The 46,199-nt window shown below is 72.5% G+C and carries 47 protein-coding genes; 21 read left to right on the top strand and 26 right to left on the bottom strand.

Annotation, left to right across the window (positions count from 1 at the left end; translation table 11 throughout):
• The coding region (locus tag Q9S36_RS44250) for an aconitate hydratase (protein WP_311291120.1) at positions 1–2,316 on the bottom strand (2,316 nt) is incomplete at its 3' end.
• Between the two features lie 164 nt (positions 2,317–2,480).
• Here Q9S36_RS44250 and Q9S36_RS44245 point away from each other — a divergent pair.
• Positions 2,481–3,014 (top strand): AAA family ATPase, encoded by a 534-nt coding sequence (locus Q9S36_RS44245; RefSeq protein ID WP_311291119.1) that lies wholly within the window; start codon positions 2,481–2,483, stop codon positions 3,012–3,014.
• Between the two features lie 3 nt (positions 3,015–3,017).
• Here the strand turns inward: Q9S36_RS44245 and Q9S36_RS44240 are convergent, their stop codons facing one another.
• The 3 genes from Q9S36_RS44240 to Q9S36_RS44230 are packed head-to-tail and all read right to left on the bottom strand — an operon-like array spanning position 3,018 to position 6,637.
• Positions 3,018–3,374, bottom strand: a complete 357-nt coding sequence (locus tag Q9S36_RS44240; RefSeq protein ID WP_311291118.1) for a hypothetical protein — start codon at positions 3,372–3,374, stop codon at positions 3,018–3,020.
• Positions 3,375–3,392: 18 nt separating this feature from the next.
• Positions 3,393–4,592 (bottom strand): TRAM domain-containing protein, encoded by a 1,200-nt coding sequence (locus tag Q9S36_RS44235; protein ID WP_311291117.1) that lies wholly within the window; start codon positions 4,590–4,592, stop codon positions 3,393–3,395.
• The gene (locus tag Q9S36_RS44230) at positions 4,592–6,637 is read right to left on the bottom strand and encodes an APC family permease (protein WP_311291116.1); all 2,046 of its coding nucleotides are present in this window, start codon (positions 6,635–6,637) and stop codon (positions 4,592–4,594) included. Before Q9S36_RS44230 ends, Q9S36_RS44235 begins: the two co-directional genes overlap by 1 nt.
• Positions 6,638–6,693: 56 nt before the next feature.
• Here Q9S36_RS44230 and Q9S36_RS44225 point away from each other — a divergent pair, with 56 nt between their 5' ends.
• Complete coding sequence (locus tag Q9S36_RS44225) at positions 6,694–7,356, top strand: TrkA family potassium uptake protein (RefSeq protein ID WP_311291115.1); 663 nt, start codon at positions 6,694–6,696, stop codon at positions 7,354–7,356.
• A 21-nt stretch (positions 7,357–7,377) separates the two neighbouring features.
• Positions 7,378–8,049, top strand: a complete 672-nt coding sequence (locus tag Q9S36_RS44220; protein ID WP_311291114.1) for a TrkA family potassium uptake protein — start codon at positions 7,378–7,380, stop codon at positions 8,047–8,049.
• Positions 8,050–8,068: 19 nt separating this feature from the next.
• Here the strand turns inward: Q9S36_RS44220 and Q9S36_RS44215 are convergent, their stop codons facing one another.
• The 4 genes from Q9S36_RS44215 to dut are packed head-to-tail and all read right to left on the bottom strand — an operon-like array spanning position 8,069 to position 10,337.
• On the bottom strand, positions 8,069–8,779 hold the full coding sequence (locus tag Q9S36_RS44215) for a DUF3159 domain-containing protein (protein WP_311291113.1): 711 nt from the start codon (positions 8,777–8,779) through the stop codon (positions 8,069–8,071).
• Positions 8,776–9,138, bottom strand: a complete 363-nt coding sequence (locus Q9S36_RS44210) for an OB-fold nucleic acid binding domain-containing protein (protein WP_311291112.1) — start codon at positions 9,136–9,138, stop codon at positions 8,776–8,778. The genes Q9S36_RS44215 and Q9S36_RS44210 overlap by 4 nt, the downstream gene beginning before the upstream one ends.
• A 3-nt stretch (positions 9,139–9,141) precedes the next feature.
• The gene (locus Q9S36_RS44205) at positions 9,142–9,780 is read right to left on the bottom strand and encodes a DUF3710 domain-containing protein (protein WP_311291111.1); all 639 of its coding nucleotides are present in this window, start codon (positions 9,778–9,780) and stop codon (positions 9,142–9,144) included.
• A gap of 26 nt (positions 9,781–9,806) precedes the next feature.
• Entirely contained in the window at positions 9,807–10,337 is a 531-nt protein-coding gene (gene dut, locus Q9S36_RS44200; RefSeq protein WP_311291110.1) for a dUTP diphosphatase, read from the bottom strand.
• A gap of 27 nt (positions 10,338–10,364) precedes the next feature.
• Here dut and Q9S36_RS44195 point away from each other — a divergent pair, with 27 nt between their 5' ends.
• The 3 genes from Q9S36_RS44195 (at position 10,365) to Q9S36_RS44185 (ending at position 12,140) form a co-directional block, all read left to right on the top strand.
• The gene (locus Q9S36_RS44195) at positions 10,365–10,811 is read left to right on the top strand and encodes a DUF3093 domain-containing protein (protein ID WP_311291109.1); all 447 of its coding nucleotides are present in this window, start codon (positions 10,365–10,367) and stop codon (positions 10,809–10,811) included.
• 22 nt (positions 10,812–10,833) lie between these two features.
• A complete protein-coding gene (locus tag Q9S36_RS44190) occupies positions 10,834–11,160 on the top strand; it encodes a DUF4235 domain-containing protein (protein ID WP_311291108.1) in 327 nt (108 codons plus the stop codon).
• Positions 11,161–11,534: 374 nt separating this feature from the next.
• Positions 11,535–12,140, top strand: coding sequence for a helix-turn-helix transcriptional regulator (locus Q9S36_RS44185; RefSeq protein ID WP_311291107.1), 606 nt, complete (start codon positions 11,535–11,537; stop codon positions 12,138–12,140).
• A gap of 78 nt (positions 12,141–12,218) precedes the next feature.
• On the opposite strand, the gene Q9S36_RS44180 is transcribed toward Q9S36_RS44185, so the two are convergent.
• The 3 genes from Q9S36_RS44180 to Q9S36_RS44170 form a co-directional block, all read right to left on the bottom strand.
• Positions 12,219–12,509, bottom strand: coding sequence for a DUF4193 domain-containing protein (locus Q9S36_RS44180; RefSeq protein ID WP_056600397.1), 291 nt, complete (start codon positions 12,507–12,509; stop codon positions 12,219–12,221).
• 175 nt (positions 12,510–12,684) lie between these two features.
• Positions 12,685–13,497, bottom strand: coding sequence for an inositol monophosphatase family protein (locus Q9S36_RS44175; protein WP_311291106.1), 813 nt, complete (start codon positions 13,495–13,497; stop codon positions 12,685–12,687).
• The gene (locus Q9S36_RS44170; protein WP_311291105.1) at positions 13,494–14,597 is read right to left on the bottom strand and encodes a ferrochelatase; all 1,104 of its coding nucleotides are present in this window, start codon (positions 14,595–14,597) and stop codon (positions 13,494–13,496) included. The genes Q9S36_RS44175 and Q9S36_RS44170 overlap by 4 nt, the downstream gene beginning before the upstream one ends.
• A gap of 33 nt (positions 14,598–14,630) precedes the next feature.
• Between Q9S36_RS44170 and Q9S36_RS44165 the strand changes: the two genes are divergently transcribed.
• Both Q9S36_RS44165 and Q9S36_RS44160 read left to right on the top strand, forming a co-directional pair.
• Positions 14,631–15,827 carry an MFS transporter gene (locus tag Q9S36_RS44165; protein ID WP_311291103.1) on the top strand — a complete coding sequence of 399 codons (1,197 nt, stop codon included), beginning with the start codon at positions 14,631–14,633 and terminating at the stop codon, positions 15,825–15,827.
• Positions 15,824–17,146 (top strand): D-arabinono-1,4-lactone oxidase, encoded by a 1,323-nt coding sequence (locus tag Q9S36_RS44160; RefSeq protein ID WP_311291102.1) that lies wholly within the window; start codon positions 15,824–15,826, stop codon positions 17,144–17,146. The genes Q9S36_RS44165 and Q9S36_RS44160 overlap by 4 nt, the downstream gene beginning before the upstream one ends.
• On the opposite strand, the gene Q9S36_RS44155 is transcribed toward Q9S36_RS44160, so the two are convergent.
• On the bottom strand, positions 17,147–17,782 hold the full coding sequence (locus Q9S36_RS44155; RefSeq protein ID WP_311291101.1) for a trimeric intracellular cation channel family protein: 636 nt from the start codon (positions 17,780–17,782) through the stop codon (positions 17,147–17,149).
• 143 nt (positions 17,783–17,925) lie between these two features.
• Between Q9S36_RS44155 and sepH the strand changes: the two genes are divergently transcribed.
• Positions 17,926–18,888 (top strand): septation protein SepH, encoded by a 963-nt coding sequence (sepH, locus tag Q9S36_RS44150; RefSeq protein WP_311291100.1) that lies wholly within the window; start codon positions 17,926–17,928, stop codon positions 18,886–18,888.
• Positions 18,889–18,891: 3 nt separating this feature from the next.
• The gene (locus tag Q9S36_RS44145) at positions 18,892–19,728 is read left to right on the top strand and encodes an MOSC domain-containing protein (protein ID WP_311291099.1); all 837 of its coding nucleotides are present in this window, start codon (positions 18,892–18,894) and stop codon (positions 19,726–19,728) included.
• Between the two features lie 2 nt (positions 19,729–19,730).
• Here the strand turns inward: Q9S36_RS44145 and Q9S36_RS44140 are convergent, their stop codons facing one another.
• Positions 19,731–20,546, bottom strand: a complete 816-nt coding sequence (locus Q9S36_RS44140) for a sulfurtransferase (RefSeq protein WP_311291098.1) — start codon at positions 20,544–20,546, stop codon at positions 19,731–19,733.
• 35 nt (positions 20,547–20,581) lie between these two features.
• Here Q9S36_RS44140 and Q9S36_RS44135 point away from each other — a divergent pair, with 35 nt between their 5' ends.
• A complete protein-coding gene (locus Q9S36_RS44135) occupies positions 20,582–21,043 on the top strand; it encodes a hypothetical protein (RefSeq protein WP_311291097.1) in 462 nt (153 codons plus the stop codon).
• Positions 21,044–21,069: 26 nt separating this feature from the next.
• Positions 21,070–21,723, top strand: coding sequence for a thymidine kinase (locus tag Q9S36_RS44130; RefSeq protein WP_311291096.1), 654 nt, complete (start codon positions 21,070–21,072; stop codon positions 21,721–21,723).
• A gap of 11 nt (positions 21,724–21,734) precedes the next feature.
• On the opposite strand, the gene Q9S36_RS44125 is transcribed toward Q9S36_RS44130, so the two are convergent.
• Genes Q9S36_RS44125 through Q9S36_RS44115 form a run of 3 tightly spaced genes read right to left on the bottom strand, consistent with a single transcriptional unit; the run spans position 21,735 to position 26,170 of the window.
• Entirely contained in the window at positions 21,735–22,856 is a 1,122-nt protein-coding gene (locus Q9S36_RS44125) for an alkaline phosphatase family protein (protein ID WP_311291095.1), read from the bottom strand.
• The gene (locus Q9S36_RS44120) at positions 22,853–23,434 is read right to left on the bottom strand and encodes a DUF5998 family protein (protein ID WP_311291094.1); all 582 of its coding nucleotides are present in this window, start codon (positions 23,432–23,434) and stop codon (positions 22,853–22,855) included. Before Q9S36_RS44120 ends, Q9S36_RS44125 begins: the two co-directional genes overlap by 4 nt.
• Before the next feature lie 21 nt (positions 23,435–23,455).
• Positions 23,456–26,170 (bottom strand): GNAT family N-acetyltransferase, encoded by a 2,715-nt coding sequence (locus tag Q9S36_RS44115; protein ID WP_311291093.1) that lies wholly within the window; start codon positions 26,168–26,170, stop codon positions 23,456–23,458.
• A 114-nt stretch (positions 26,171–26,284) separates the two neighbouring features.
• On the opposite strand from Q9S36_RS44115, the gene Q9S36_RS44110 reads away from it, so the two are divergent.
• The 4 genes from Q9S36_RS44110 to Q9S36_RS44095 are packed head-to-tail and all read left to right on the top strand — an operon-like array spanning position 26,285 to position 31,870.
• A complete protein-coding gene (locus Q9S36_RS44110; RefSeq protein ID WP_311291092.1) occupies positions 26,285–28,783 on the top strand; it encodes a DNA topoisomerase (ATP-hydrolyzing) in 2,499 nt (832 codons plus the stop codon).
• 4 nt (positions 28,784–28,787) lie between these two features.
• Positions 28,788–29,522: an LppX_LprAFG lipoprotein gene (locus Q9S36_RS44105; RefSeq protein WP_311291091.1), complete on the top strand. Its 735-nt coding sequence runs from the start codon at positions 28,788–28,790 to the stop codon at positions 29,520–29,522.
• Complete coding sequence (locus tag Q9S36_RS44100; protein ID WP_311291090.1) at positions 29,519–31,354, top strand: MFS transporter; 1,836 nt, start codon at positions 29,519–29,521, stop codon at positions 31,352–31,354. The genes Q9S36_RS44105 and Q9S36_RS44100 overlap by 4 nt, the downstream gene beginning before the upstream one ends.
• A 42-nt stretch (positions 31,355–31,396) precedes the next feature.
• Positions 31,397–31,870 carry a carbonic anhydrase gene (locus tag Q9S36_RS44095; RefSeq protein WP_311291121.1) on the top strand — a complete coding sequence of 158 codons (474 nt, stop codon included), beginning with the start codon at positions 31,397–31,399 and terminating at the stop codon, positions 31,868–31,870.
• A gap of 122 nt (positions 31,871–31,992) precedes the next feature.
• On the opposite strand, the gene Q9S36_RS44090 is transcribed toward Q9S36_RS44095, so the two are convergent.
• Positions 31,993–34,065, bottom strand: coding sequence for a DNA topoisomerase IV subunit B (locus Q9S36_RS44090; protein ID WP_311291089.1), 2,073 nt, complete (start codon positions 34,063–34,065; stop codon positions 31,993–31,995).
• A gap of 321 nt (positions 34,066–34,386) precedes the next feature.
• Here Q9S36_RS44090 and Q9S36_RS44085 point away from each other — a divergent pair, with 321 nt between their 5' ends.
• From Q9S36_RS44085 to Q9S36_RS44075, 3 genes are all read left to right on the top strand, one after another.
• Positions 34,387–34,632, top strand: a complete 246-nt coding sequence (locus Q9S36_RS44085) for a hypothetical protein (RefSeq protein WP_311291088.1) — start codon at positions 34,387–34,389, stop codon at positions 34,630–34,632.
• A 92-nt stretch (positions 34,633–34,724) separates the two neighbouring features.
• Entirely contained in the window at positions 34,725–35,201 is a 477-nt protein-coding gene (locus tag Q9S36_RS44080) for a DUF456 domain-containing protein (RefSeq protein WP_311291087.1), read from the top strand.
• Positions 35,201–36,028: an EamA family transporter gene (locus Q9S36_RS44075; RefSeq protein WP_311291086.1), complete on the top strand. Its 828-nt coding sequence runs from the start codon at positions 35,201–35,203 to the stop codon at positions 36,026–36,028. Before Q9S36_RS44080 ends, Q9S36_RS44075 begins: the two co-directional genes overlap by 1 nt.
• Before the next feature lie 4 nt (positions 36,029–36,032).
• On the opposite strand, the gene Q9S36_RS44070 is transcribed toward Q9S36_RS44075, so the two are convergent.
• Positions 36,033–36,575, bottom strand: coding sequence for a hypothetical protein (locus Q9S36_RS44070; RefSeq protein WP_311291085.1), 543 nt, complete (start codon positions 36,573–36,575; stop codon positions 36,033–36,035).
• A gap of 73 nt (positions 36,576–36,648) precedes the next feature.
• Here Q9S36_RS44070 and Q9S36_RS44065 point away from each other — a divergent pair, with 73 nt between their 5' ends.
• Positions 36,649–37,800, top strand: a complete 1,152-nt coding sequence (locus Q9S36_RS44065; protein WP_311291084.1) for a CapA family protein — start codon at positions 36,649–36,651, stop codon at positions 37,798–37,800.
• 4 nt (positions 37,801–37,804) lie between these two features.
• On the opposite strand, the gene Q9S36_RS44060 is transcribed toward Q9S36_RS44065, so the two are convergent.
• The 6 genes from Q9S36_RS44060 to Q9S36_RS44035 form a co-directional block, all read right to left on the bottom strand.
• Positions 37,805–38,842: a M28 family peptidase gene (locus Q9S36_RS44060; protein ID WP_311291083.1), complete on the bottom strand. Its 1,038-nt coding sequence runs from the start codon at positions 38,840–38,842 to the stop codon at positions 37,805–37,807.
• Entirely contained in the window at positions 38,839–39,441 is a 603-nt protein-coding gene (locus Q9S36_RS44055) for a TetR/AcrR family transcriptional regulator (RefSeq protein ID WP_311291082.1), read from the bottom strand. Before Q9S36_RS44055 ends, Q9S36_RS44060 begins: the two co-directional genes overlap by 4 nt.
• Entirely contained in the window at positions 39,438–40,712 is a 1,275-nt protein-coding gene (locus Q9S36_RS44050; RefSeq protein WP_311291081.1) for a hypothetical protein, read from the bottom strand. The genes Q9S36_RS44055 and Q9S36_RS44050 overlap by 4 nt, the downstream gene beginning before the upstream one ends.
• A gap of 145 nt (positions 40,713–40,857) precedes the next feature.
• A complete protein-coding gene (locus Q9S36_RS44045; RefSeq protein ID WP_311291080.1) occupies positions 40,858–42,351 on the bottom strand; it encodes an RNA polymerase sigma factor in 1,494 nt (497 codons plus the stop codon).
• A gap of 103 nt (positions 42,352–42,454) precedes the next feature.
• Positions 42,455–43,021: an HhH-GPD-type base excision DNA repair protein gene (locus tag Q9S36_RS44040; protein ID WP_311291079.1), complete on the bottom strand. Its 567-nt coding sequence runs from the start codon at positions 43,019–43,021 to the stop codon at positions 42,455–42,457.
• A gap of 49 nt (positions 43,022–43,070) precedes the next feature.
• The gene (locus Q9S36_RS44035) at positions 43,071–43,472 is read right to left on the bottom strand and encodes a universal stress protein (RefSeq protein WP_311291078.1); all 402 of its coding nucleotides are present in this window, start codon (positions 43,470–43,472) and stop codon (positions 43,071–43,073) included.
• A 125-nt stretch (positions 43,473–43,597) separates the two neighbouring features.
• Here Q9S36_RS44035 and Q9S36_RS44030 point away from each other — a divergent pair, with 125 nt between their 5' ends.
• Positions 43,598–44,020: a hypothetical protein gene (locus Q9S36_RS44030; RefSeq protein ID WP_311291077.1), complete on the top strand. Its 423-nt coding sequence runs from the start codon at positions 43,598–43,600 to the stop codon at positions 44,018–44,020.
• 17 nt (positions 44,021–44,037) lie between these two features.
• Here the strand turns inward: Q9S36_RS44030 and Q9S36_RS44025 are convergent, their stop codons facing one another.
• Together Q9S36_RS44025 and Q9S36_RS44020 are read right to left on the bottom strand one after the other, a co-directional pair.
• Positions 44,038–45,501, bottom strand: a complete 1,464-nt coding sequence (locus Q9S36_RS44025) for a glutamate--cysteine ligase (protein WP_311291076.1) — start codon at positions 45,499–45,501, stop codon at positions 44,038–44,040.
• Between the two features lie 54 nt (positions 45,502–45,555).
• The coding region (locus Q9S36_RS44020) for a DUF4192 domain-containing protein (protein ID WP_311291075.1) at positions 45,556–46,199 on the bottom strand (644 nt) is incomplete at its 5' end.

Raw genomic sequence — 46,199 nt, 5'->3', positions numbered from 1 at the left:
GATCTGGTTGCGCAGGCGGATGTTGGCGAAGGTGCCGCGGATCATCACCTCGTGGTTGCCACGGCGCGAGCCGTAGGAGTTGAAGTCGCGCTGGTCCACACCGTGCTCGGCGAGGTACGTGCCCGCCGGGCTGTCCTTCTTGATGGCGCCGGCGGGGCTGATGTGGTCGGTCGTGACCGAGTCACCGAGCTTGAGCAGGACGCGCGCGCCGACGATGTCGGTGACCGGCTCCGGCTCGTCGGGCATGCCGTCGAAGTAGGGAGGCTTGCGGACGTAGGTCGACTCCGGGTCCCACTCGAAGGTGTTGCCGGTCGGCGTCGGCAGCGACTGCCAGCGCTCGTCGCCCTTGAAGACGTCGGCGTAGGAGGAGCCGAACATGTCGGACGTGATCGCCTGGGCGATCGTCTCCTCGACCTCCTGCGGGCTCGGCCAGATGTCCTTGAGGAACACGTCGTTGCCGTCGGTGTCCTGGCCCAGCGGGTCGTTGAACAGGTCGACGTCCATCGAGCCGGCCAGGGCGTAGGCCACGACCAGCGGCGGGGACGCGAGGTAGTTCATCTTCACGTCGGGGTTGATCCGGCCCTCGAAGTTGCGGTTGCCCGAGAGCACGGACACGACCGCGAGGTCGGCCTCGTTGACGGCGGCGGAGACCTCGGGGATCAGCGGGCCCGAGTTGCCGATGCAGGTCGTGCAGCCGTAGCCGACGAGGTTGAAGCCGAGCTTGTCGAGGTACGGCGTCAGGCCGGCGCGCTCGTAGTAGTCGGAGACCACCTTGGAGCCGGGCGCGAGCGACGTCTTGACCCACGGCTTGCGCGACAGGCCCTTGTCGACGGCGTTCTTGGCCAGCAGGGCGGCGCCGATCATGACCGACGGGTTGGAGGTGTTGGTGCACGAGGTGATCGCGGCGATCACGACGGCACCGTGGTCGATCTCGAACTCCTGGCCGTCGAGGGAGACCGGCGTCGGCTTGCTGGCGCGACCCGCACCCTTCGGGGCCTCGGGGTGGACGGGCTTGCCGTTGCCGCCCTCGTGGCTGGGCGAGTCGGAGGCCGGGAAGGACTCCTCCACCGCCTCGTCGTAGCCGGTGGCCTCGGCCGCGTCGTCGGGGTCGTTGTCGCCCTCGTCGACGTAGTCGGACAGCGCGGCGCGGAAGGAGTCGCGGGCCGCGGAGACCTCGACGCGGTCCTGCGGCCGCTTCGGCCCGGCCAGGGACGGGACGACGGTCGACACGTCGAGCTCGAGGCGCTCGCTGAAGCGCGGCTCCGCGCTCGGGTCGTGCCAGAGGCCCTGCTCCTTGGCGTACGCCTCGACCAGCGCGAGCTGCTCCTCGGAGCGACCGGTCATGCGGAGGTAGTCGACGGTCTGGTCGTCGATGGGGAACACCGCGATCGTGGAGCCGAACTCCGGGCTCATGTTGCCGATGGTGGCGCGGTTGGCCAGCGGCAGCGCGGAGACGCCCTCGCCGTAGAACTCGACGAACTTGCCGACCACCCCGTGCTCGCGAAGCATCTCGGTGATGGTCAGCACCAGGTCGGTCGCGGTGGAGCCCTCGGGCAGCTCGCCCGACAGCTTGAAGCCGACGACGCGCGGGATGAGCATCGACACCGGCTGGCCGAGCATCGCGGCCTCCGCCTCGATGCCGCCGACGCCCCAGCCGACGACGCCGATGCCGTTGACCATGGTCGTGTGGGAGTCGGTGCCGACGCAGGTGTCCGGGTAGGCCACGCCGTCGCGGACCATGACCACGCGGGCCAGGTGCTCGATGTTGACCTGGTGGACGATGCCGGTGCCCGGGGGGACGACCTTGAAGTCGTCGAAGGCGCCCTGGCCCCAGCGCAGGAACTGGTAGCGCTCGCGGTTGCGCTCGTACTCGATCTCGACGTTGCGCTCGAAGGCGTCGGCGGAGCCGAAGACGTCGGCGATCACGGAGTGGTCGATGACCATCTCAGCCGGCGCGAGCGGGTTGATCTTGGTGGCGTCGCCGCCGAGCTCGGCCATCGCCTCGCGCATGGTGGCGAGGTCGACGACGCAGGGGACGCCGGTGAAGTCCTGCATGATCACGCGGGCGGGCGTGAACTGGATCTCCTGGTCGGGAGCCGCGCTCGCGTCCCAGCCGGCGATTGCCTTGATGTGGTCGGCCGTGATGTCGGCGCCGTCCTCGGTGCGGAGCAGGTTCTCCAGCAGCACCTTCAGCGAGAACGGCAGGCTCTCGACGTCGAGACCCTCACCCTTCACCGCGTCGAGGCGGTAGATCTCGTAGGACTGTCCGTCCACGTCCAGGGTGCCCTTGGCACCGAAGCTGTCCTGACTGGCCATCAGCCACATCTCCTCGGGAGTTCGCGGGTTCGCGTCCATCTTGCCGTCGCAGGTGAAGGGACGGGAAGGAAGGCGACCCTAAGTTGTCGGCGTCGGTCTATCTCGATGTCAAGATACATGAGATCAAGCAATCGCTTCAACCGCGTCGCCCCTAGGGTGGGCGCGTGCCCACGCTCCTGCACCTCAACGGTCCCTCCGGCGTCGGCAAGTCGACCTTGGCCCGTGCGTACGCCGCGGCCCGACCGGGCACGCTTGTCTGCGACATCGACGAGCTCCGGTCGTGGGTGGCGGGCTGGGACGTCGACTTCGTCGGCACCGGCAACGCCGTGCGCACCTCGGCGCTCGCGCTGATCTCGGCCTACCTCGCCACCGGCCGGGACGTGGTGCTCCCCCAGCTCATCGTCACGCCGAGCGAGACCGACCGGTTCGTCGCGGCCGCGACGCAGGCGGGGGCGACGTACGCCGGCGTGGTGCTCGACGTCGCACCTGAGGTCCTGCTCGACCGGCTGCACTCGCGCGAGGTCACTCCGGTGTCGGCCGTGGTCTCGCGGATCATCGAGGAGCGTGGCGGCGACGCGCTCGTGCTCCAGGGACGACAGCAGCTGCTCGACCTCGCCCCCGAACGGGGCTGGACGGTCGTGGACACCGCCGACCGGGAGGCCGCGCTGACCGCCCTGGCCTCGGTCGTCGACCGCTGACCGCTACGTGATGCCGGCCTTCTCGTCGAGCGCCTGCAACAGGTCGTGGGCGGCCAGCTCCACCGCTTTGTGGCGCCACTCGGCGGCCCGGTAGACGCAGGCGATCAGCCCCGACCGGTGGACGCGCCGCAGGTCGCCGTAGACGAACGCGTAGCGCGCCTTGGTCTCGTCGTTGGCGCCCTCGGTGAGGCCGAGGTGCCACGCGGCGTACTCCGCCCAGGAGTGCTTCTCGAGGTAGGCGTTCTGCGCGTCCGCGCCCGGCTGGACGTCGCCCCAGTCGCTGTCGAGGACGTACTGGCGGGCGTCGATCAGCCGCCGGGCGTGCGCGACTGCATCGGGGTTGACGGCGTACCTGGCCATGGCGCCACCCTGCCGGGCTCAGCGCACGCGCGACAAGAGCGCGACGCACTCGATGTGGTGGGTCATCGGGAAGAGGTCGAAGGCGCGGATCGCGGTCAGGTCGTAGCCGTGCTCGGCGAAGATCGCGACGTCACGGCCCAGCGCGGCGGGGTCGCAGGCGACGTACGCCACTGCGCGGGGACGCCGGTCCACGACCTGCTCCACGACGACCCGCTTGGCGCCCTCGCGGGGAGGGTCGAGGACGACGAGGTCGAACGGCTCGTCGAGGCCGGCGCGCAGCACCCGGTCGGTCGGCCCGCACTCGACGGCGGCCGGCTCCAGCGCGGCGAGGTTGGCGCGGGCGTGCCGGCACGCGGCGCGGTCGGCCTCCACCGCGACGACCCGGGCCCCGGTCGCCTCGCCGACGAACCGTGCGAACAGGCCGACGCCGGCGTAGAGGTCGAGCGCCCGCTCCCCCGGCGTCGGCGCGAGGAGGTCCATGACGGCCTCGACCAGCACGCGCGGGGCCTCGGGGTGGACCTGCCAGAAGCCGTCGGCTGCGACCGAGAACTCGTGGGTGCGGCCGTGCGCGGTCACGTGGTGCTGCGCGCCCTCCCCGACCACCAGGTGGTGCTGCGCGTGCTCCTGGGCGTCGGCGGGGCGGGCTCCGTCGGCGGCGATCAGGCAGTCGTCGATCGGCACCAGGTCGTGGGACCGGTGCGCCCGCATGGCCGGACGGCCGTCCGGGAGCGCGGCGTACCGCTGCCGGGTGCGCCACCGCAGCCCGTCGTCGGGACGTCCGTCGACCGGGACCGCCTCGACGGACAGGCCGCGCACCAGGTCGGAGTCGGGGTCGAGCCGGCCCAGCCGGACCAGCTGCTCGCGCACCACCGCGGTCTTGAGCCCGCGCTGGGCGGGTACGGCGACGTGCTGGAGGTCGCAGCCGCCGCAGAGCCCCGGGCCGGCGTACGGGCACGGCGCGTCCACGCGGTCGGGCGACGGCGACACCACCGAGACGGCGTCGCCGCGCCAGAAGCGGTCCCCGTCGCTGCCCTCGGTGACCTCGACGACGACGCGCTCGCCGGGCAGCGCGTGGCGCACGAAGACGACGCGGGAGTCCGGCTCGGGGAGGCGGGCGACGCAGTGCCCGCCGTGGGCGACCGGGCCGACCTCCACCTCGAACCGCTCGCCCACGCGCGAGCGACCACGTGCCTTGCGGGGCCGGTTGGTGCGCGCCATCAGTCGTCGATCTGTCGGGAGGTTCGTGACGACACCCGCCCACGCCGCAGGTCGCCGGCATGGACGCGGACCTCGTCGCGCGCCTCGCGCTCGCGGGCGATCTGGGACGAGCGCAGCTGGTAGGGCACCGAGATGACCATCACGCCGGGCGTGAACAGCAGCCGGCCCTTGAGCCGGAGCGCCGTCTGGTTGTGGAGGAGCTGCTCCCACCAGCGGCCGACGACGTACTCGGGGATGTAGACGGCGACCACGCCGCGCGGGCTGGCCCGGCGGATCTCCTGGGTGTACTCCACGATCGGCCGGACGACCTCGCGGTAGGGCGAGTGGAGGACCTTGAGCGGGATGTCGAGGTGCCGTTCGTCCCACTCCTCCAGGAGCCGGTTGGTGGCCTTGGGGTCGATGCTGACGTAGATCGCCTCGAGGACGTTGGGGCGGGTGGCCCGCGCGAAGGCGAGGGCACGCAGCGTCGGCTTGTGCAGCTTGGAGGCCAGCACGATCGCGTGGACGCGGGTCGGCATGACCTTGTCCTGCTCGTCGGCGGCGAGCTCGAGCTCGACGCGCTCGTAGTGGCGGCCGATCGCCTGCATCACGAGGAAGAAGAAGCCCATCGCCAGGATCGTGATCCAGGCGCCGGCGAGGAACTTGGTGATGAGCACGATCACCAGCACGACGGCGGTCATGCCGAGGCCGAACGTGTTGATCGCCCGCGAGCGCATCATCCGGCGGCGCGCGGCGGGGTCCTTCTCGGTCCGCAGGTGCCGCGACCAGTGCCGGATCATCCCGAGCTGGCTGAGGTTGAACGAGACGAAGACGCCGACGATGTAGAGCTGGATCAGCTTCGTCGTCTCGGCGTCGAAGACGACGATCAGCAGGATCGACATCGCGGCGAGGAACACGATGCCGTTGCTGTAGGCGAGCCGGTCGCCGCGTGAGCCGAGCGAGCGGGGGGCGAGGCCGTCCTGGGCGAGGATCGACCCCAGCACCGGGAACCCGTTGAACGCGGTGTTGGCCGCCAGGACGAGGATGATCCCGGTCACCGTGACCACGAAGTAGAAGCCCGGCGGGAAGTGGTCGAAGACCCCGTTGGCGATCTGGGAGATCACGGGGTGCTGCTGGTAGCCGTCCGGCAGCGCGCCACCACCGGAGGCGCGCAGCCGGTCGAGGTGGTGCGGGTCGACGTAGCGGATGCTCATCTGCTTCGCGAGCACGATGACGCTCATCATCATCGAGATCGCGATCAGGCCGAGCAGGAGCAGCGTGGTGGCCGCGTTGCGGCTCTTGGGCTTGCGGAAGGCGGGCACGCCGTTGCTGATCGCCTCGACGCCGGTGAGGGCGGCACAGCCCGAGGAGAAGGCACGCGCGAGCAGGAAGAGCAGCGCCACCTGCGACAGCGGGCCGTCCCAGCCCTCCTGCGGGAGGATCTCCAGCCGCGCGCTCTCCGCCTCGGGGAGGTCGCCGGCGAGCAGCCGCAGGAGCCCGTAGGCGCACATGCCCAGGATGGCGACCATGAAGAGGTAGGTGGGGACGGCGAAGAAGGCGCCCGACTCCCGTACGCCGCGCAGGTTCATCGCGGTCAGCAGGACGACGGCGACGGTCGCTGCCGTCGCCTCGTGCCCGATGAGCCCGGGGATCGCGCCGGCGGCGTACTGCGCGGCGGAGGAGATCGAGACCGCCACCGTCAGGACGTAGTCGACGAGCAGCGCGCTCGCGACGGTCACGCCGGCGTTGCGGCCGAGGTTGACCGTGGCGACCTCGTAGTCACCACCACCGGACGGGTAGGCGTGGACGGTCTGCCGGTAGGACGCGATCACCGTCAGCATCACGACCGCGACGGCGAGCCCGATCTTCCAGGACCACACGTAGGTCGAGGCCCCGGCGACCGCCAGCATGATGAAGACCTCGTCCGGCGCGTACGCCACCGAGGACAGCGCGTCGCTGGCGAACACGGGAAGCGCGATGCGCTTGGGCAGCAGGGTCTCCCCCAGCTGGCTGCTCCGCAGCTTGCGGCCCAACAGGATCCGCTTGGAGACGTCGCCGACACTCACGGGCGGCAAGCCTAGACCCGGCGACGCCGTATTCCTTGCTGGGATACGGTTCTGGCGTGCACGTCGTGATCATGGGCTGTGGCCGCGTCGGGTCGACGCTCGCCCGCAGCCTCGAGGACCGCAACCACACCGTGTCGATCATCGACAGCGAGCCCGACTCGTTCCGCCGGCTCGGTCCGGAGTTCAACGGCGACAAGATCACCGGCTACGGCTTCGACCAGCAGGTGCTCGAGAAGGCCGGCATCCGCCGCGCCGACGCGTTCGCCGCCGTCTCCAGCGGTGACAACTCCAACATCATCGCGGCGCGCGTGGCGCGGGAGACCTTCGGCCTCCAGCAGGTCGTGGCCCGGATCTACGACCCGGGTCGTGCCGAGGTCTACCAGCGCCTCGGCATCACGACGGTCGCCACCGTCAAGTGGACGGCCGACCAGGTCCTGCGGCGGCTGCTGCCGGCCGGCGCGGAGCCGGACTTCCGCGACCCCTCGGGCACCATCCGCGTAGACCACATCCCCGTCCCCGAGGCCTGGGTCGGCAACCGGACGGTCGAGTTCCAGATGCAGTCGCGCAGCCGGATCGCCTGGATCGACCGGCTCGGCGAGGGCATGCTGCCGACCCGCGAGACGGTGCTCCAAGAGGGCGACATGCTCCACATCGTGATCCGCGAGGAGAACGCCGCCCACGCCTACGCCGTGCTCGACGCAGGCCCCGAAGACGACTGAGAAGCCAGGAGCACAGCTGACATGCGCGTCGCCATCGCCGGAGCCGGAGCCGTCGGACGCTCGATCGCCCGTGAGCTGATCGAGAACGGTCACCAGGTCCTGCTCATCGACAAGAACCCGTCCTCCATCCGCCCCGAGCGGGTCCCCAACGCCGAGTGGCTGCTCGCCGACTCCTGCGAGCTGTCCTCCCTGGCCGAGGCCCAGCTCGGCAAGTGCGACGTGGTGATCGCGGCGACGGGTGACGACAAGGCCAACCTGGTCACCTCGCTGCTCGCGAAGACGGAGTTCGGCGTGCCGCGGACGGTCGGACGGGTCAACCACCCCAACAACGAGTGGCTGTTCACCGAGGCGTGGGGCGTGGACGTCAACGTCTCCACCCCGCGGATCATGTCCGCGCTGGTCGAGGAGGCGGTCTCCGTCGGCGACCTGGTCCGCCTGTTCACCTTCCGCCAGGGCAACGCCAACCTGGTCGAGCTGACGCTGTCGGCCGACTCCCCCTATGTCGGTACGCCGGCCGGGCTGGTGCCGTTCCCGGAGAACTGCGCGCTGGTCACCATCCTGCGCGACGGGCAGGTCTACACGCCGGAGGCCGAGCAGCCGCTCGAGTCGGGCGACGAGCTGCTGTTCGTCGTCCCGGCCGAGGTCGAGGCCGAGCTCGAGCAGCTGCTCTCCCCCAGCCAGCACCGCAGCTGAGTCGCCGCGCCCGCGGGCCTCAGGCCGTCGCGGGGTCGCCGGCGACCGGGGTCTTGTTGCGCGAGAGCAGCCAGACCATCGAGGCAAGGGCGGCGAGCTGGAGCGGCCAGCCCAGCGCGATCTTGAGGACGCCGAGCGCGGCGACGGCTGCGTCGGGGTCCATCGAGCCCGACGAGCCGGCCAGCCAGATCGGCGCCTGTACGGCGACCCGGACGATGCAGGGCGCGACCAGCAGCCACGTCAGGCGGCTGCACAGCTTCACCACCTGCCGGTCGGAGTGCCACGCGGTCGCGTCGCCGGTGATGCTGCCGACCATGAAGCCGACCAGCGGCCAGCCGATCAGGCAGGTGAACGCCAGCACGACGGCGTACCCGCCGTTGTAGAGGATCCCGGGCAGGAAGTAGGCGAGCGCCTGGTCCTGCTCCGAGCCTCCCGCGGCGGCGGAGCGGTGCACGAAGAACCAGCCGATGCCGATGCCGAAGAGCGCGTTGACGACGAACTGCACGGTGGAGCGCTGCACGAGCCGCACCACCAGCAGGACCAGGGCCGCCCCGATGCTGACGGCGAGGGCGGTGTTGAGGTCGCGCAGGGACAGCCACGTGGCGGTGAAGAGGATGGTCGGCACGGCCGCCTCGGCCATGCCGCGACGCCCGCCGAGCGCCTTGGCGAGCTGCTGGCGCACCACGGCCTCGACCGTCTCGGTCTCCACCTTCTGCGACTGCTCGGTCACGGGCGGAGCTCGTAGCGCGGGTTGAACATGAGCGGCACGCCGCCCTGCCGGCCGATGCAGCCCTCGACCGTCACCGATCGGCCCGGGTCGACCCCGGTGATCCGCCGGCGGCCGAGCCACACGACGGTGATCACGCCGGAGCCGTCGTCGAGCTCGGCCTCCAGGGCGGGGACACCGCCGCGGGGACGCAGGGTCACCGTGCGGAGGACGCCGTTGACGACGACGTGCTCGCGCTCAGGGGCGTCGGCGATGGCGACGGCCTCGGTGCTGGTGTGGGACTGCCGCAGGTCACGCTGGTGCTGGTCCTGGCTGTCGGCCCACTTGGAGATGACCTGGCGCAGCTTGCTCTTCTCGCCCACCGCTCACCTCACTCGGCGCGCGTCGTCCGGCAACCGCACCGGGAGCGGCTCACCGACGGGCATCGCAGCGTCCCCACGGCGTACGACGACCTGGGCCAGGGCGTCCTCCCACTCGGAGGTGGCGTCCGGGTCGATCGCCGGACGGCCGAGGAAGGACGCGCGCAGCATCCACCGGTCGCCGTTGATGCCGACGATGCGGGACGGCTGCGTAGCCGTCGTCCCGTCGGGGCGCTGGACCGGCATCTGGCACACGAGCTCGGTGCCCCAGCGGCCCTCGCGCTCGGTGGCGTGGCCGCCGCGGCGGGTGAGGTCCTCGGCGATCTGGGGCCGCACGTCGGACCAGAGGTCGCCGTTGCGGGGGGCCGCGAAGGCCTGGAACTCGCACGCGCCGTCGGAGCCGGCCAGCATCACGGCCCGGACCTGGCCGGTGCTCTCGTCGACCTGGAGGCGCAACTCGCGGTCGGCGATGGCGGGCACGAGGACCGAACCGAGGTCGGCGCGCTCGATGCCGTCACCCTCGACCTGCGACACGTCGAAGGGGCCCGTCCTCTCGTCGGTCGCCTCGGGTGCGGCGTCGGGGGTGGCCCCGGCCGTCTTGTCGCCCGGCTGGGCGGCCTCGTCCGACTTGCGACGGAACCTCACGTCAACACTCCTTCGTCACGACCGGTTCAGGAACGCGAACCGGTACCTGTAGAACCGTAGCCCCCGTCGCCCCGGGACGACTCCGGCAGCACCCCCACCTCCACGAAACGGGCGCGCTCGTAGCGCTGGATGACGAGCTGGGCGATGCGGTCGCCGCGGCTGAGGGTCACCGGCTCGACCGGGTCGTGGTTGATCAGGAGGACCTTGACCTCCCCGCGGTAGCCGGCGTCGACCGTGCCGGGCGTGTTGACGATGGACAGGCCGTGGCGCGCCGCGAGGCCCGACCGCGGGTGCACGAGCGCGACGAACCCGTCCGGCAGGGCGATCGAGATGCCCGTCGGCACGAGCGCTCGCTCCCCCGGGCCGAGCGTCACGTCGACGGTCGTGTGCAGGTCGGCGCCCGCGTCACCCGGGTGGGCGTACGACGGCAGCGGCAGGTCGGGGTCGAGGCGGACGACGGCGACGTCGAGGTCGGGCTCTTGGTCGGTCGCGTGGTTGGTCGCCGGGCCGGTGGCACGCTCGGCGTGGCCGTGGGGGTGGAGGTCGTGGTCGGGCACGAGGACTGAATCTATAGGCTCTGCGCCGTGGACTACGCCGAACGCCTCACCGTCCCGCTGCGCTGGTGGGCGCAGGGCACGATGCTCGTGGCGTCGCTGTGGCTGGCCGTGCTGGCCGCCACCCCCGGCGTCATCGCCTGGTCGGTCACCTTCGGGGCACTGGCCCTCATGGTCGCCCTGTTCGTGGGCTACGGCCGCGCCCGGGTCGGCGTCGAGGGCGGCCAGCTGCGTGCCGGGCGTGCCCACATCCCGCTCGAGCACGTCGGCGAGGTGGCCCCCCTCGACGCCGAGGGGCTGCGCCGCCAGGCCGGGGTCGACGCGGACGCCCGGGCGTACCTCCTGCTGCGGCCCTACCTCAAGCGCGGGGTGAAGGTCGACATCACCGACCCGGCCGACCCGACGCCGTACTGGCTCATCAGCTGCAAGCGACCCGACCGGCTCGTCTCAGCCCTAGAGGCGTCCCGGGCCCGCTGAGCGGCTCGGTAGGGTGGCCGACATGGCCTCCACGGACTCGAACAGCAAGTTCTACTCGGCGTTCTCGCTCGCCGCTGCCCTCGGTGCGGCGGCCGTGGCCAAGAAGGGGCTCAACACCTCCTGGCGAGCGGCCACCGGCAAGAACCCGCCCGCCAACCCCGCCGACCCGGACGTGAGCATCGCCGAGGCCGTCCTCTGGGCCGCCGTCAGCGGCACCCTGATCGGCGTGGCCCGGATGCTGGCCGCCCGTCGCGCGGCCCACTACTACGCCAAGTCGACCGGCCACCTGCCCCCGCAGCTCCAGAAGGACAACCAGGACGCCGACAAGGCTCCCGCCGCGCAGTCCTGAGACCAGCTCTCTCGATGTCGGCCCGTGTCCTGGCCGGTGAGTCTCCGAGCGACTCAACGCCCACGGCCGACGTACATCCTCTCGCCCCTCGGCCTTGAGTCTCTGGGCGACTCACGGTCGAGACGACCAGCCCCGGCGGCCCGCGCTCGGCCTTGAGTCTCTCCGCGACTCACCGGCGAGGGGACGGGGGCCTGCGGCTGGGCACACGCGCCCCCGCGCCCTGGCCGCTCACCGGGACTCGTGGGCCACCGGGCGTCCACAGGCGGGGCGTCGACGGCGGTGCGCGAGCACCTGTGGAGGACGGCCGGCCGAGTGTCGGCCGGCTCGCGTCGAATGGTCGTACGACAACCGACCGGGCGCGGAGGAAGAACCGGATGAGCGAGAAGGCGACGTGGGACTGCTTGGCCAACTGGACCGAGGCGGAGCGGGAGTGGTGGTGGATGGGGCCGTTCGCCGGCGGGGTGCCCGGGCTCGTACGCCGGATCCGGCGGATCCTCGACGTGTCCCAGCGCGGCCTGGCCGCGATCCTCGGTGTCTCCCAGTCGGTCGTCGCACGCTGGGAGACCGGGCGGACCAGTCCGCGCGTCGACGTGATGGAGCGGATGCTGCAGCTGGCGCGGGTCCGGGTGAGGCTCGAGGACGAGGGCACCGGCGTGGAGGTCCGTCCGATGCGGGCCGACGGGGCGCGCAAGCACGGCGGCAGCAGGTTCCCCGCACACACCGACCTGCGGGCGACCGGCTGGTGGGTGCCCCGGGCGTTGCGGGACATGACGACGGTGGAGAGCCTGGTCGCGCGGGACCGGTCGCGGGCGGCTCGCGACCCCTCCATCCGCCACCGGGTCAGCCCCTACCGCAAGCGCATCGAGCGCGCGGTCTTCGGCGTCCCGGAGGACCATCCTGCGGTCCACCAGCTCGCTGCGGAGGCGGAGCACCTCGACGAGGTGCGGGCGGCGAGGCTGCGCCCACGTCCCAGCACCTGACGAGCGGCACCGGGACATGACACAGCGCCCGTCCTCGTGCGAGGGACGGGCGCTGGACCTGACCGAGGTGGTGCGTGCTCAGATGCAGTCGCGGCAGATGAGCTTCTTCTCGTCTGCGAGCTGCGACCGGTGGTGGACCAGGAAGCAGCTCATGCAGGTGAACTCGTCGTCCTGTCGCGGCATGACCTCCACGGCGAGCTCTTCGTGCGAGAGGTCGGCGCCGGGGAGCTCGAAGGACTCAGCGGCCTCGGTCTCGTCCTCGTCGACCTTGCCGGAGTTCTTGTCGTGGCGTCGGGCCTTGAGCTCCTCGATGCTCTCCTCGCTCTGGTCCTCCTCGGACTTGCGTGGTGCGTCGTAGTCGGTGGCCATCGGATCCCTCTCCCCATGCTGTGGCTCGTGCGCGCCGGATCGCGGCGGGCTGAACCTTTGTGCTCGTCGTCGGCGCCAGATTGTGCACCATGAACCGACTCCGTGGTGAGCCGGTCCGCAACGTGTCGCAGGAACAGTGCGCCACGCCTCGCTATTCCCGAAGTCTTGACGAGTGTCAGGACAGGAAACCAGCAGCTCCCAAGGCGGTCACGAAGGTGTCCCAACCCTCGGCCGGAGCGCCCACCACGACGTTGCGCGTCGGGTACGGGTCGAAGGTCCTGCTGCCGTCCAGGAGGTCGAAGCGCCCGCCCGCCTCGCGCAGCACCAGGCCGGCCGCCGAGTAGTCCCACGGCTGCGGTCCCGCCTCGACGTAGGCGTCCGCGCTGCCCTCCGCGACGTGGCACAGGTCGAGGGCGCACGACCCCATCCGGCGGATGTCCCGGACCTCCGGGAGCAGCCGCGCCACGCACGCGGCCTGGTGGGCACGGACCTCGCGCTGGTAGCCGAACCCGGTGAGGACCAGCCGCTCCGCCAGCGGCGGCGAGGGGCGTACGCCGATGGGCTGGCCATCGCGGGTGGCGCCGGCACCGCGGGCGGCGGCGTACTCGAGCCCGGTGGGGATCGCGACCACGGCTCCGGCCACCACCTCACCGTCGAGCTCCACCGCGACGGAGACGGCGCAGTCGGGCAGGCCGTAGAGGTAGTTGACGGTGCCGTCGATGGGGTCGACGACCCACCGGACCCTGCTCGTGCCGGGCCGGTCGTCGCCCTCCTCCCCCAGGATTGCGTCGTCGGGCCGTGCCGCGGTGATGCGGGAGCGGATCAGCGCCTCGACGGCGCGGTCGGCCTCGGTGACCACGTCGACCGCGCTGGTCTTGGTGTCGGCCACGTCGATGCCGCCGAGCTGCATCTCCCGGGCGAGGTTGGCGCCCTCGTGGGCGATGGCGACTGCGAGCGTGCGGAGCTCGACCGCAGCGGCCTCCGTCACGAGTCGACCCCGCACAGGGCCGGCCGCGGGCCCCGGGGGTTGGGGCAGCAGCCGACCGGGCAGAGGTCCTGGCGCGCTGGCAGGGAGCCGACCGCGACCCGCTCCGGCTCCTCGCCCCGCTCGGCGGCGGCCCGCTCGAGCACGAGCTCGCGGACCATGGTCACGAAGCGCCGGTCGGTGCCGGACGTGGCGGCACGGACCGCGTGCATGCCCAGCCGCTCGGCCGTCGCCATCGCCTCGGTGTCGAGGTCGTAGATGACCTCCATGTGGTCGGACACGAAGCCGATCGGCACCAGCACCACCTGGGCGACGCCGTCGGTGGCCAGCTCCTCGAGGTGGTCGTTGACGTCCGGCTCGAGCCACGGCGTCCGCGGATCGCCGGAGCGCGAGCAGTAGACCAGGTCGTGGCGGTGCGCCCGGCCGGTCGCCTCGCGGACCCGCCTGGCGACCTCGTCGACCGCGCTGCGGTGCTGGCGGACGTACGCGCCGCCGTTCTCGGGGCCGCCGCTGGTCTCGGCCATGGCGGTCGGGATGGAGTGCGTGACGAACACGAGCCGCGCCCGGTCGCCGTGGTCCGGCAGGTCGCCCAGCGCCGCGACGCACGCGTCCACCACCGGGTCGATGAAGCCGGGGTGGTTGAAGTACTGCCGCAGCCGGTCCAGCCGCGGCGCGCCGGGCGTCGCGGCGGAGGCGTCGAAGAGGTTCTCGCGGTACTGCCGGCACGACGACCACGACGAGTACGCCGACGTGGTGAAGACCGCGGCCCGCTCCACGCCGTCGGTCACCATCTGCGCCAGCGTGTCGGCGAGGTAGGGGTCCCAGTTGCGGTTGCCGAAGTAGACCGGCAGGTCGATCCCCTGGTCCGCGAAGTCCTTCTCCAGCGCCGCGATCAGCGCGCGGTTCTGGTCGTTGATCGGACTCCGACCCCCGAAGAGGAAGTAGTGCTGGCCGACCTCCTCGAGGCGCTCGCGCGGGATGCCCCGTCCGCGGGTGACGTTCTCCAGGAACGGCACCACGTCCTCGGGCTTCTCCGGGCCCCCGAAGGAGAGGACGAGGAGGGCGTCGTACGGCTTCACGTCGGGGTGACCCGCGGGATTCATGCTGCCAGCGTAGAGCGCCCTACCATCTCCCCGATGCTCGACTCCTACCGCCGGGTCCTCGCCCGCCCCGGCGCCCTTGCCTTCAGCAGCGCCGCACTGGTCGCCCGCCTGCCGATCTCCATGGTCGGACTGGGCATCGTGCTGCTCGTCGAGCAGAGCACCGGCTCCTACGGCCTCGCCGGCACGGTGTCGGCGGTGTTCGTCCTGGCCGAGGCCGCCTTCGCGGTGCTGCACGGCCGGCTGGTCGACTCCTACGGGCAGTCCACGGTGCTGCCGGCCGCGATCTCCCTGTTCGGCGCCGGCCTCGCGCTGATGATGGTCGCGGTCGAGAGCGACTGGCCGCGTGTCCTCACCTACGTCTTCGCGGCGGTCGCGGGCGCTGCGCTCCCACAGGTCGGGGCGAGCGTGCGCACCCGGTGGTCGCACCTGCTCGACGATCCCCGCGAGAAGCAGACCGCGTTCGCGCTGGAGGCGGTGCTCGACGAGGTCGTCTTCGTCGTCGGGCCCGTGCTGGTGACCCTGCTGGCCACCAACTGGCACCCGGTCGCCGGGCTCACGGCGGCCCTCGTCAGCGGCCTCCTCGGCACCTTCGCCTTCGCCGCGCAGCGCCGGACCGAGCCCCCGGCCCGCCGGTCGCAGCCCGCCGGGATCCGACCGCCGATGCCGTGGCGCCTGGTGCTGACCCTCGCCGTCGTGTGCCTCACCCTCGGCGCGCTGTTCGGGGCCGCCGAGGTCACCACCGTCGCCTTCGCCGAGGAGGCCGGGATGCGCTGGGTGGCCGGCTGGCTCCTCGCCGCGTGGTCGTTCGGCAGCCTGGTGGCCGGCCTGGTCACGGGCGCGATCGCCTGGCGGAGCGGCCCCGAGGTGCGGCTGCGCTGGGGGTCGCTGGCGATGGCAGTGGCGATGGCGCCGCTCATGTTCGTCGAGTCCGTCCCGCTGATGGCGATCGTGCTGCTCGTCGGCGGGCTGGCGATCGCGCCCACGATGATCGGCGCGATGACGATGGTCGAGCAGGGCGTCCCCTCCTCCCGGCTCACCGAGGGCATGGCGATCCTGCACACCGGGATCGTGGCGGGCGTCGCCCCGGGCGCGAGCATCGCAGGGTTCGTCGTCGACCACAGCGGCGCCTCGGCGGCGTACTCCGTCGCGCTCGTCGGCGGCCTCCTCGGGGCGCTGGTCGCGCAGACCGCCCACACGCCCCGCCGCTCCCCGCTAGCCTCCGGGGCATGACGACGCCCACCGACGGCACTCGCTGGCGCAACTGGTCCGGTCTCGTGGAGGCGCACCCGCAGCAGGTCCTGACCCCGACCTCCGTGGCCGACGTGGTGGACGTCGTGCGCCGGGCGCGCGAGCAGGGCACCACCGTCAAGATGACCGGCACCGGTCACAGCTTCACCGCGATCGCGGCACCCGAGCACACCCTGCTGCGTCCCGAGCAGCTCGCGGGAATCCTCGAGGTCGACCGCGACGCGATGACCGTCACGGCCCGCGCGGGCACGCAGCTCAAGGACCTCAACCTCGCGCTCGAGCGTCTCGGGCTCTCGCTGCACAACATGGGCGACATCGCCGAGCAGACCCTCGCTGGGGCGACGTCGACCGGCACGCACGGCACCGGCGGCGTCGCCGCCGGCTTGGCCGCCCAGCTGGCCGGCCTCGAGCTGGTCACCGGCACCGGTGAGGTCGTCCGCGCCTCCGCGCGGGAGAACCCCGACGTCCTCGAGGTCGCCCGCGTCGGGCTCGGCGCCCTCGGGGTGCTGACCAGCGTGACCTTCCACGTCGAGCCGCTGTTCGTCATCGAGGCCCACGAGCAGCCGATGTCGTGGGACGAGGCGCTCGACTCCTACGACGAGATGACCGCGGCGTCGCACCACGTCGACATGTACTGGTTCCCCCACACCGACGCGATGATGGTCAAGCAGAACGTGCGCACCGACCTCGAGCCCGGCGAGCAGCAGCCGCCGTCGCGGCTGGCCGCCTGGTGGGAGGACGAGCTGGTCTCGAACACCGTCTTCGGCGCACTGTGCCGCGTCGGCTCGAGCGCTCCGACGCTCATCCCCCGGATCAACCGGCTCGCCGGCCGCGCGCTGTCCGAGCGCCGCTACAGCGACCTGGCCCACCGCGTGTTCGTCACCCCGCGTCGCGTCCGCTTCCGCGAGATGGAGTACGCCGTCCCGCGGGAGGTCGGCCTGGAGGTGCTGCGCGAGTGCCGCCGGGTGATCAACGCCAGCGACTGGCGGATCGCCTTCCCGGTCGAGATCCGCACGGCCCGCGCCGACGACGTGCCGCTGTCGACGGCCTACGGGCGCGAGAGCTCCTACCTGGCGTTCCACGTGCCGATGGACACCGACCACACGGCGTACTTCGGCGGGCTCGAGCCGATCCTGCGCGAGGCCGGCGGGCGCCCCCACTGGGGCAAGGTGCACACGCGCAGCGCCGCCGACCTGGCCCCGGTCTACCCGCGCTTCGACGACTTCCTCGCCCTGCGGGAGCGGCTCGACCCGGACCGGGTCTTCGCCAACGGCTACCTGCGCCAGGTCCTCGGCGACTGATCAGACGTTGGCCGGCCCCTTCGGCATCGGCGCCTGCCAGCCGCGCACGAGAGCGATCAGCCGCCAGCCCAGGCACGTGCCGAACCCGGCCGCCGCGACGAGCTCCAGCGGCAGCCCGGCCCGGTCCAGCACCACCGCCACCGCGGCGCCGGCGAGCGCCGGGGTGGCGTACAGCGCGCCCTCGAACACGACCGGGACCCGGCCCGCGAGCACGTCGCGGATCATGCCGCCTCCGATCCCGGTGACCATCCCCATCAACGCCGCCGGCACCGGGCCGAGGCCGTAGTCGACCGCCTTCAGCGCGCCGGTCACGCAGAACAGCGCCAGGCCGAAGGCGTCGAAGAGCGTGACGACCCGCTCGAGCCGTCCCACGACCGGGTGGAAGGCGAACGTCACCAGGCCTGCCGCCACGGGCACGATGAGGTAGCGCCAGTCGGCGAGCGCGGCGGGTGGGGCGGCGCCGATGAGCACGTCGCGGATGAACCCGCCGCCCAGGCCGGTCACCCCGGCGAGGACGAGCGCCGCGAACAGGTCGAGGCGCTTGCGCACGGCGACGAGGGCACCGGTGACCGCGAAGACGAAGATGCCGACGAGGTCGAGCACGACGAGCGTCGTGGCGTACTCCGTGGTTGGCACACCGTGAAGGCTAGGGCTCAGGCGCGCCGCACGCCTCACCGGCGAGGGCCGTCTGCTGGCGTAGGCTCGCCGGAACGCATGCCGAGCGCATCGCCGACGCACCAGCCCCACCCGACCAGGAAGCAGTCAGGAGCCCGCCACCCATGGCCAAGCTGACGTTCACCGGACGCAGCGGTGACGGCAAGCGCCTGCTCCTGGTGGACGAGTCAGGCCAGCAGCACTCGGTGGTGATCGACGCCAAGCTCCGCAACGCCCTGTCGGGCGTGTCCGCAAGCAACGGCCAGTTGGAGATCCCGATGGAATCAACCCTCCGCCCCCGCGACATCCAGGCGCGCATCCGCGCCGGTGAGACGCCCGAGGCGGTCGCGCACGCCGCCGGCACGTCGGTGGAGAAGATCATGGCCTTCGCCGCTCCCGTGCTCGCCGAGCGTGCCCACGTCGCCGAGCGTGCCCAGCTGGCGTCCGTGCGCCGCCGGGCCAACGAGTCCGGGGCCCGGACCCTCGGTGAGGCCGTCACCGCACACCTGCGCTCGCACAACGTCGACCCGGGCTCGGTGGAGTGGGAAGCGTGGCGGCGCGAGGACGGCCGCTGGACCCTCACCGGGATGTACGACGTCGCCGGACGCACCGGCATCGCGACCTTCTCCCACGACCCGCGCGGCAACTTCGTCACCGTCGACGACGAGGACGCCCGGTGGCTGATCGGCGAGGCGGCCACCGCCACGTCGCCGGAGCCCGCCGCCGACGACCTGGCCGCGGCCCGCCAGCGTCGCTTGAGCGCCGTCTCCGGAGAGGAGCTGCCGCTGGGCGAGGACGCGATCGAGATGGTCACGGGCGAGGAGCCCACGGGCGAGGCCGACCCCGCCAACGAGACCACCGCGGAGCTGTCCGCGCTCGGCGCGGAGCAGTCGGTCGAGGCCTACCTCGACGGCACGACCGACGAGCGGCCCGCCGAGCCCGAGCCTGCAACCGAGCCCGAGCCCGAGGCCTCCCCGCAGGCGGCCGACGAGCCTACCGCCGAGCCGAAGGCACGGCCACGGAAGCGCGGCCGCGCGTCCGTGCCGAGCTGGGACGAGATCATGTTCGGCGGCGGCAAGGGCGACTGAGCGGTGCGGCTCGTCCAGCTCAACGTCCACCCCCTCAAGTCCGCGGCGATCCGCACCCTCGACGCGGCCGACGTCCTGCCCGGCGGGCTGCGCGACGACCGCTCGTGGATGCTCGTCGACGCGGCGGGGCGGCTGGTGTCCGCGCGTGAGCTGCACGCGACCTACCGGGTCGTCGCCGACACCCCGGCGACCGACCCGACCGTGGCGGGCGGCCTGCGGCTGCGCGCGCCGGGCATGGACGACCTGATGGTGCAGCGGCCCGACGCCGAGCCCGTCGCCGTACGCCTGTTCTCCCTCGACCTCAAGGCGGTCCCGGCGGCAGCGGCCGCCCAGACCTGGGTACGCCGCGCGCTCGGCCGCGACGACCTCCGGCTGGTGTGGTGCCACGACCCCGCCGCCCGCAACCTCCAGCCCGGCTTCTCCTCACCGGAGGACCACACGGCCTTCGCCGACGCGTTCCCGGTGACGGTCGCCTCCCTGGCCTCGCTGCGCCAGCTCAACGACTGGATCACGGAGCGTGCCCTCCAGACCGGCGAGGAGCAGCCCGAGCCGCTGCCCGTCGAGCGGTTCCGCGCCAACCTCGTCGTCGACGGCGAGGAGCCGTTTGCCGAGGACCGCTGGCGGGAGCTCCGGGTCGGTGACGTGCGGTTCCGGGTCGCGAAGCCGGTCAGCCGGTGCGTCATGACCACGCTCGACCCTGCGACGCTGACGACGGCCAAGGAGCCCACCCGGACACTGGCCCGGCACCGGCTCGTCGACGGCAAGACCATGTTCGCCGTCCACCTGCTCCCGCTCGACGAGGGCCGGATCAGCGTGGGCGACGAGGTCGTCGCGAGCTGATCTCAGCCCGTCTCGACCGGTCGCGACGAGTCGGTGATCCAGCCGCTCCAGCTGCCGGGGTAGAGCGCCGCCTCGATGCCGGCCGCGGCCATGGCGAGGACGTCGTGCGCGGCCGTGACACCGGACCCGCAGTAGGCCGCCACGGACCCCGTCGCGGTGGCGCCCACCCGGGCATAGGTGGCGTAGAGCTCGTCGGGCGAGCGGAACCGCCCGTGCGCGTCCAGGTTGTCGGTCGTGGGCACGTTGACCGCACCCGGGACGTGGCCCGCCACCGCGTCCACCGGCTCGGTCTCGCCCCGGAACCGCTCGGGCGCCCGGGCGTCGATCAGCACGTCCACGTCGAGGACGTCGTCGGCATGGACGACCGGCATCCGCTTGTCGGTGCCGACGGCGAAGTCGCCGGTCTCGACGCTGGCCTCCCCGGTCTCGACGGGGTGGCCCTCCTCCTCCCAGGCGGTCCACCCGCCGTCCAGGACGCGCACGTCCGGGTGGCCGTGGTGCTTCAGCAGCCACCAGGCCCGCGCGGCCGCGCGTCCCTGCCAGTCGTCGTACACCACCACCCGGCGGTCGGCGCGCACGCCGGCGCGCCGCATGGCCTGCTCGAAGCGGCGCTCGTCGGGGAGCGGGTGCCGTCCCCCGGCGCCGGGCGGGTCCGCGAGGTCCTCGTCGAGGTCGACGTACGCCGCCCCGGGGACGTGCCCGGCCTCGTGCAGCTCCCGGCCGGGCGGCCCACCCATCAGGTAGCGCACGTCGAGCACGGTGACGTCCCCGAGCGAGGCCGCGAGCTGGTCGGTGCTGATGAGGGGCCCGTCGGTCATGGAGCCACCCTGCCACGCCGTGGGAGGCTGCCCGCATGGAGTTCGACTGGGGGAAGGGCGACGCGATCGTCGCGGACGGCGTCGAGGTCGGGCAGGCCAGCCGCTCGTGGTTCCGGGAGCGGGCGGAGGTGCAGATCGGCTCCGAGCTGTGGGACTACCGGTCCCACGGGTGGTTCGGCAGCGAGCTGACGGCCTCCCTCGACGGAGTGACCCGCTTCGTGGCCCGCCGCTCGGGCTTCTTCGCCTCCACGTGGACCATCGACGCCGGTGAGCAGCTGCAGCTGCGCCCACGGGGCCTCTTCTCGACGCGCCTGACCCTGTCGCGCGCCGGCGCGCCGATCGGCGAGGTGACCCGGTCGGGGCTCCTCACCAGCAGGCCGCGGCTCACCGTGCGGGAGCCGCTGGACCCGCGCCTGGGGTGCTTCGTGCTGTGGGTCGCCCACGTCGAGCTGAACCGCCAGGCCAGCGACGGCGGCGCGGCTGCGGCTGCCACGTAGACCGGCTGTGACAGGATCACCGCGACATGGCTGAACTGCACTTCTTCACGGGCACGATGGACTCCGGCAAGTCGACGCTGGCGCTCCAGACCAACCACAACCACGCCGCCCGCGGACGCGTCGGCCGCATCTTCACCACCCACGACCGCGCCGGCCAGGCCGTGCTGTCCAGCCGTCTCGGGCTCACCCACGACGCGCTCGAGGTCGATGCCGACTTCGACTTCTGGACCTACGTCGTCGACACCCTGACCCGCGGCGGCCGCATCGACTACCTCATCTGCGACGAGGCCCAGTTCTACTCCCCCGAGCAGATCGACCAGCTCGCCAAGGTCGTCGACGAGCTCCAGATCGACGTCTTCGCCTTCGGCATCCTCACCGACTTCCGCACGGTGCTGTTCCCCGGCAGCGCACGGCTTGTCGAGCTCGCCGACCGGATGAACGTGCTGCAGGTGGAGGCGCTGTGCTGGTGCGGCAAGCGCGCCACCCACAACGCCCGCACCGAGAACGGCGCGATGGTCGTGGAGGGTGAGGTGATCGTGGTCGGCGACGTCGACCAGGTCGACGAGCCGCCCGCCGACGTGGCGTACGAGGTCCTCTGCCGCCAGCACCACCGGCGCCGGCTGACCGCCGCCCGCGCCAAGGCCGTCAGCCTGGCTCCCGAGCCGCTGCCCTTCGGCTGAGCCGCCGCGCCTCAGCCGACGAGGATCGGGATGAGCATCTCCGAGGGCGTGAGCGACCCGTGGAGCCCGACGAGGGTGTTCTCGTAGGGGAAGTCGCGTGTCGAGACCACCGCGGTGTCGCCGTGGCAGGCGACCATGACGTCGCCCAGCCGGGGTAGGACTCCCGGCTCGACGGCGCCAAACCAACCTTCGCCGATCGCCTCCTCCCGGGTGAGCACGGTGGCGCGCTCGCCCAGCACCTCGCGCCAGGTCGCGACCACGTCGGGCACCGCCCGGGCCGCGCAGTAGAGGTGCCGGAACCTGGCCTCGCCGCCCACCAGGCCCACGCCGTCGCGCAGCCCGTCGGTCTCGTCGACGTCCACCCGCGCCTCCTGGGGGCTGTCGACCATCCCGTGGTCGGCCACCACCAGGAGCCGCGTGGAGGCGGGCAGCGCCTCGCGCAGCTGCTCGGCCTGGTGGTCGACCATGGAGAGCTGCTGCAGCCACTGCGTCGAGGCCACGCCGAACTTGTGGCCCGTCCAGTCGAGGTCGGAGTCGTAGACGTAGGTCAGGGACGGCTGGTGCGCCGAGGCGCTGACGGCGGCCGCGATGCGCTCGCCGACGCGGTCGGCGCCGACGTAGGTCGCGCCGCGCTGCGAGGCGACCGTGAGCCCGGACCCGTCGAAGTCCCTCTTGTTGACCGACGTGACGTGCACGCCCGCGTGGGCGAGCCGGCCGAAGGCGGTCGGGTGCGGCTGCCACTCGAGCGGGTCGACGTGCTTGTCCCACCAGAGGTGGTTGAGCAGCCGGTCGGTGCCGGGGATCCGCGCGGTGAACCCGACCAGGCCGTGCGCCCCCGGCACCAGGCCGGTGCCGAGCGAGGTGAGCGAGGTCGCGGTCGTCGACGGGACGCCGGCGGTGCCCGTCGACCCGTCGGCGACCAACGAGGAGAGGTACGGCGCGGAGTGGCCGTGGCGGGCGAGCAGCTCCGCCCCCAGGCCGTCGACCAGGAACACGACGTACGCCGGAGCCGGCGGCAGCTCGAGCCCGCCGTCGTACCCGTCGAGGCCCGTCCCCAGCGCGCGGGCCACGGAGGGCACCACGTCAGCGAGCGAGCGGTCGCCGTAGGCGGGAGCGGTGAACTCCGGGTTCATCCCCGCGTGCGCGCCGACAGGGCGTCGGCGAAGGAGAGCAGACCGGCCACTGAGCCGGCGCCCTCGGCGGCGGCGGAGACGCGCAGGGTGTAGTCGTCGCCGGCCAGCGTGCCGGTGTAGCCGTGGTCGGCGTCGCAGCTCGGGTCGGAGCAGACCGCCGGCTCGAGGTCGAGGCGACCCACGCCGCCCCAGCCGATCGTCAGCACGGCCTCCGCCGGCGGGGCGACGCCCGCGGTGGGGTTGGCCACCATCCGGGTCACGACCACCGTCCGGATCGAGGTCAGGGTCACCGCCTCGGTGGTGGTCGACGTGTAGGGCTCGGGGAGCAGGTCGTCGCCCGGGTGCTCGTCGGTGTGCGCGATCACCAGGCGCGTCGGGGTGAGCAGCAGCGCCGTCAGGTGGCGGCGTACCTCCTCGTGGTCGAACGTCGTCTCGTGGTGCACGAAGTACGACACGACCTCCTCGCCGCCCGCGGCGGAGAAGACGCCGTCGGCGACGACCTCGGGGTAGTAGCCGGTGCGGTGGATCTCGCGGCGGAGGTCGTCGGAGACGTCCAGGTCACGGGTGGAGCGGGCCATGGGTGAAGTCTGTCACGGCGGTCAGTCGGGGAGCGTGTCGCCCGGCATGGTGCTGAGCCGCCGCACGAACCAGTCCGACCGCGAGTCCTTGACCGGCTCCACGCGCACGCTCGCGCCCAGCACCGTCGCGCCCTCGGCGCCGGCGAGCACCAGCGGCAGCTGCAGCGCCCGGACCTGCGGGAGGTCGTGCTGGAGCTGCGCGACCTGGCGCACCAGCCGCTCCACCTCCTCCACGTCGACGATCTCGCTGCCGCGGTAGCCGAAGAGCAGCGGCGAAGCCTTGATCTCGCGGACCATGTCCTGCGCGTCGTGCTCCGCGAGCGGCGGGATCCGGTAGGACCGGTCGCCGAGCAGCTCGGTCAGCGGACCGCTGACCCCGAACGAGATCACCGGCCCGAAGAGCGGGTCCTCCATCGTGTTGATGGTCACCGGCACGCCGGGCGGGGCGTTGCGCTGCACGACGAAGCCGGCCTTGTCGGGGTCGGTGATCACCCGGTTGAGCGAGGACCAGGCGTCCTTCATCTCCTCCGCGCTGTCGATGTTGCGCCACACGTGGGCGAGGTCGGGGCGGTCGCGGAGGTGGTCGGCGGTCGCCTTGAGGACGACGTCCCAGCCCAGCGCCTCGCCGGCCGTCACGGCCTCGTCGAGCGACTCCACCGCGTAGGTGTCCCACAGGTCGATGCCGTAGGCGCCGAGGAGCCGGTGCTGCTCCTCGAAGTCGAGGTCGCGGCCCTCCGGGTGACGCATGAGCAGCTCGTTGACGAGGTGGCGGGCCTTGTCGCGCTCGGACGACGCCGGCTCGAGCGGGGCGGCCTGCGGGAAGCGCAGCCACACGGCGTACTCCACGACGCGCGCGAGCGCGCGCACGGCGGCCTCGACGGCGGGGTACGACGGCACGGACCCGCGCCCGGCGCTGGAGCCGGCCACGTCGGGCACCCGCAGCAGCTCCGGGACGCCCTCGGTGCCGAGGAAGGTCGAGACGATCGGCTTGTCGGACTGCTCGCCGACCGCGGCGAGCACGTTGGCGACGTCCTCACGGGCGCCGTCGACGTTGAGCGGGGGGATGAAGATCGCCACGACAGCGTCGACCTCGGGGTCGTCGATGGCGCCGTCGAGCGCGTCCTCGAAGTCCTCGGCCGTGGCCTCGGCGCCGAGCGCGACCTGCTTGTTGACGACGAGGCCGACGGAGTTCGCGGCGTCCGCGGCCAGGAGCCCGAGCGCGTCGGAGTTGCCGACGATCGCGACCCGGCGCCCGCGCGGCAGCGGCTGGTGGGCCAGCAGCTGGGCGACGTCGAACATCTCCTCCAGCGACTCGACCTGGATGATGCCGGCCTGGCGGAACATCGCGTCGACCGCCTCTGGTGGGGCGCCGATCTTGCGGACCGCGTGGCCCATCGGGACGCCCTGCGAGCTCCGACCCGACCTCACCGCGACGATCGGCTTGCGGCGGCTCACCCGGCGACAGATCCGGGAGAACTTGCGCGGGTTGCCGATGGACTCGAGGTAGAGCAGCACGACCTCGGTCGCGTCGTCCTCCTCCCAGTACTGGAGGAGGTCGTTGCCCGAGACGTCGGCGCGGTTGCCGGCGCTGACGAAGGTGGTGAGGCCCAGTCCGCGGTTCTGCACCTTCTCCAGGATCGCCGAGCCGAGCGCGCCGGACTGGCAGAAGAACCCGGCACGGCCGCGGGGCGGCATCACCGAGGAGAGCGAGGCGTTGAGCGACACGTCGGGGTCGGTGTTGATCACGCCGAGGGCGTTGGGGCCGATCAGGCGCAGGCCGTAGGAGCGGGACAGGCCGACCAGGCGGCGCTGCCGCATCCGGCCCTCCTCCCCCGTCTCGGCGAAGCCCGAGGAGATCACCACGAGCCCGTGCACGCCCTTGGCGGCGCAGTCGAGCACGACGTCCTGCACGGACTCGGCCGGCACCGCGACGATCGCCACGTCGACGTCGCCGGGAATCTCGGCGACCGACTTCCACGCCGGCATGCCGCCCACGGCGTCGGCGCTCGGGTTGACCACGTGGACCCGGCCGGTGAAGTCGCCCAGCACCAGGTTGCGCACGAGCAGGTGGCCGATCGTGTCCTGGCGGCGGCTCGCGCCGATCACCGCCACGGACCTCGGGGTCAGGAAGCGCTCGATCGAGGCGTACTCCGCGCGGTGCTCGCGCTGCTCCATCACGCCGATGGCGGTGTCGGTGGGGTCGATCCGGAAGACCAGCTCCATCACGCCGTCCTCGAAGGCGCTCTTCACCTGGTAGCCGGCGTCCCTGAACGTGTGGATCATCGCCTGGTTGTCGGGGAGCACCTCCGCGACGAACTCCTCCACGCCCCGCTCGCGACCCGCCTGGGCTAGGTGCTCGAGCAGCAGCTGGCCGATCCCGCGGCCCTGGTGCTTGTCCTCGACGAGGAACGCGACCTCGGCGTAGCCGGGCCGGATGGTGTCGTAGCGGCCCACGGCGATCATCTGGCCGGCCACGAGCAGGATGAGCGCCACCCGGTCGCGGTGGTCGACGTGGGTGAACCGGTCGAGGTCGCGCTCGGACAGCTCCGGCATCGGGGAGAAGAAGCGGTAGTACTTCGACTGGTCCGAGACGCGGCTGTAGAACTCGACCAGCAGCTCCCGGTCGGCCGGCTGCATCGGCCGGATGTGGGCGGTCCGGCCGTCGCGCAGGAGGACGTCCGCCTCCCAGTGGCGCGGCGCCGGCGGCACCGTCGACAGCTCATCCGCTTCGGTCACGGCTGCAATCTATCCCGAGCCGTGCGGCCCCGAGCCCGGCGCCGACCACCTTGGCCGGCCCCGTCCGGCGTGCCCCCGGGCCGAGGCGGGGGGCGAGCGGGGAGAATGGTCCGCATGGCACGACGTACGACGAAGCAGCCCCTCCCGGACGACTTCGAGGAGCACATCCTCGACACCGACATCCGCGACGAGATGCAGTCGTCGTTCCTGGAGTACGCCTACTCGGTCATCTACTCCCGCGCCCTGCCCGACGCCCGCGACGGCCTCAAGCCCGTGCAGCGCCGGATCCTCTACACGATGGACGACATGTCGTTGCGCCCCGACCGGGGCCACGTGAAGAGCGCCCGCGTCGTGGGTGAGGTGATGGGCCGGCTGCACCCCCACGGCGACGGCGCGATCTACGACGCCCTGGTGCGGATGGCGCAGCCGTGGTCCATGCGCCTGCGGACCGTCGACGGGCACGGCAACTTCGGCTCGCCGGACGACTCCCCCGCCGCCATGCGCTACACCGAGTGCCGGATGGCGCCGGCGGCCGTGGCGATGACCGCCTCGATCGACGAGGACACCGTCGACTTCAAGCCCAACTACGACTCGCGCGAGATGGAGCCGGTCGTGCTCCCGGCCGCCATCCCGCACCTCCTCGTCAACGGCTCGGCCGGCATTGCGGTCGGCATGGCGACCAACATCGCCCCGCACAACCTCGTCGAGGTCGTCCAGGCGCTCAAGCACCTGATCACCCACCCGAAGGCGGCCCTCGACGACGTCATGCGGTTCGTCCCCGGCCCCGACCTGCCCGGCGGCGGCAAGATCGTGGGCCTCGACGGCATCCGCGACGCCTACGAGTCCGGGCGGGGCACGTTCAAGATGCGCGCCACCGCCCGGATCGAGTCGGTGACCGCGCGCCGCAAGGGCATCGTCGTCACGGAGCTCCCCTACGGCGTCGGCACCGAGCGGGTGATGGACCAGATCAAGAAGCTCGTCCTCGCCAAGAAGCTCCAGGGGATCTCGGACATCAAGGACCTCAGCGACCGCGACCACGGCCTGCGCCTGGTCATCGAGGTCAAGAACGGCTTCGTCCCCGAGGCGATCCTCGAGCAGCTCTACCGCCAGACGGCGCTCGAGGACTCCTTCGGCATCAACGCCGTCGCGCTGGTCGACGGCCAGCCCCGCACGCTCGGCCTCATCGAGATGCTCCAGGTCTTCCTCGACCACCGCTTCGACGTCGTACGCCGTCGCTCCGCGTTCCGCCGCAAGAAGGCTGCCGACCGTCTCCACCTCGTCGACGGCCTGCTCGTCGCGATCCTCGACATCGACGAGGTCATCCAGGTCATCCGGTCCTCCGACAACGCCGCGGCCGCCAAGGAGCGCCTCATCTCGGTCTTCGACCTCTCCGAGGTCCAGGCCGACTACATCCTCGACATGCCGCTGCGCCGGCTGACCAGGTTCTCCAAGCTGGAGCTGGAGAAGGAGAAGGGCGAGCTCGAGCGGACGATCGAGTACCTCGACGCGATCCTCGCCGACGAGAAGCTGCTGCGGAAGGTCGTCTCCGACGAGCTGACCGAGGTCGCCAAGGAGCACGGCACCCCGCGGCGCACCGTCCTGCTGGCCTCGGCCGGGACGACGGTCACCGCGACCACGCCCGTCGAGGTCGCCGACGATCCCTGCTTCGCGCTGCTGTCCTCCAGCGGCCTCCTCGCCCGTACGACGTCCGCGTCCGCGCCCGGGCACGGCGAGGGCCGGGCCAACCACGACGTGGTGACCAGCGCGGTGCGCACCACCGCGCGGGGGGAGGTCGGCGTGCTGACCAACCGCGGGCGCCTGGTCAAGGTGAACGTCCTCGACATGCCCGAGCTCCCCGACTCGGCCAACGACCCCAACCTCCAGGGCGGCTACCCGCTCAGCGAGATGCTCTCGCTGGACAACGGCGAGCGCGCCCTCGCGCTGACCTCGCTGCCCACCGACGGCCCGGGCCTCGCCCTCGGCACGCGTCAGGGCGTCGTCAAGCGCGTCAACCCCGAGGTGCTCGGGCGCGACGAGTGGGAGGTCATCGGCCTCAAGGACGGTGACGAGGTCATCGGTGCCGTCGAGCTCCGCACCGGCGAGGAGGAGCTCTGCTTCATCTCCACCGACGCCCAGCTGCTCCACTTCCCCGCGTCCGGCGTCAGGCCGCAGGGCCGCTCGGGCGGCGGCATGGCCGGCATCAAGCTCGGCGCCGGGCAGCAGGTCGCGTTCTTCGGCGCGTTCGACCCGGCCGACGCCGTCGTGGTGACGGCGTCCGGCTCCTCGACCGCGCTGCCCGGCACCGAGGCGGGAGCGGTCAAGGTCACGCCGTTCTCGGAGTACCCCGGCAAGGGCCGCGCGACCGGCGGCGTGCGGAGCCACCGGTTCCTCAAGGGCGAGGACACCCTCGTCACCGCCTGGGCCGGCCCGGGCCCCGCGCGGGCCGCGGCCGCCAGCGGCGCCCCCGTCGACCTGCCCGAGCCGACCGGCAAGCGGGACGGGTCCGGCGTACCCGCCCCGCAGCCGATCGCCGCCGTCGCCTCCCCCGTCGTCGCCCAGGTCGCCGCTGCCGACGCGGATGCCGGTGCCGCGCCCGCCCCTGTGGAAGGCTGACGCCATGCCCCTTCGCGCGCCGCTCCGCGCCCGGACGCACCGCCGTCTGGCCGCCACCGCCTCGGTCCTGCTGTCACTCCCCGCCCTCGCCGCCTGTTCGGGCGACTCCGGCGGGGCGGCCGAGGACGGCAGGTCCGCGGAGGACGTGCTGGCCGAGGCCGCCACGAAGCTCACCGAGACCAGCGGCGTCGAGCTCGACCTCTCCACCGGCACGCTGCCCGAAGGCGTGTCCGGCATCGCCAAGGCTGCCGGGACGGTGACCCAGGCGCCGGCCTTCGAGGGGTCGATCACCGTCGTGTTCGCCGGCCAGACCGCCGAGGTCCCGGTGATCGCCGTCGACGACAAGGTCTACGCCCAGCTCCCGTTCACCCAGGGGGCCTGGGACACCGTCAACCCCAAGGAGTACGGCGCCCCCGACCCCTCCCAGCTCGTCGGCGAGGACGGCTTCGCCGGCCTGCTCGGGCTGACCGAGTCCCCCGAGGAGGGCGAGAGCGTCCGCGGCGGCGACAACAACACCGAGGTGCTCACGACCTACTCCGGCACCGTGCCGGGCGACGCGATGGACGCGATCATCCCGTCCTCGGCCGGCGACTCCTTCGACGTCGAGTGGCAGGTCAACGACGATGGCGAGCTGCGCAAGGCGACGCTGACCGGTGTCTTCTACCCCCGCTCCGACCCGATGACCTACACCGTCGAGTTCGACGGCTACGGCGCCGAGAAGGAGATCACCGCGCCGTGAGCGTCGACCCGGCTGCGACCGGGGAGGTCTCGCGCACCTCGCGACTCCTCCTGTCGATCGCGGCGGTCGCCGTCGCGTTCGCGGCCGCCGACACGTACGTCGTCGTGCTCGCGCTGCCGGACATGATGACCGGCGTCGGCGTCCCGATCGACCAGCTCCAGCGGGCCGCACCCATCGTCAGCGGGTTCCTGCTCGGCTACGTCGCGATGCTGCCCCTGATCGGCCGCATCGCCGACCTGCGCGGGCGGGTGCCCGTGCTGGTCATGGCGCTCGTGCTGTTCGCCGTCGGCTCCCTCGTGACCACCCTCGCCTACGACATGCCCAGCATCGTGGCCGGCCGCTTCCTCCAGGGCGTCGGCGGCGGCGGCCTGGTCCCGGCCACGCTCGCCCTCGTCGCCGACCTCTACCCGGTCGAGCGCCGCGGGATCCCCCTCGGCGTGGTCTCGGCCGTGCAGGAGATCGGCTCGGTCGTGGGGCCGCTGTTCGGAGCCGCGGTGCTCGCGGTCGCGGACTGGCGGGCGATCTTCGCGATCAACCTCGCCGTCGGCCTGGTGCTCGCGGCGGCCGTGCGCGCCCTCTCGCCCGCCGCCACTTCGGTGGTCGAGGTGCGCCCTTCGACACATCCGCTCGTCCCTCACGGACACTCAGGAACCGCGAAGCGAGCCTCGAAACCCTTCCCAGACGTCGTCGGCCTGCTCCTGCTGCTCGCCACCCTCGCCAGCGGGCTGGTGGTGTTCCTGCGGCCGTCCGCGCTGATGCGCGACCTGACGTGGGGCCGGCTGTTCATCCCCTACGCCGGCGACGGCCGCTGGCTCACGCCGATCGGCGCGATCACGGTCGGCGCGCTCGTGCTGCTGCTCGCGTGGTGCTGGTTCGCGCGCCGCCCGCTGCTCGACCTCCGCGGCTGGACGCGCGTGCTGCTGGAGGCCGACCTCGCCGGCGCCCTGCTCCTCGCCCTGGCGCTGGGCGGGGTGATCCTCGCCTTCGCCACCGCCGACCCCAAGGTCGAGGTCTTCTCCCCGCGCGGCCGCTGGTACCTCCTCGGCGCCGTCGTGGCCGCGGCCGCCTTCGCCTGGCACGTCCGCCGGGCCGCCAACCCGCTCGTGCCGCGCGGCGCGCTGCGTCGTACGCCGGCGTGGGGGGCGCTGCTCGTCAGCTTCTTCGTCGGAGCCGCGCTGATCGCCGCGCTCATCGACATCCCCCTCTTCGCCCGCACCACCGTCTACCCCGACGACCAGCTCCCCGCCGCCCTGGTGCTGGTGCGCTTCCTGCTGGCGCTGCCGGTCGGCGCCGTCGTCGGCGGCTACCTGATCCGCTCGCTGTCCCCCGGCGTGGTCACCGCGGTCGGCATGGCGATGGCGGCGGCCGGCTTCGTGCTGATGACGCGCTGGGGCCTCACTACGATCGAGGAGCCGATCGCGAACCTCGCCCTCATCACCGGTGGACTCGGCTTCGGCCTCGCGCTCGCGCCGGTCAACGCCGCCCTGCTGGCCTTCACCGACGACGACGTGCACGGCGTGGCGAGCGCCTTCGTGGTCGTGGCGCGGATGGTCGGCATGCTGATCGGGATCTCGGCGCTCACCACGATCGGTTTGCGCCGCTACTACTCCGAGCAGCTCGCCATCCCCCCGGTCCAGGAGGTGTGCGACGGCAAGAGCAAGTGCAAGGCCTTCTCCGACCTGCTGCGGATCGCCGGCATCGCGCAGGAGCACGCGGTGTTCTGGGGCGCGGCCGGATGTGCGGTCGTGGCAGGCGTGCTGGCGCTCGTGGTGTTCCGCGACGTACGCCCGACCCGGCTGGCGGCACGAGACGTCTTCTCGGGCCACGCCTGAGGTTCGCTAGCCTGCGGTCTCGTGGACGACTTCTCCGACCTGATGCAGGCCAACCGCGAGTTCGCGGACTCCTTCGACCTCGGCGGCTTCGACGGCAAGGCCCATGCCGGGATCGCGCTGGTCACGTGCATGGACTCGCGCATCGACCCCTTGCGCATGCTCGGGCTCAAGCACGGCGACGCCAAGATCTTCCGCAACCCGGGTGGCCGGGTGACGCCGCAGGCTCTCGAGGCGCTGGTGCTCGGCGTGCACCTGCTCAACGTCTCGCGGATCCTCGTCGTGCCGCACACCCGCTGCGCCATGGCCTCGGCCTCCGAGCAGGAGCTGCGCGTCAAGGTCGGTGAGTCCGCCGGCACCGACGCCAGCTGGCAGTCCTTCGGCGTCGTCACCGACCAGCTCGACCAGCTGCGCCAGGACGTCGCCAAGGTGCGCACGCACCCGCTCATCGCCGACCGCGCCGCCGTCGGGGGCTTCCTGTACGACGTCGACACCGGCCTGCTCACCCAGCACGCCTGAGCCGCCTGCCTGTTCACCATGGGATGTCGCCGAACCCCCGCTTCCCGGCGTCAGTTGACCGTGGGAAGTGTCGCGTTTCCCGGCATACCGTGGTGAGGCGTCAGTGCGGCGGACGCTGAGCGCTACGCGTCCAGGGTCTCCACGTCGACCTCGTAGGCGCCCTGCACGATGAACTCCTTGCGCGGGGCGACGTCGGAGCCCATCAGCAGCTCGAAGACCTGGCTGGCCTCGTCGACGTCGTCGATGGTCAGCTTGCGCAGGGTCCGGTGGCGCGGGTCCATCGTGGTCTCGGCCAGCTGGTCGGCGTCCATCTCGCCGAGGCCCTTGTAGCGCTGGACCGGATCCTTCCAGCGCAGGTTCTTCTTCTTCAGCTCCGCCAGCTTCCGCTGCAGCTCGTCGTCGGAGTAGGTGTAGATGTACTTGTCCATCCCCTTCTTCGGGTTGGACAGCTCGATGCGGTGCAGCGGCGGGACGGCGGAGTAGAGCCGGCCGTCGCGCACCAGCTCGGGCATGTACTTGAAGAACAGCGTCGCGAGCAGGCAGCGGATGTGGGCGCCGTCGGAGTCGGCGTCGGCCATCAGGATGATGCGGCCGTAGCGGGCGGCCTCGAGGTCGAAGGTACGCCCCGACCCGGCGCCGACGACCTGGATGATCGAGGCGCACTCGGCGTTCTTCAGCATGTCGCCGACGGACGCCTTCTGGACGTTGAGGATCTTGCCGCGAATCGGCAGCAGCGCCTGGAACTCGCTGCTGCGCGCGGCCTTCGCGGTGCCCATCGCCGAGTCGCCCTCGACGATGAAGAGCTCGGTGCGCTCGGTGTCGGTGCTGCGGCAGTCGAACAGCTTCGCCGGCAGCGCTGAGGACTCCAGGGCGTTCTTGCGGCGCTGGTTCTCCTTGTGCTGGCGCGCGGCGAGGCGGGTCTTCGACGCGCCGGCCACCTTCTCCATCAGCAGCTTCGCCTGCGCCTTCTCGGCCCGCTTGGTCGAGGTCAGGAAGGCCTTCAGCTCGCCGGCCACGACCTTGCGCACCACGCTGCGTGCGGCGGGCGTGCCGAGGATCTCCTTCGTCTGGCCCTCGAACTGCGGCTCGGCCAGGCGGACGGTCACCACCGCGGTGAGGCCCTCGAGGACGTCGTCCTTGATCACGTCGGTGTCGGCGGCCTTGAGCACCTTGGCGTTGCGCATCGCGTCGTTGAAGGTCTTGGTCAGCGCCGCCTCGAAGCCACTGACGTGGGTGCCGCCCTTGGGCGTCGCGATCACGTTGACGAACGAGCGCACCTCGGTGTCGTACGCCGTGTCCCACCGCACCGCGACGTCCACGGCGAGCTCGCGCTCGACCTCCTGCGGCGTCATGTGGCCCTTGTCGTCGAGCAGCGGCACCGTCTCGGTGAAGGTGTCGGTGCCCTGCAGGCGCAGGATGTCGGTCACCGGCTCCCCGTGGGACAGGAACTCCACGAACTCCGCGATGCCGCCGTCGTGACGGAACTTCTCCTCCACGGGGGTGTCACCGCGCTGGTCGCGGATCACCAGCTCCAGGCCCGGCACGATGTACGACGTCTGGCGGGCGCGCCCGAGCAGGCCCTCCATCTCGAACCGGGCGTCCTTGGTGAAGATCTGGCGGTCCGGCCAGAACCGGATGCGGGTGCCGGTCCGTCCCTTGGCGACGCGCTTGCCCTTGCGGGTGAGCCCGGAGGTCGGCGTGAACGACGCGCTCGGCCCGTCGCCGTCGAAGACGCCCGGGACGCCGCGCTGGAAGGACATCCCCTGCTGGCTGGGCGAGCGGTCGACGTCGATGTCCATGCGCGAGGACAGCGCGTTGACGACCGACAGGCCGACGCCGTGCAGGCCTCCGGTGGCGACGTAGGAGCCGCCGCCGAACTTGCCGCCCGCGTGCAGCTTGGTCGCCACGACCTCGACGCCGGGCAGCCCGGTCTTGGGCTCCTTGTCGGTCGGGATGCCGCGGCCGTCGTCGTAGACCTCGACCGACCCGTCGTCGTGCAGCGTCACCTCGACGCGGTGCGCGACGCCGGCCAGCGCCTCGTCCACGCCGTTGTCGATGATCTCCCACAGGCAGTGCATCAGACCGCGCGTGTCCGTCGAGCCGATGTACATGCCCGGCCGCTTGCGCACCGCGTCGAGGCCCTCGAGGACGAGGAGGTGTGCTGCGTTGTAGGTGTTGTCTGCCGGTGCCGCCACGAAGGTCCTGTCGTACGTGAAATCCAGGGGAACGGGGTACTACGAACCACAGATGTGGAACGACTCGACACTACCTGCGACACGCCGCAGGGCGACGGAGGCACGCTGCCCCCGTGGCCACCCGGCGCGGACTAGCGTGGGGCGCACCACACCCAGCACCACCCAGCACCACTTGGCACAGTCGGTCTCACTTCTGCAACGGCTCGTCCACGGTTGGGGACAACGCCAGCGGGGAAGGAGATCGCGTGATTGACTGCACACGTTCTCGAGCTAGGGCCAGTGGGAATCTTTGCCCCACTGGCTACGTTGGGCCAGACACCGATGAACAGAAATGAGGCTGACGTGACCACTGCCACCGCACCCTCCCAGGCCGTCCTGACGGCCGGTGACCGCTGCGACCGCTGCGGCGCCCAGGCCTACCTCCGCGTGGAGCTCCAGACCGGCGGCGAGCTGCTCTTCTGCGCCCACCACGCACGCGAGCACGGCGAGAAGCTCCGCGAGATCGCGGCCAACGTCCACGACGAGACCCACAAGCTGGGCACTCCCGCCGCAGGCAGCGAGGCCTGAGCAAGACCCCACCCACCGACTTCCAGAACGGCCCCGGACACGCTCTCCGGGGCCGTTCTGCGTGCCACGACCTCCTCTGGGAGGCTTGCCCCGTGAGCCCCACCGAGATCCTCATCGCCGTGCTGATCGCCGTCGGCATCGCCGGCATCATCGTCCCCGTGCTGCCCGGCACCGTGCTGGTGCTCGGGGCGATCCTCGTCTGGGCGCTCGAGATCGGCACCTCGACCGCCTGGGTCGTCTTCGCCGTCGCCACCACCCTGCTCGCCGCCGGCACGGTCGTGAAGTACCTCGTCCCGGGCCGTCGGCTCAAGGCGTCCGGCGTCCCCAACCGCACGCTCCTCGTCGGTGGGGTGCTCGCGTTCGTCGGCTTCTTCGTCGTCCCGGTCGTGGGCCTGTTCCTGGGCTTCGTGCTCGGGATCTACCTCGCCGAGTGTGCCCGGGTGGGTGCCGCACGGGCGTGGCCCTCGACGACCGCGGCGCTCAAGGCCGTCGGCGTCTCGATCCTCATCGAGCTGGTCGCCGCCGCACTGGCCGCGGCGACCTGGGTGGTCGGCGTGGTGGTGACCTGATGGCGGTCGTGCTCGCCCTGGCGGCCGCCTTCGCCTACGGGCTCTCGGACTTCGTCGGAGGCCTGGCCTCACGTCGTACGTCGGCGTGGCCCGTCGCCTTCGTCGGTGCCGTCGCCGCGTTCGCCGGCGCGGTCCTGCTGGCGCTGACCACCGACGGCTCCCCCACCCGTGACGACCTCCTGTGGGGTGCGCTCGCCGGCGTCGGCAGCGGCACCGGCGGCGCCTTCCTCTACCGCGGGCTCGCGGCCGGGCGGATGGGCGTCGTGGCGCCGATCTCGGCGGTGGGCGCCGCGCTGCTGCCGGTGGCCGTGGGGGTCGCGACCGGGGAGCGTCCCGAGTTCCTCGTCTGGTTCGGCATCCTGGCGGCGGTCCCCGGCATCTGGCTGGTCAGCCGGGAGCCAGGCGGCACGGGCGACGTCGCCGCCGGGATCCTCGACGGCGTCCTCGCCGGCGTCGGGTTCGGCCTGCTCTTCGCGGCGATGGGGCAGGTCCCCGAGGAGGCCGGCTTCACGCCACTGGCGGTCGCGCAGGGCGTGGCCGTGGTCGGCGTCGCCCTCACCGCAGCCGTGCTCGGCGGGCGCTGGGTGCCGTACGACGCCTCGCAGGCGTGGGGCGCGCTCGCGGGCCTGCTGGCCACGGCCGCGGCGCTCGCGTTCCTGCTCGCCACCCAGAGCGGGCTGCTCACGATCGCCTCGGTCGTGACCTCGCTCTACCCCGCGGTGACGATCGCGTTGGCCGCGCTGGTGCTGCGAGAGCGCATCCACGGCTCGCAGGGGGTCGGCCTGCTGCTGTGCGGGGTGGCCGTCGGCCTGGTGGCGGCCGCCTGACGGCTCAGGCGCTGAGTCCGGAACCCACGGGGAGGGTCCACCGGCGCCGTTGGGGCACCCAGTCGACGATCGGGTGCGAGCCGTCGGCCTGGTCGACCATCTTCACCGACACCCGCACGCTCGGGAGGCGGTCGAAGCACTCCCGGCCGATGACGGCACGGAAGACGTCGCGGCCCCATTTGGGCTGCGCGGCGTAGTCGCACCTGACGCGGTCGTCGCTGCCCCGCCACCCGTCGGCCTCGGTGAGGACGTAGTCGGTGCCGTCGCCGAGCCCGCTGCTCAGCACCAGCTCGGGACCGGGCACCTCCCGGTCCGTGTCGAGGAACACCGACACCCCTGCCGCGCTCGAGCGCATCAGCTCGGTGAAGCGCACCTTCACGAGGAGGTTCTCGTTGCCGTGCCGGGCCGTGAGGCCGGTGATGTCGGTCAACGAACCCTTGGCGTCAGCCGGGTCGTCGATCTCGAAGAACTCCGCGTGGGCCGGCGGTGAGGCCAGGGCGACCAGCGTGAGCGCGGACAGGGCGGCGAGCGAGATCCGAGTTCTCATGCCTCGAGTGTGGCACCACCCACCCCCGCGCCGTCCACCTACTTCGGGGTGCACGGCGTGCCAGAATCCGGTGATGGGGGCAAGGGCGACCACGGGCGCGGCCGGGGCGGGGCTGGCCCTGCTGCTGGCGGCCTGCACGTCGCCGGGCGCGGCTCCCGACCCGCCGGACGCCGCATCGACGACCCCCGCGGCATCCGCCACCTCCTCCCCCGGCCCGTCCGGCACGCCACCGGCGCACGCCCCCGACGAGCCGCGCCGCCTGACGATCGCCCTCGCCGGGGACGTGCACTTCGAGGGCGTGCTGCGCCAGCGCTTGCAGGACCCGCGCAGGGCGCTCGCCCCGGTCGCCGGCGCGCTCTCCGCGGCCGACCTCACCATCGTCAACCTCGAGACCTCGATCGGCAGCGGGGGCGTGCCGGAGCCGGGCAAGAGGTTCACCTTCTCCGCAGGGCCCGGTGCCCTCACCGCGCTCGCGGCTGCCGGCGTCGACGTGGCGAGCATGGCCAACAACCACGCCCTCGACTTCGGCCGCGGCCGGCTGCCGAGCACCTTCCGGGCGATCCGCGCCGCCGCGGCCGCCGAGGACCCCCTCGCCGTCGTCGGCATCGGCCGGGACGCTCAGGAGGCGTTCGCCCCCGTCGTCTCCGACGTGCGCGGCACACGCGTCGCCACGCTCGCCGCCTCGGTCGCCGACCAGGACCCGACAGCCGACCGCACGGGCCACTGGGCCGCCACCGAGGACCGGCCCGGGATCGCCGACGCGCTCGACCCGGCCCGCCTGCTGACCGGCGTACGTCGCGCCCGGGGGGTCGCTGACGTGGTGGTCGTCTATCTCCACTGGGGCGTCCAGGGCGCACGCTGCCCGAGTGCGGACCAGCGTCGGCTGGCCGCGCGTCTGGTCGCCGCAGGGGCCGACGTGGTGGCCGGCAGCCACGCCCACCAGCTCCAGGGGGACGGCCGGCTCGGTGGCGGCTACGTCGCCTACGGCCTCGGCAACCACGTCTGGTACTCCCCCGGCGACGCCGCGACGTCACGCACGGGCGTCCTGTACCTCACCGTCCGTCCCCGCACGGCCGGGGCACGGCCGCCACGCGTCGTGCGCGCCGCGTGGGCGCCGCAGCGCATCGGAGCCGACGGGTTGCCGGCGACGACCACCGCCGCGGACGCGACCGACTTCCGGGCCGACCGCGAGGCCCTGCGGGCGTGTGCGGGCCTGGCCCGGTGAGGACTCAGCGCGGCGCGAGCCACGCGAGGAGCAGCCGGCCCACCCGGCGCAGCTGGGCGCGCTCGACCACCGCGGGGACGTCCCCGGCGGAGTGGTAGCCGGCGTACGGCGTCGAGCCGAGGCGCGCGCCCGGCAAGCCGCTGCGGACGAAGGACCAGTGGTCGCTGCTGCGCTGGCCCGGGTCGGGCGCGGCCGGCACGCCGGCACGCCGGGCCGCGGCCAGGAGGCTGCGCTGCACGGGGTCGCCGTCGCCTGCCGAGCCCACGGGCACCGTCGAGCCGACGCCCACCCGGTCGAGGGAGACCATCCCCCGCACGGCCCTGCGCTCGGCCGGGCGCAGCAGGTCGACGTAGCGCCGCGAGCCGTAGTGGTGGTCGTCGTCGGTCGGTCCCCGCGGCTCCTCGGCGCCGAAGGCCACGAACACCACCGGCAGCCTCGTCCGCCTGCCCGACGCGGCCGCCGCGACCGCAAGCACGACACCGACGCCGGAGGCGTTGTCCTCCGCGCCCGGCGACTGCGGGACGGTGTCGAGGTGCGCCCCCACCACCAGGTGGGGCTCGGCGGGGTCGAAGCCGGGTGGGGTGGCGACCACGTTGACGGAGCGGCCCGCCCCCACCGGGACGCCCCACGACTCCCCCGCAGGTACGTCGATGCGCTGGCGCGCGACGTCGTACCCCTGGCGGGTGAGAGCGCGGGCCACCCAGTCCGCCGCCCGGGCGTACGCCGGACCGGTCGCCTCGCGCGGACCGACGACACCGGCGATGTGGCGCACCGCGCCCACCGCAGTGGACACGTCGAGGTCGTCGGGCAAGACCGGCCGCGGCGCCGCCTCCGGTGCATCAGGCTGCTGCTCGGTCTCGGCCGGCGGCGACGACGTCGCGCCGGGCCGCCCAGTGGGGTCCTGGGGCGGCCCAACGGGCTCGGCCGGGTCGCTCGAGCAGGCGGTGGCCAGGAGCGCGGCCGTGGCGGCGACGGCGAGGCGTCGCCGCCGCGGGGCGGTGGTGATCGGGGTGGTGATCGGGGTGGCGATCGAGGTGGTCATCGGAGACGGGCGTCGAGGTAGGCCCGCAGCATCACCTCGACCTCGGCCAGCGACGCCTCGCGGTCCTCGTGCCCGGGTGGACGGTGCGCGAGGGTGTGGCGCACGGTCTCGATGCACAGCTCGACGACCCGGCGCAGCTCGACGGGGGTCCGCTCGATGCCCGTCCCGCGCAACGCCTCGGCGAAGAGGTCGACCAGGTGCTCGCGGACCGCGTGCGCTGGTGAGTCGCGGCGGTCGGGCGACAGCTCCTCGGTGAGCCGGTAGTAGCCGGGGTGCTGCTCCTGCAGGGCGGCGGCACGGCGGAGGAGCTCGCCGAGGACGGCGTCGAGGTCGCCCACCGAGGCGATGTGGGACACGACCTCGGTGTAGGCAGGCGCCACCGCTTCGAGGTAGCGGTTCGCGAGCGCGTCGACGATCGCGGCCTTGTCCTCGAAGAAGCGGTAGAGCGCCCCGACCGAGAGCCCGGCCCGGGAGGCGATGCGCGTGGTGCTCGCCCCCGCCACACCCCGCTCGCCGATCTCCTGCTCGGCGGCGACGAGGATCCGGTCGACGGTCTCCCGCGACCGGTCCTGCTGGGGGCTGCGCCGAGTGCCGCTCACCGGACCATGATGGCCCCCGACGCGCTGCGGGCGCACGTGACGCTCCGGGCGCCGGCCAGCCAGGCGCCACGCAGGCAGGTGCCGAGCGTCCGGTGTCCCGCTGCGTTCGGGTGCCACGACTCCTGGCAGGTCTGGTAGTAGGTCTGGCAGGTGTCGGTGACGCGCTTGATGTCGAACTTGTCGTAGGGCGTGAAGCTCTGCACGTGCACGCCGCTGGGCCCGTCCATGACCCGCAGCGGTGTGGCGAGCGAGCCCGCGGGGCTGCCGGGCTGCTCGCACAGGCGGGCGCCGTCGAAGGCGCGCTGCACGTCCAGGTAGGTGATCTTCGCGCCGGGACGCTCCGCCTGCAGGGTCGTCGCGACACCTGCGACGAGGCCGCCGAGGTTCTGGCTGAACCGCTGGCCCGGGGCGAGCGAGTCGATGTCGGCGGGGCACCCGGCGGCGTACCTCTCGTCGACGAGCGCGCGGTACTTGTCGCGGGTGTCGCTGCGCCCGTCCTCGGTGCGGTACTGCTCGGCGTACGCCGGCGGGAGCGGGTTGGTGTAGTCCTGCAGGACGACGCGGTGGTCGCCGTCCGCGTCGACCTCGTCCAGCACGTCGAGCACCTGGCGCACCGCCGCGGTGGTCTCCGCGCGGGCCGCCGCGAGCTGGGTGGCGGTCGCGAAGTCCGCGTCGCTGCAGGCCCGCTCGTTGAGCTCGGCGCCGGTCACCCAGTTGGCGAAATGGATCCACACCTCCCACCACCCGGTGTAGCCGTCGGCGACGAAGCGACCCGCGCACTCGGCGGCCACGCCCCCGAAGGTGAACTGGCTGTTGTTGGAGCCGAGGCCGAGCAGGACGAGGTCGATGTCGCCGGTCTGCGCCACCGCGCGCAGCTGCGCGACCTGGGAGGCGACGGTGCGCCCCGCGGGGCGTGCGCTCGACGCGGACGTCATGTCCGCCGGCTGCGCGCCCGAGCAGGCGAGGTTGACCCGGCGGACGATCCCCGGCAGGTCGGCCACCTGGATCGAGGCGTTGGCGGAGCGGTGGCAGAAGTAGGCGTTGCTGTTGGGCGCCGACCAGCCCGGGAACCCCTGCGCCGTGCCCGACTGGTCGGTGACGGCCTGGTAGGCGCCCGCGCCCTCGCCGCTGACGAAGCTGTCGCCCATGGCCACCGCCGTCGGTGGCAGCGGGTCGGCCTGCGCGGGCGGCGCGAGCGCGGTGAGCGCACCCGCCGCGACGAGGAGCGTGCCGGCGGCTGCCGACCGATGACGAGCACTGCGTCCGAGCATGGGCCCTCCCGAGATCCATGGACGCGAATCGATCTTCGCGTTGTTGCATGGTCCGCCCGGCGGTCGCTCCCGTCAAGGGCCAGACGCAGAGCAGCGCCGTCCCCCAGCGGGGACGGCGCTGCTCGTGCGATGCCGGAGGCCGGGCTCAGTCCAGGTAGTCGCGCAGGACCTGCGACCGGCTGGGGTGACGCAGCTTCGACATGGTCTTGGACTCGATCTGGCGGATCCGCTCGCGGGTCACGCCGTAGACCTTGCCGATCTCGTCGAGCGTCTTCGGCTGGCCGTCGGTGAGGCCGAACCGCATCGACACCACGCCCGCCTCGCGCTCGGAGAGCGTGTCGAGCACGGCGTGGAGCTGCTCCTGCAGGAGCGTGAACGACACCGCGTCAGCCGGGACGATGGCCTCGGAGTCCTCGATCAGGTCACCGAACTCGGAGTCGCCGTCCTCGCCGAGCGGGGTGTGCAGCGAGATGGGCTCGCGGCCGTACTTCTGGACCTCGATGACCTTCTCGGGGGTCATGTCGAGCTCCTTGGCCAGCTCCTCCGGAGTGGGCTCGCGGCCCAGGTCCTGGAGCATCTGGCGCTGCACGCGGGCCAGCTTGTTGATGACCTCGACCATGTGCACCGGGATGCGGATGGTGCGGGCCTGGTCGGCCATCGCACGGGTGATCGCCTGGCGGATCCACCACGTGGCGTACGTCGAGAACTTGTAGCCCTTGGTGTAGTCGAACTTCTCGACCGCGCGGATCAGGCCGAGGTTGCCCTCCTGGATCAGGTCGAGGAAGAGCATGCCGCGCCCGGTGTAGCGCTTGGCGAGGGAGACGACGAGGCGGAGGTTGGCCTCGAGGAGGTGGTTCTTGGCGCGCCGGCCGTCCTCGGCGATCCACTCGTACTCCTCGAGCATCTTCGCGCTGATGCGCCCGCCCTTGGCGAGCTTCTCCTCGGAGAACAGGCCGGCCTCGATCCGCTTGGCGAGCTCGACCTCCATCTCGGCGTTGAGGAGCGGGACCTTGCCGATCTGCTTGAGGTAGTCCTTCACCGGGTCGGCGGTGGCGCCGGCCACCATGACCTGCTGCTCGGGCTCGTCGGTCTCGTCGGCCGCGGAGACGGTGAAGGCCTGCTTCTCGTCCTCCTTGATCGTCGGGTCGGCGGCGACGTCCTTCTCGAACTGGTCGTCCGGGATGTCGGGCAGGACCTTCTTGCCGTCGGGGCCGACGACCGCGTCCGCGGCGCCGAGGTCGACGACCTCGCCACCGGCAGGCTCGGCGGCGGTCTTCTTGGCCGCGGCCTTCTTGGCGGGCGCAGCCTTCTTGGCAGCCGCCTTCTTGGCCGGGGCCTCGGTCGCCGCGGCGGCCTTCTTGGCCGGCGCCTTCTTCGCGGCCGCGGACGTGCTCGAGCGCTTGCTGGTCGCGGCGACCGCGCGCAGGCTCGTGGCGTCGACCTGGACCGAGATGCCCAGGCCGCTGAGGTGCACGAGGAGTGCCTTCAGGTGCTTGGGCTCCACGCCGGCCTCGTCACTCGCGCGACGTACGTCCTCGGGGGAGACGGTGCCGGTGGGGGTGCCCCCGGCGACCAGGGCGGTGATGGAGGGGTGCGACAGCACCTCGGCGGGGAGCAACTTGCGTGCGTGTGAGGACACGAACACCTCTCGTCAAACAGCTTCGGGGCGCGGCGAGGCCCGGTGACGTCAAGAGCCGCGTCGTCATTCTGCCACGGCCTCCCACGCGACCGCGTATCCGCCCTCAGTCCGACGCGCGCGCCGCCGCCTTCGTGGCCTTCTTGAAGTCACGGACCTTCTGCAGCGACTCGGCGTCGACGACGTCGGCGACCGACCGGTGCCCCTCGAGCGCGTAGTCCCCGACGACCGCTTCCCAGCCCTCCGGGCGTACGCCGAGCTGCTTGGCGAGCAGCGCCACGAAGATCTGGGCCTTCTGCTTGCCGAACCCGGGCAGGGCCATGATCCGCTTGAGCAGGTCCTTGGCGTCGCTCGCCTCGGTCCACAGCCGCGAGGCGTCGCCGCCGTAGGTGTCCTCCACGATGCGGGCCACCTCCTGCAGCCGCGCCGCCATGGAGCCCGGGAACCGGTGGATCGCCGGCGGCGTCGAGGCCATCGCCGCGAACTCCTCGGGGTCGGCGGCCGCGATCGCGTGCGGCTCGAACGTGCCGAACCGGTCGAGCACCTTCGCCGGCCCTCGGAACGCGTGCTCCATCGGGTACTGCTGGTCGAGCATCATCCCGATCAGCAGCGCGAACGAGGAGTCGTCGAGGACCTTGTCGGCGGCCGGGTCGCCGGTGATCTGGATGCCCATGGGGGCATTGTGCCCCAGAGCTCCGCCGGGCAGCCGCCCGATCGGGTGGCTACTGGGCCTTGACGGCGAGGACCGGGCAGGGGGCGTCGAGCAGCACGCGCTGGGCGTTGCTGCCGAGGATCAGCTTGCCGACCGGCGAGCGTCGCCGCAGCCCGATGACCAGCAGCTCGGCGTTGTTGGCCTCGGCGATGCTGATGAGGTCCTCGGCCGGCTCGAACCCACGCACCAGCTGGCGGATGTCGTGCTCGACGCCGGACTCCTCGAGCGTCGCCCGGATCTTCTCCAGGTCGTCCTCGGCGGCGCGGGCCTTCGTGCCGTCGAACTCCTGGCCGCCGCGGTGGGAGTTCACCACCACGAGCCTGCTGCCGCGCAGCCTGGCCTCGTTGATGCCGGCGCTGAGGGCGGCATCGCCCTCCGGCTTGGGGACGTATCCGACGACGACGGTGCCCATGGGGTCTCCTCTCGCGGCCACAGCGTCCGTGCGGTGAGCCTGCTGGCACCGTAACGGAAACGGCGGGGGTTGGGCAGCCTGTGGAGACGCGCGTCGGCGCGCCGCGGGTGCGGCACGCTGTCCGGGTGACGCTGCAGGCCCCGATCGACCGCCGGACCCACCGGGTGCTGCGAGCCGCCGTCCTCGAGCTGGTGGAGGGCGAGCCACGCCGCCGCTTCCCCACCGTGCTGCACGCGGGTCTCCCGGGTCGCAGCGTGCGCCACGTCGAGGACCCGCCGCTCCAGGACGCCGGCCTGCGGGCCGACGTCGTGCTGTCGATGCTCCTGCGCGGCTCGGCGACGGGCGAGCGGCCGCTGCTGTGGTTGACGCGCCCGGGCGAGCTCAGCGCGCACGACGACGACCTGCGCTGGCTGGGCCCGGCGCACTGGGCCGCGTCGTCGCTCGGCCTGCCCGTCGGCCTGGTGGTGGTCACGCGCCGCGGCTGGTTCGACCCCGTGTCGGACGTACGGCGCGAGTGGAGGCGGTTGCGGCGGCGCTCAGCCGCCTGACCCGCCGGGCGATCCGGTCAGTCCCACTCGTGCACGGGTGCGTTGCTGTGCATGCGCTCGCGGTACTCGAGGAGCGTCGCGCGCAGGGCGTCGTACCGGTCCTGTCCCCCGCGCTCGTGGATCCGGTCGACGAACCAGGCGGCACCGCTGGTCTCCTTGAGGCAGCGCTGCTCGATGATGCCGAGGTAGCGGTCGCTCTCCTCGGCCGGCACGCCCCAGGAGTCGAGCCCGGCGCGGGCCATCGGGAGCAGCCGCCGCAGGACCAGCTCGGTGGCCCGCACCTGCCCGATGCCCGGCCAGTAGACCTGGGCGTCGACGCCCAGCTGGGCGGCGACGTGGAAGTTCTCCTCCGCCGCGGAGAACGACATCTGCGACCACAGCGGGCGCTCGCTCTCCGCGAGATGGCGCACCAGGCCGAACCACAGCGCGGCGTTCGCGATCGTGTCGGCGACCGTCGGCCCGGCGGCGAGGAGCCGGTTCTCCACCCGCAGGTGCGGCATGTCGTCGGCGATGTCGTAGACGGGGCGGTTCCAGCGGTAGATCGTGCCGTTGTGCAGCTTGAGCTCGTGGAGCGACGGGGTGCCGCCGTCCTCGAGCACCTGGAGCGGGTCCTCCTCGTCGGTGATGGGGAGCAGCGCCGGGAAGTAGCGCACGTTCTCCTCGAAGAGGTCGAAGACCGAGGTGATCCACCGCTCGCCGAACCACACGCGCGGGCGAACGCCTTGCGCCTTCAGCTCTTCGCTGCGGGTGTCGGTGGCCTGCTCGAACAGCGGGATGCGCGTCTCGCGCCAGAGCTCCTTGCCGAGCAGGTACGGCGAGTTGGCCGAGACCGCGACCTGGATGCCGGCGATGGCCTGGGCCGCGTTCCAGTAGGCGGCGAACTGGTCGGGCGAGGTCTGGACGTGGAACTGGGTGCTCGTGCAGGCGGCTTCGGGGACGATGGAGTCCGCCGTCGTGGTGAGCCGCTCGCGGCCGGAGATGCTGATCGTGATGTCCTCGCCCCGCGCCGCCAGGATCTGCTCGGAGAGCAGCTTGTAGCGCGGGTTGGAGCTCAGCGAGGACAGGCTCATGTGGCCCTCGGCCAGGGTCGGGAGGATGCCGATCATCACCTGGTGGGCGCCGACCTCGGCCGACTTCTCCTCGGCGTCGTTGAGCGAGCGCCGCAGGCTGGCCTCGAAGGTGGAGAGGCCGCCCTCCCTGAGCTTGGCCGGTGCGACGTTGATCTCGATGTTGAACTGCCCGAGCTCGGTCTGGAAGTCAGGGTCGGCGAGCGCCTCGAGGACCTCGGCGTTCTTGAGCGCCGGGTCCCCCGCGTCGTCGATGAGGTTGAGCTCCATCTCCAGGCCCGTCATCGGGTCGTCGGTGTCGAAGCGCGCCTCGCGCAGCATCCGGGCGAACACGTCGAGGTTGCGACGCACCTTCTCCCGGTGGCGCGTCCGGTCGGCGCGGCTGAACTCCTGCTGGTCGACCTCTTCTCCCATGTCGGCACACTAGCCACGGCGGCGAGCGCCGGGAACCGCCCGCGAGGGGGGAGCTCAGGCAGCGGGATCCGCCGTGACGTCGAGGTCGGGGCGCAGGGCCTCCCACGAGTCCGGTGGGGTCGCCGTCTCCAGCATCCCGGACACCAGCGTGGCGAGGGAGTGGCTCGGGCTCGACTCCCGGCACCGGTCGACCGCGCACCAGGCGAGGGCGCCGTCACCGGCGAGCCAGGCCGCGAACGCCAGCACCGCGGCGGGCCCCGCGACGTGGGGGACGGGCAGTCGGCGCACGGCGTCGGACCACAGGTCCACCGCCGCGCGGGCCTGCGGGCGAGCGAGCCAGGCCCACGCCTCGTCGCGGCGCTCGCCCGACGTGACGGTCAGCGCGACGCAGGCCAGCTCCTCGACGGAGAACCGCGAGCCGCCCTCGACGTGGCGGCGTGCCAGCGCGAGGAGCGCTCCGGCGGCCAGCGGGGAGGCCGTGGCGAGGGCCCGCTCCGTCACCTCGACCGCCGCGGGCTCCGCGGCCACGGTGGCGCGGAGCGCGTCGCGGCTGGGATGGGTCACCCGCCCGTCGAAGACGGCCTGGGCCGTGAACGGGTGGTCGGCCAGGACGAAGGGCACACCGCGGTAGGTGGCCAGCGGCGCGCCCGGCAGGACGGCGTACCAGTGGGAGTCGTGCACCCGCAGCACCTCGCGGA

It is taken from the genome of Microbacterium sp. ARD31, assembly GCF_031844425.1.
Note: the sequence above shows the minus strand (reverse complement) of the source record. Positions and strands in the feature narration are given on the sequence as shown.

Bases quoted from the DNA above. Each gene is read 5' to 3' on its own strand.
- Q9S36_RS44025 (WP_311291076.1), bottom strand. From the start codon at position 45,501: ATGGGAGAAGAGGTCGACCAGCAGGAGTTCAGCCGCGCCGACCGGACG.
- Q9S36_RS44140 (WP_311291098.1), bottom strand. From the start codon at position 20,546: ATGACCGACGGGCCCCTCATCAGCACCGACCAGCTCGCGGCCTCGCTC.
- Q9S36_RS44085 (WP_311291088.1), top strand. From the start codon at position 34,387: ATGAACAGAAATGAGGCTGACGTGACCACTGCCACCGCACCCTCCCAG.
- Q9S36_RS44190 (WP_311291108.1), top strand. From the start codon at position 10,834: ATGGCCTCCACGGACTCGAACAGCAAGTTCTACTCGGCGTTCTCGCTC.
- Q9S36_RS44165 (WP_311291103.1), top strand. From the start codon at position 14,631: ATGCTCGACTCCTACCGCCGGGTCCTCGCCCGCCCCGGCGCCCTTGCC.
- Q9S36_RS44060 (WP_311291083.1), bottom strand. From the start codon at position 38,842: ATGACCACCTCGATCGCCACCCCGATCACCACCCCGATCACCACCGCC.
- Q9S36_RS44095 (WP_311291121.1), top strand. From the start codon at position 31,397: ATGCAGGCCAACCGCGAGTTCGCGGACTCCTTCGACCTCGGCGGCTTC.
- Q9S36_RS44160 (WP_311291102.1), top strand. From the start codon at position 15,824: ATGACGACGCCCACCGACGGCACTCGCTGGCGCAACTGGTCCGGTCTC.
- Q9S36_RS44235 (WP_311291117.1), bottom strand. From the start codon at position 4,592: ATGGCGCGCACCAACCGGCCCCGCAAGGCACGTGGTCGCTCGCGCGTG.
- Q9S36_RS44180 (WP_056600397.1), bottom strand. From the start codon at position 12,509: ATGGCCACCGACTACGACGCACCACGCAAGTCCGAGGAGGACCAGAGC.
- Q9S36_RS44120 (WP_311291094.1), bottom strand. From the start codon at position 23,434: ATGGCCCGCTCCACCCGTGACCTGGACGTCTCCGACGACCTCCGCCGC.
- Q9S36_RS44185 (WP_311291107.1), top strand. From the start codon at position 11,535: ATGAGCGAGAAGGCGACGTGGGACTGCTTGGCCAACTGGACCGAGGCG.
- Q9S36_RS44070 (WP_311291085.1), bottom strand. From the start codon at position 36,575: ATGAGAACTCGGATCTCGCTCGCCGCCCTGTCCGCGCTCACGCTGGTC.
- Q9S36_RS44125 (WP_311291095.1), bottom strand. From the start codon at position 22,856: ATGAACCCGGAGTTCACCGCTCCCGCCTACGGCGACCGCTCGCTCGCT.
- Q9S36_RS44130 (WP_311291096.1), top strand. From the start codon at position 21,070: ATGGCTGAACTGCACTTCTTCACGGGCACGATGGACTCCGGCAAGTCG.
- Q9S36_RS44105 (WP_311291091.1), top strand. From the start codon at position 28,788: ATGCCCCTTCGCGCGCCGCTCCGCGCCCGGACGCACCGCCGTCTGGCC.
- sepH (WP_311291100.1), top strand. From the start codon at position 17,926: ATGGCCAAGCTGACGTTCACCGGACGCAGCGGTGACGGCAAGCGCCTG.
- Q9S36_RS44170 (WP_311291105.1), bottom strand. From the start codon at position 14,597: ATGAATCCCGCGGGTCACCCCGACGTGAAGCCGTACGACGCCCTCCTC.
- Q9S36_RS44135 (WP_311291097.1), top strand. From the start codon at position 20,582: ATGGAGTTCGACTGGGGGAAGGGCGACGCGATCGTCGCGGACGGCGTC.
- Q9S36_RS44220 (WP_311291114.1), top strand. From the start codon at position 7,378: ATGCGCGTCGCCATCGCCGGAGCCGGAGCCGTCGGACGCTCGATCGCC.
- Q9S36_RS44110 (WP_311291092.1), top strand. From the start codon at position 26,285: ATGGCACGACGTACGACGAAGCAGCCCCTCCCGGACGACTTCGAGGAG.
- Q9S36_RS44065 (WP_311291084.1), top strand. From the start codon at position 36,649: ATGGGGGCAAGGGCGACCACGGGCGCGGCCGGGGCGGGGCTGGCCCTG.
- Q9S36_RS44040 (WP_311291079.1), bottom strand. From the start codon at position 43,021: ATGGGCATCCAGATCACCGGCGACCCGGCCGCCGACAAGGTCCTCGAC.
- Q9S36_RS44050 (WP_311291081.1), bottom strand. From the start codon at position 40,712: ATGCTCGGACGCAGTGCTCGTCATCGGTCGGCAGCCGCCGGCACGCTC.
- Q9S36_RS44035 (WP_311291078.1), bottom strand. From the start codon at position 43,472: ATGGGCACCGTCGTCGTCGGATACGTCCCCAAGCCGGAGGGCGATGCC.
- Q9S36_RS44240 (WP_311291118.1), bottom strand. From the start codon at position 3,374: ATGGCCAGGTACGCCGTCAACCCCGATGCAGTCGCGCACGCCCGGCGG.
- Q9S36_RS44075 (WP_311291086.1), top strand. From the start codon at position 35,201: ATGGCGGTCGTGCTCGCCCTGGCGGCCGCCTTCGCCTACGGGCTCTCG.